Genomic DNA, 54065 nt, shown 5'->3' with positions numbered 1-54065 from the left:
AGGCGGTGGCCGCGCTGCTCGCCGCGGCACAGCCGGCGCAGGCGAGGACGGCGATCGAGCGGCTGCCCGCGGACGTGCGGGCACGCGGCGCGTTCCGGCTCGCGGAGGCGGAACTGCTGCTGGCGGAGGGGTGGCGGCAGGCGGCGAGGGAGGTCTTCGACGCGGGGTTCGAGGTGGCCGACCTCAGGGAGGGCGCCGAGGCGCTCGGCGAGCTGTGGCGGCGGGTGGCCGGCGAGCCGCTGCCGGCCGCGTACGACTTCCGCATGCGCCCGGCCACGAACTGAGACGGGGGCGCCCGGGTATTGACTTTCTATTCATGAAACGGAACTCTGCATGACTATATGCAGAAGGCGAGCGGAAGAATGGAGAGACCCGTGGCGGACTCCCTGGTCGAGCGGCGATCCATCGACGTCGTGCCGGACGAGGAACGCCACGGCACGGCGTTCTCGCAATTCACGCTCTGGCTCGGGGCCAACCTCCAGATCACCACCGTGGTCACCGGCGGCCTCGCCGTGATCTTCGGCGGCGACGTGGTCTGGTCGATCGCCGGGCTCCTCGCCGGCAACCTGCTCGGCGGCGCCGTGATGGCGCTGCACTCCGCGCAGGGGCCCCGCCTCGGACTGCCGCAGATGATCTCCTCCCGCGCCCAGTTCGGCGTCAAGGGCGCGGTGGTGCCGCTGGTGCTCGTCGTCGTCATGTACATCGGCTTCTTCGCCAGCGGCACGGTGCTGGCCGGGCAGGCCGTGGGCAAGCTCACCCACCTCGGCCCGGTGGCCGGCATCGTGATCTTCGCGGTCGTCACGGCGGTGATGGCGATCGTCGGCTACCGGATCATCCACACGCTCGGCCGGGTCGCGAGCATCGTGTGCGCGCTGGCCTTCGTCTACCTCGGCATCCGCCTGCTCCACCGGATCGACGTCACGACCGTCCTGCACGACGACCACTTCAAGCTGCCGATGTTCCTGCTGGCCATGGCGCTCGCCGCGTCCTGGCAGCTCGCGTTCGGGCCGTACGTTGCGGACTACTCGCGCTACCTGCCCCGCACCACCAGCGGGAAGGCCACCTTCTGGTGGACGCTCGGCGGCACCGCGCTCGGCTCCCAGTGGTCGATGACCTTCGGCGTGCTGGTGGCCGCGACCGCGGGCAACGCCTTCGTGGACGACCAGGTCGGCTACGTGGTGGGGCTCGGCGGTACCGGCGCGATCGCCGCGTTCCTCTACTTCGCGATCGCCCTCGGCAAGCTGACCATCAACGTGCTCAACACGTACGGCGGCTTCATGTCGATCGTCACCAGCGTGAGCGGCTTTCGCGGGCAGCGGGTGCTCTCGCAGCGCGGCCGCGGCGCGTACATCGCCTGCATCATGGTCGCGGGCACGGCCGTCGCGCTCCTCGGGCGCAACTCGTTCCTCGACTCGTTCGCCGACTTCCTGCTCTTCCTGCTGACGTTCTTCACGCCGTGGTCCGCGATCAACCTCGTCGACTACTACCTGATCTCGCGCGAGCGCTACGACATCCCCGCGCTCACCGACCCCGACGGCCGGTACGGCGGCTGGCGCGCCGTCGCGCTGATCACGTACGCCGTCGGCCTCGCCGCGCAGTTCCCGTTCCTGTCGACGAGCTTCTACACCGGCCCGCTGGTGGGACCGCTGGGCGGCGCGGACATCTCCTGGATCGCCGGCCTGATCGTCCCCGCCGTGCTCTACGGGCTTCTGGCGCGGCGCCGCGGCCCCGGCGCTACGGCTGAGGCTGCCGGTCCACGTACTCGAACACCGCGCCGTCAGGGTGCAGGGCGATGATGTTCCGCCCCGCCGGGCTGTTCACCGGGCCCACCAGGACCTGACCGCCGCCCTGCTGCACGGTGGCCGCCGTGTCCGCCACGTCCTTGACCGCGATCGTCGCGCTCACCCTGCGCAGCACGTCGATCTCCGCCGGCGGCCCGCTCATCAGCAGGAAGCAGCCGACCGCGGCGACGGACACACCCCCGCGCTCCGAGCGCATCGCCCGCGCGCCGGTGAGGCGTTCGTAGAACACCACGGCCCGGTCCAGGTCGTCGACGTAGATGCGCAGCGTGGTCCCGAGGATCTCCATGCGGGCCAGGTTAGTTGGAGATCGCCCCCCTCACACCAGGCAGCGCAGCTCCACGTGCGCGCAGACGAAGCAGGCGTCCGGTGACTCGCCCCAGGCGCGCCACGCCCGAGCGATCCGCGCCAGCTGCTCGCGTGTGCCCTCGCCGGTGGCCTCCACCCGGTCCGCGTAGGCGGGCGCCAGGGTGCGGTCCGCCCACAGCCCGCTCCACCAGGCGCGCTCGCCGGCGCTCGCGTAGAACCACGTCGAGGCCGACGGTGCGATGTCCGCGAACCCGGCCTCGCGCGCCCAGGACAGCAGGCGGCGCCCGGCGTCGGGCTCGCCCCCGTTGGCCCTGGCCACCCTGCGGTACAGGTCGAGCCACTCGTCGAGGCCGGGCGGCTGCGGGTACCAGCTGAACCCGCCGTAGTCCGCGTCGCGCACGGCGACGACGCCGCCCGGCCTGCACACGCGGCGCATCTCGCGCAGCGCCTGCACGGGGTCGCCCACGTGCTGGAGCACCTGGTGCGCGTGCACGACGTCGAACGAGTCGTCCGGGAAGTCGAGGCCGTGGACGTCCGCGACCGCGAACCTGACGTTCTCCAGGCCCGCGTCCGCGACCGTGGCGCGTGCCGCCGCCAGCACGTCGGCCGACGCGTCGACGGCCGTCACCGTGCCGGGCGCGACGAGCGCCGCCAGGTCGGCGGTGATGGTGCCGGGGCCGCACCCGACGTCCAGCAGCTCCTGCCCGGCCCCGAGTTCGGGCAGGAGGTACGCGGCCGAGTTCTCCGCCGTGCGCCAGCGGTGCGAGCGCAGCACGGACTCGTGGTGCCCATGGGTGTACACGGCGGTCTCTCTGGCCATCGGACAGCTCCCCTTGTCGCGCGGTCGCGTGATGCTGCCACCGTAGGGCCGTTCTGGATGGCGAGACAGAACGTTTCAAAATGCGGACACCAAAGTGCGGACGCCCTAGAAGGCGGACGCCGCCAGGACCTGCGGACGGTAGACCGTCAGCGCCTCCACCGCCTTGTCGAGCACCAGCTCCTCCGGCGCCGCGGCCACCTCGCCGTCGTACGCCAGGGACGTGCCGGGCGCGAGCCCGCCGATCCGCACCCGCCGCATCCGCTCCGCCGCGTGCACGGGCGACTTGCTCAGCGGCCCGGACAGCGCCGCCGCGAGCAGCCTGAGGCCCGGCAGCCGCCCGCCGTGCACGATCCGCACGTCGAGCAGCCCGTCGGCCAGGTCGTGCCTGCGCCCGGGCGTCGGCCCCATCCGCTGGTAGATGTTGTTCCCCGCGAACAGCAGCCACAGCGACCGGTGCTCGCCCTCGAACTCGGCCCGCAGCTGGTGCGCGCCCCGCAGCGTCTCCAGCGCTGCGAGCACGCCGGCGGGCCAGCCGCCGATGCGCGGCGCCCAGCGCTCGCGCACCCGCACCAGCTCCGGGTAGACGCCCAGGCTGAACGTGTTGAGGAAGTAGCCGTGCGCCGCGCCGCCGGGACCCGGCGTGAAGCGTCCGAGGTCCACCCGTACCGCGTCACCCTCCGCCAGCGCACGGCACGTGTCGTGCGGCGACTCTATGCCCAGGTCGTACGCGAAGTGGTTGAGCGTGCCGCCGGGGAACACCGCGAGCGGCACCCGGTGCCGCACGGCGACCGCTGCCGCTCGGTTGACGGTGCCGTCGCCGCCGAGCACGCCGAGCGCACGGCAGCGGCCCGCCGCCTTCTCCAGCTCCCCGTCCACCTCCTCGGGCGCGCACTCGACGAGCTCCGCACGCGGCAGCGCGTCCGCCACCAGCGACGCCAGCTCCGACGACCCCGACGACCGGTTCACCACGACCACCACGCCCTCGCCGCCCGGCAGCCGCGGCGCCTGTGCGAACGGCCTGCCGGGCGAGGGCATCTGGGAGCGCGTCGGCACGAGGCCGCGCACGGCGAGCGCGGCGCCCACGCCGAGCGCGGCGCCCGCCACCACGTCGCTCGGGTAGTGCACGCCCGTGTAGATCCGGGAGAACGCGACGGACGCGGCCACCGGCGCCACCACCGCGCCCCACCCCTTGGACTCCAGTGCCACGCCTGCCGCGAAGGCCGCGGCCGACGCCGCGTGCCCCGAGGGGAACGACGTCGTCACGGGCTGCCGGCTCAGCCTGCGTATCACCGGCACCTGGTCGAGTCCCGGCCGCTCGCGCCGCGCCGCGTGCTTGATCACCGTGTTGACCGTCGCCGAGGCGAGCGTGAGTGACGCGAGCCCGCGCGCGGCCGCCCTGCGCGAGCGCGCCCCGCTGCCCAGTGCCGCGATGCCGGCCGCCGCGCCGAGCCACAGCAGCCCGTGGTTGGCCGCCGTGCTCAGCCGCGGCAGGACCGGCTCGGCGCCGGGCCAGTGCCGCGTGGCGGCGAACCGGAAGACTCGCCTGTCCGCATCCGCGAGCAGGCTCGCGAGCCGTGAAGTGTCTGCCATGGGCGTCCGTCTACCCCGAGCACGGCCGGGTAGCCCGGCGTGCACCGGGGGCGCCACGTGGGTAGCAGGGAAGCGGGGCGCAACCCGGTGGGACTTTCCGAGGAGCAGGTCATACCGAATCTCTATATAAAGGTCATATGGCCTCAATGGCGGGGCGATGGCGGGCGGTCGCGGGCCACGGCCCGGGTCAACCCCGCGCGGGCGTCCGGAGTCCGACACCACGGGGACCGGCCGAAACCGCCGCATGCGGCCCCGCCGCTGAGCACACCGGCCGCCGCCCCGCCGCCCGCCGTGGCGCGACGGCCAGAACGACCGCACGGAACGGAGTCCTCGTGAAGGAGACGACCCACCGGCACGAACAGCGCCCCCGCCACGCGGTCGGGGACGCCGCGGTACGCACGGGAGAGCGGCCGCCGGCCCCGCGCCCGATCGGCGAGCACCGCCGCCACTGGCCCAGATCCTTCGCCGACCGGCTCACCGCCCCGCTCCCCGGCGTCGTGCAGTACGCCCGTTTCGTCAGGGACGGGGCAGTGCGCCCGGGCCGCGACGGCCTGCGCGACATCCCGCGCCTGCCGTTCGCCCCTGCCCCGCTGCCCCCCACGGGCGCCGGCGACCTCTCCGTCACGTGGGCCGGCCACGCCAGCTGGATCGTGCGCATAGCCGGGCTCACGATCCTCACCGACCCCGTCTGGTCGCGGCGCATCCTCGCCACGCCCGCCCGCGTCACGCCCGTCGGCGTCCGCTGGGAGGACCTGCCGCCCATCGACGCCGTCGTCATCAGCCACAACCACTACGACCACCTCGACACGCCCACCCTGCGGCGCCTGCCGCGCCACACCCCGCTGTTCGTGCCCGCGGGGCTCGGCCGCTGGTGCAGGCGGCGCCGGTTCGCCCGCGTCACCGAGCTCGACTGGTGGGAGGGCGCCGAGCTGCGCGGCGCCGGCGGCAGGACCGTGCGGTTCGACTTCGTCCCCGCGCACCACTGGTCCAAGCGTTCCCTGACCGACACCTGCCGCAGCCTGTGGGGCGGCTGGGTGATCAGCGACTCCGACGGGGCCCGCGTCCACTTCGCGGGCGACTCCGGGTACGGCGACTGGTTCGCCCAGATCGGCCGCCGCCACCCCGGCATCGACGTGGCACTGCTGCCCATCGGCGCCTACGAGCCGCGCTGGTGGCTGCGCGCCGAGCACATGGACCCGGAAGAGGCGGTCCAGGCCTGCCAGGACCTCGGCGCGGCGCGCATGGCCCCCATGCACTGGGCCACCTTCGTCCTCTCCTCCGAGCCCGTGCTCGAACCCCTGACGCGCGTGCGCGCGGCCTGGGAGCGCACCGGCCGCCCGCGCGACGAGCTCTGGGACCTGCCGATCGGCGCGTCTCGCGTCCTCACCGTCAGGCCCACCGCCCGGGCGGCCTGAGCCGCCGCACGCACGTCAGGGGCCTCAGGCGCGCCGGCCCCTGCCCTCCTCCCGGGTGTCCGCCGCCCCGCCCGTGCCTGCGGAAGGCGCCGTGGACGGCCGCACCCTGCGCCAGAGCGCCGGTGCGGCGGCGAACACCACGGTGAGGCCCACCGCGGTGGCCACGCCCTGCCAGGGGCGCGGGAACAGCGAGCCGCCCAGGATGCCGATGAGCTGGTACGTCGCCGCCCAGGTCAGGCACGCCCAGACGTCGCCGCGCGCGAACGAGCGCATCGGCCACTTCGCCAGCAGGCACGCCAGCATCACCGGGATCCGCCCGGCGGGCACCAGGCGCGACAGGACCAGCACCGCCACGCCGTGGTCGGCGAGCTTCTCCTGCGCCTGGGCGAGCTTGTCGGGCGGCGCGTGGTCGCGCAGCTTCGCCAGCCATTTGGAGCCGTTCTTCGAGCCGACCCCGCGCCGGCCCAGCCAGTACAGCGCCATGTCGCCGAGGAACGCGGCGGCCGACGCCACCAGGAACGTATAGAGCATGCCGAGCGGATCCGACTGATGGAACGCCACCACCGCCGCCGAGCTGACCACCGCGCCCGTCGGCACCACCGGCACCAGGGCTCCCAGCGCCACCAGGAGGAACACGGAGGGGTAGCCGACCGCTTGCTGCGTCGACTCGCCGGGTATCCGCGGCGCGACCGTGAGGGCGTGCGCCAGCAGCTGGCCGGTGCTCATGGCGCCACCCGCGTCCGCGCGCTCTCGCCGTGGTGCAGCAGGTGCACCGTGACGCCGGGTGCGGCGAGCTCCGCCTCGCGCACGAACTCGGTGCCCGGCGTGTGGAACTCGTGCGGGCGCACGCCGTCGAAGCCGATCGGCCAGTACGTGCCGTAGTGCACGGGCACCGCGTCGGCGGGGGCCAGCCGGGCCAGCGCCTGCGCGGCGCGCACCGGGTCGAGGTGGTCGGAGCCGAGTCCTGGCCCCCAGCCGCCGACCGGAAGCAGCGCCACGTCCACGAGGCCGACCGCCTCGGCCATGCCGTCGAACAGCCCCGTGTCGCCCGCGAAGTACGTGCGCGACTGCCCGCTGATCACGTAGCCGAGGGCGGGGGAGAGGTGCGGGCCCACCGGCAGCCGCCTGCCGTCGTGGTGCGCGGGTACCACCCGCACCCGCACGGGACCGACCGCCACCTCGTCGCCCGGCGCCACCTCCCTGATGCGCAGACCGCGCGGGTTCCTGCGGGCGTCCAGCCGCCGCAGCGCGGGCACGGAGCGCACGGCGCCACGCGGCACCACCAGCAGCGTGCCGGGGCTGAGCCGGGCGAGGGAGCGCACGTGCAGGTGGTCGGAGTGCAGGTGAGAGATGAGCACCGCGTCGGCCACCGCCGCGTCCGCCGTCGGCAGCGCGCCCTGCCTGCGCCGCAGGTGGGCGAAGCGGCGCACGAACAGCGGGTCGGTCAGCAGCCGCACCCCCGAGTCCTCGACCGTGCAGGTGGCATGACCCCACCAGGTGATGACGGCTCCCACGGGCGACCTCGGCTTCTTCTGTGCGGGCACGGCGGACGTGGCCCTCAGCGTACGAGGCCGCTGTGTCACCCTGGGGCCGAGCCCGTCGGAGCAGCCGTGGGCCGGACGGAGGTGCACGGGCCGTGGCGCAGCGAGGCCGATGGCGTACGGCGGGCAGGGCGCTGCTGCGCGTCGTCACGGTATGGGCCGTGTCCACGCTCACGATGCTCGCGCTCGCCGGGATCCTGCCCGACTTCAGGCTCCAGTCGTCCGACGGCGACAGCGCCACCAGGACCGCGATGACCGCCGCCTGGGGCGCGGGCGCGTTCGGGCTGCTCAGCGCCCTGGTGTGGCCGCTGCTCGTGCGGGCGCTGCTGCTGGTGCCCGCTCTCCTGCTGGGCCTGCTCGTCTTCTTCCTCAACGGCTCGCTGCTGCTGGTCGCGCTGGGGCTGATCCCTGACGGGCGCGGCGATGCGGGCCCCGAGACGGCCGTGGTCGTCGCGGCGGTGATGTCGGCGGTCGCCTCGGCCACCTCCACCGCGCTCGCCGCGGGCGACGAGGGCGCGTACCCCCGCAGGCTCTCCCGCGCCGCCGGCCGGCGCAGACGCAGGAGCGGCGAGCTCTGCGGCGAGGGCGGCCCGCCCGGCACCGTCTTCGTCCAGCTCGACGGCGTCGGCCACCAGGTGCTGGTGGAGGCGCTGGCCGCGGGGCTGCTGCCGCACATCGCCGCGTGGCTCGGCCCGGGAGGCACGCACCGGCTCACCGCCTGGCGCACCGACTGGTCGAGCCAGACCGGCGCCAGCCAGCTCGCCATCCTGCACGGCACCAACCACGACGTGCCCGCCTTCCGCTGGTACGAGAAGGACACCGGCAGGACGATGGTCAGCAACCGCCCGGCCAGCGCCGTCGAGCTGCAGCGCCGCGCCGTGCGGCGCACCGGCGACGGCGGGCTGCTCACCGTCGACGGCGCGAGCCGCGGCAACCTGTTCAGCGGCGGCGCCGACCAGCTCGCCCTCGTACTGTCCATGGCCGCGCGGCGCGGCCGCTCCAACCGCTCGCGCGCCGGGTACTTCGCGTACTTCCGCGACCCCGCGTTCGCCGTGCGCACGGCCGTGTCGTTCGCCGTCGAGGTCGGGCGGGAGATCTGCCAGTCCACGCGTGCCCGGCTGCGCCACGTACGTCCCAGGGTCGGCCGCGGCGGGCTCTACCCGATGATCCGGGCCTTCGCGACCGTCGTGGAGCGCGACGTCGTCGTCGCGGCCGTGATGGACGACATCCTCGCGGGCCGGGCCGCCGTCTACGCGGACTTCGTCGCCTACGACGAGGTCGCCCACCACTCGGGCCCGCGCAGCAGGGACGCGCTGCGCGTGCTCGCCCGGCTCGACCGGTGCGTCGCCACGATCGCGCGTACCGCCGGCTACGCGCCGCGCGACTACCACCTCGTCCTGCTCTCCGACCACGGCCAGAGCGCGGGCGAGACCTTCGAGTCGGTGTACGGCCTGACGCTCAGGGACCTGGTGCGAGCCGGCTGCGGCCTGCCCGTGCCGCGCAGGGCCGAGCGCACCAGGAGCGGCGCCGAGGCGCGCTATGCCGCACGCCACGCCGTGCGCACCGCCCTGCACAGGCCCGTGGGCGAGGGCACGACGGAGGAGGGCGCGGCCGCCGACACGGACCCGGTCGTGCTGGCATCGGGCAACCTCGGCCTCGTCTCGTTCCCCGACGTGCCGGGGCGGATGAGCCGCGAGCAGATCGACGGGCGCCACCCCGCGCTGCTGCGCACGCTCGCCGACCACCCGGGGATCGGCTTCCTGCTGGTGCGCAGCGAGGAGCACGGCGCGCTGGTGCTCGGCCGGGGCGGCGCCGAGGTGCCGCTCGCCGGGCTCGCCGACGGCCGGGGACCACTGGCGGGGTTCGGCCCCGGCGCCGCGGACGCGATCCGGCGCACCGACACCTTCCCGCACGCGGCGGACATCATGGTCAACTCGGTGTACGACCCGGACACCGGGCGCGTGCACGCCTTCGAGGAGCAGATCGGCTCCCACGGCGGACTCGGCGGCGAGCAGTCCCACGCCTTCCTCATCTCGCCCCGCGCGCTGTCCCCGGCGGTCCCCGCGGGGGACACCACGGGACTCGTCGGCGCCGAGCAGGTGCACCGGGTGCTGCGGCGCTGGCTGGGCGAGTGCACCGGGCCCCAGGTGCCGCTGCCGGTGGCGCGCACGGGCGCGGATCAGCCGGCGGCCGACGGCCGGACGGCCCCCGCCGGGCCCGCAGTACCCGCCGTACCCGCCGTACCCGCCGTACCCGCCGACCGAGGAGAGAACGGACGCCCCGTGGGGAAGCAATGAGAGCGGAGGGGGCGTGGGCACGGCGGCCCGCGGCCCCTCCCCTCGCAGGCGCGCCGACGGGGTTTATTCGGTGCGGCGGTCGGCCACTCGGGGGCAATGCCTGGTTCGGCCTTGCTCGGCCACACGGGGAGCAATGCCGGGTTTGGCATGTTTCCGGATGATATACCGGCATCGCTGCCGACTCATTGAGGTGACCATGCGCCTGCTTCTCATCCATCCGAGCGCCCTGATGTACTCGGAGATCTTCCTGCGGCTCGAACCCCTCGGCCTCGAGCGCGTCGCGGGCGCCGCCCGCGAGGCCGGGCACGAGGTCCGCGTCGTCGACCTCCAGGTCCTCACCGTCCGGGCGCTCGCCCAGGAGGTGCGCTCCTTCCAGCCCGAGGCCGTCGGCATCGGCCTGAACTACCTCGCCAACATCCCCGAGGCCCTGGACATCTCGCACGCCGTCAAGCGCGAGGTGCCCGGCTGCTTCGTCTTCCTCGGCGGCCACAGCGTCTCGTTCGTCGCGGACGACGTCCTGGAGCAGTCGCGCGGCGCCGTCGACGCCGTGCTGCGCGGCGAGGGCGAGCCCGCGGTCGTCTCACTGCTGGAGGCCCTGCGCGACGGAGGCGGGGTGGAGGGCGTTCCCGGCGCCGTCACCACCGACGGCCGGGGGCCCGCGCCCGTCATGCTGCACTCCATCGACAGCCCGATGCCGGCCCGCGACCTGATGCGCCACCGCCGCAAGTACTTCATCGGCGAGCTGGACCCGTGCGCCTCCATCGAGTTCACCCGCGGCTGCCCCTGGGACTGCTCCTTCTGCTCCGCCTGGACGTTCTACGGCCGCAGCTACCGCAAGGCGTCGCCCGAGGCGGCCGGCCACGAGATGGCGAGCATCAAGGAACCCAACGTCTTCATCGTGGACGACGTGGCCTTCATCCGCCCCGAGCACGGCCACGCCATCGCCGACGAGCTGGAGCGGCGCAAGATCCGCAAGCGCTACTACCTGGAGACGCGCGCCGACGTGCTCCTGCGCAACGAGGAGGTCTTCCAGCGCTGGGCGAAGCTCGGCCTGAGCTACATGTTCCTCGGCATGGAGGCCATCGACGCCGAGGGGCTCGACCTCTACCGCAAGCGCGTCAGCCCGGACGACAACTTCCGAGCCCTCGAACGTGCCAGAGCGCTGGGCATCGACGTCGCCATCAACCTGATCGTGGACCCCGCCTGGGACGAGGAGCGCTTCCGCGTCGTGCGCGAGTTCGCCCTCGCCGTGCCGGAGATCGTGCACCTCACCGTGATGACGCCGTACCCGGGCACGGAGATCTGGCACACCGAGGCGCGCCGGCTGACCACCCGCGACTACCGCCTCTTCGACATCCAGCACGCCGTCGTCCCGACGACGCTGCCCCTGGACGTCTTCTATCGCGAACTGGTGCGCACCCAGGCCGTCATCAACCGCAAGCACCTCGGCCTGCGCACCGCGTTCGGCGCGCTGCGCGTGCTCGGCGGCAATCTCGCGCGCGGGCAGACGAACTTCGCCTCCATGCTGTGGAAGTTCAACCGCGTCTACAACCCCGACCGGCAGATGGCCGACCACCGCCGCGCCGTGCGCTACGAGCTGCCGCTGCCGCCGGTGCGGGAGGCCGCGGCCACGGACATCGGCGACCGGCGCAGGCTCTACGTCCACACCCGGCCCGCGCCCGGGAAGGCATCGGAACGCGCGGCGGGCAAGGCCGCCGCCCCGGAAACCGCCTCCCCGAAATCCGCCGCTCCGGAACCCGCGGAGGCGGCACCCGAAGCCGGAACGGTCTGAGCGCGGGGCAGGTCAGCGGCCCGGCGGCCGGTCAGCCCGGCCGCCGGCCGGAGCCGGCGGGCCGCCGGGCACCGTCCAGGACCCGCCGCGGGTCGTCGAACTCCGCCTGCCGGGCGACCATGCGCAGGAACGCGCGCTCGTTGCCCGAAAGGCCGGCCGCGCCGAGCGCCGCGTCCGCCTCCGCGAGGGGGACGGCGAGCAGGCCACCGGCTTCCGGTGGCTCAGGCTCGTCCCCCAGCACCGCACGTACCGCCGCGAGCAGGCGCAGGTAGGCGCGCGCCGCCGCTCGCTCACCCTGCTCACCGGCCGCGGATGCGGCCACCGCCGTGGAACGCGCGGTCGTCTCTGTCATGTCGGCCCCCTGGTGTCGTGACGTCGAGGATCTGTCGGTCACTCAAGTCTTCACCCTGGGTCTGACAATGGCGTGGCGCCGCGTTCACCCGTCCACGAGTATCCCGTCCCGCAGGCGCGTGAGGATGCGGCTGAGCAGGCGCGACACGTGCATCTGGGAGACGCCGAGCTCCGCGCCGATCTGGGACTGCGTCATCTCGCCGCCGAAGCGCATCCGCACGATCCGGCGCTCGCGCTCGTCGAGCTGTTCGAGCAGCGGGGCGAGCGCGTGCAGGTTCTCGACCTTCTCCATGGCGGGGTCGTCCTCGCCGACCACGTCGGCGAAGGTCCTTGTCGAGCCGCGCGCGTGCGACTCGTCGCCCGCGGGCATGTCGAGCGACCCGGCCGTGTAGCCGTTGGTCGCGACCAGGCCCTCGACGACGTCGTCCTCCGGCAGGTCGAGCAGCTCGGCCAGCTCCTTGACCGTCGGGTCCCGGTCGAGGCGTGTGGCCAGCAGCTCCTTCGCCTTGGCCAGCTCGACGCGCAGCTCCTGGAGCCGGCGCGGCACGTGCACGGCCCAGCTGGTGTCGCGGAAGAAGCGCTTGATCTCGCCCACGATGTAGGGGACCGCGAAGGAGGCGAACTCGACCTCGCGCGTCAGGTCGAACCGGTCGATCGCCTTGATCAGCCCGATGGTGCCCACCTGGAGGACGTCCTCCATCTCGCCACTGCCGCGGCTGCGGAAGCGGCCGGCCGCGAACCGCACGAGGGACTGGTTCATCTCGATGAGCGTGTTGCGGGCGTACTGGTACTCGGGCGTGCCCTCTTCGAGCACCCGCAGCCGGTCGAAGAACGACTTCGACAGCTCGCGCGCGTCGCGCGGGGCGACCTTGCCGGGATCGGCGATCTCCGGCAGTCCGGTCGCGGTCGTCGCCTCCCCGCAGGAAACCGGGGGAGTGCTGGTGGCCATACAACTCACCTCTCAGCAGCGGATCGTCCCCCGCCCTTCTGCCCTGCACGCGCCACGTCATGTCCGCCGGGCCGCAATCGTTCGGGACGAGCGTCCGGCGAGCGGACGCGCCGTTGTCCCGCCCCCGCCGGTGATGATGTATTGGCCTCGCACCGGAGCAGCGCAGGACGAGGCAGTGGCCGAGGGCGGGGGCGGCAGGCCCGCGCCCTATCCGACGAGCATGGGCGGACACGCACACATGAACCGCGACCCCGCACAGGACCGCGCGCACTGGGAGCGCACGGCGGACGAACTGCTCCTCGCCGTACGGCCGTACGCGAGCGACCGGCACGCGCTCGTCCGCCTGCCGGGCGTGGCCAGCGCCAACGGCGCGTGGAGCGACGGGCTCGAAGGGTTCGCCCGCACGTTCCTGCTCGCCGGCTTCCGGCTCAGGGGCGCGGACGGCGAGGACCCGCACGGCTTCGCCGAGTGGTACGCGCGCGGCCTCGCCGCGGGCACCGACCCGGACAGCGCGGAACGCTGGCCCACCTTCGCCGAGTCGAACCAGGCGAAGGTCGAGGCCGCGTCCGTCGCGCTGGCCCTGCACGAGACCAGGCCATGGATCTGGGACCGGCTCACCGACGGGGTCAGGCAGCGCGTGCTCGACTGGCTCGGCCTGATGGTCGGCACGGACATGCCGGACAACAACTGGATCTGGTTCCAGGGCGTCACCGAGGTGTTCGCCCGCACCGCTGGCGGCAGCTGGCGCCAGGAGGACCTGGACCGCACGATCGCGCTCACCGACGCCTGGTACGCGGGCGACGGCTGGTACTCCGACGGGCTCAGCGGCGGCGAGCACCGCAACTTCGACCACTACAACGGCTGGGCGATGCACCTCTACCCGCTGTGGTTCTGCCGCATACTCGGCGACGCCGCACCCGCCGGGCTCCTCGACCGCTACCGTGCCAGGCTGCGCGGGTTCCTCGCCGACCAGCGGCTGCTGGTCGGCGCCAACGGCTCGCCGCTGATCCAGGGCCGGTCGCTGACGTACCGCTTCGCGGCGCTCGCGCCGGTCTGGGCGGGCGCGGTCTTCGACGCGACCCCGCTCGCGCCGGGCGAGACCCGCGCGCTCGCGAGCCGCATGCTCGACCACTTCACCGGGCACGGCGCCGTCGACCGCGACGGGCTGCTGACACTCGGCTGGCACCGCCCCTTCCGCGGACTGCTCCAGACGTACTCGGGCCCCGCGTCCCCCTACTGGGCGAGCAAGGGACTCATCGGGCTCGTCCTGCCGCCCACCCATCCGGTGTGGACGGCCGAGGCCACACCGCTCGCGGTGGAGCGCGGCGACGAGGCCAGGGCGCTGGCGGCCCCCGGCTGGCTGGTGTCGGCCACCGCGTCGGACGGCGTCGTGCGCGTCGTCGACCACGGCGGGGACCACACCGACCCGGCGCGGCCGCACTCCGACGACCCCTGCTACGCGCGCCTCGCCTACTCCACCCACGCGGCGCCCGAGATGCCCCTCGACCCCACGTCCGGCGCGACCGGGCCCGCGACGGACCCGCTCGACAGCGCGGCCGTCCTGATCGACACGCAGGGCCGGGCATCGCACCGCCGCCCGGCCACCCGGATATCGCTCGAGGGCGCGACGGCGGTGTCCCGCAGCCGCGCCCACTGGCCGGAGGGCGGCGCGTGGAACCCCTTCGACGGTCCCGACACGCGGTACGCGCTCGGCCCGTGGATCACGGTCGGCTCGGCGCTGCGGGGCTCCGTGGAGATCCGCGCGGTGCGCGTCGACCCGGTGGCGGGCGAGGACGCCACCGCGCCGGGCGATCCCGGCGATGACGCCCTCACGCCGGGCGATCCTGCGCCCCTTCCGTGGTTGCGGGTCGGCGGGTGGGCGCTCGCCGTCGACGACCCGGAGGACGCGGGGGCCTGCGCCGCAGGCGGGGACCGCGCCGAGGTCCGCGGCACCGGCGGCCTGCACTCCGTGCTGGTCGCGCTGCACGGCCTCGGCGACGCGCAGCTCGTGCGGGGACGTGACGCCAACCCGCTCGGCGCCGCCTCCGCCACGCCCGTCCTGCGGACACCCGGGCCGGTCGCGTACGCCACGCCCTACGTCGCGGCCGTCCACCTCGGCGGCGCCGGCCTGCCCGTGGACGGCCTGCCCCGGGTCACCACGCGCGTGGACGGTACGGCCCTGGTCGTCGAGGTGGCCTGGTCCGGCGGCATCCGCGACGCCATCCGCCTGCCGTCACCTGCCGGGATCGCCGACCCCTGGAAGCGGCTCGGCCGCCCGTGACGGGTGTCAGTTCGCGCCGTGGCCGGGCGCCGCCGCCTCGACCCTCCGGGCCAGCTCGATGTCCTTCTCGGTGACCGCGCCGCCCGCGTCGTGGGTGGAGACGGTGAGCGACACGGTGTTGTAGCCCAGCGTGAGCTCGGAGTGGTGGTTCAGCTCCTCCTGGAGCTGGGCGATGTGCACGACCATCGCGGTCGCGGCGAAGTGCGAGCCGAGCCGGTAGGCGCGGCTGATGCCGTCCTCGCCGAGCGACCAGCCGGGCAGCTCCCGCAGCCGCTCGCGCACCGCGTCCTCGGCAAGCGCCTGCGTCGCCATGGTGGTCTCCCTCGTCCGCGTCCAGGGCCCTTCCCCACCCTACGCGCGGGCGGCGGGACGGGCCCGTCAGGGACACCCGCCCCGCCCCCGGGTCAGTTGACCTCGGCCGGGTTGCCGCCCAGCCGCCGGCCCTCGTCGAGCGCGGCGAAGGCCGCCAGGTCGTCGTCGTCGAGGTCGAACCCGAAGACGTCGATGTTCTCCCGGATGCGCGAGGGCGTCACCGACTTGGGGATGACCACGTTGCCGAGCTGGAGGTGCCAGCGCAGCACGACCTGCGCGGGCGTCCTGCCGTGCTTGTGCGCCACCGCCGCGACCGTCGGCACTTCGAGCAGGCCCTTGCCCTGGCCGAGCGGCGACCACGCCTCGGTGACGATGGAGCGGGAGGCGTGCTCCGCGCGCGCCTGGCCCTGCTGGAACTGCGGGTGCAGCTCGATCTGGTTGACGGCCGGCACCACGGACGTCTCGCGGGCCAGCGCGTCCAGGTGCTCGGGCAGGAAGTTGGAGACGCCGATGGAGCGGGCGCGGCCATCCGCGAGGATCTTCTCGAACGCCTTGTACGTCTCGACGTACAGGCCCCTGGCGGGCGTCGGCCAGTGGATCAGGTAGAGGTCGACGTAGTCGAGGCCGAGCCGCTCGAGCGAGGCGTCGAAGGCCCGCAGCGTCGACTCGTGTCCCTGGTCCGGGTTCTGCAGCTTGGTGGTGACGAAGAAGTCCTCGCGCGCGATGCCCGAGGCGGCGATGGCCTTGCCCGTGCCCGCCTCGTTGCCGTAGGCCGCGGCGGTGTCGATGGAGCGGTAGCCGGCCTCGATCGCGGTGCTGACGACGGCCGTGGCCTCGCTGTCCGGCACCTGCCAGACGCCGAAGCCGAGCTGCGGCATCTCGATGCCGTTGTTGAGTGTGAGGGACGGGACCTTGCTGCTCACGCGGTGTCGATCCTTACGTTTCAGGCGATTTGTCTGTCGAGGGTGTGACGGACACACCCCGTCACCGCAACGACCGCGGCCGGCGCCGCATTCCCCGCGCGCGCGGTGTGGCCGGCGCCTCACCCGTAGAGTGCCTCGACCTCCGTCGTGTAAGCCGTCTCGATGGCCTTGCGCTTCAGCTTCAGCGAGGGCGTGAGCAGGCCGTGCTCCTCGCTGAACGGGTGCGCGAGTATCCGGAACGTGCGGATCGACTCGGCCTGCGACACCGCCGTGTTGGCGGCGACCACCGCGCGTCTGATCTCCGTCTCCAGATCCGAGTCGCGCACCAGCTCGGCCGCCTTCAGCGGCCGCTTGCCCTGCACGGACAGCCAGTGCTCCACGGCCTCCTGGTCCAGGGTCACCAGGGCGGCGACGTACGGGCGGTCGTTGCCGACCACGATGCACTGGCCGACCAGCGGATGGGCGCGCACCCGCTCCTCGAGTGCGGTGGGGGAGACGCTCTTGCCGCCCGAGGTGACCAGGATCTCCTTCTTGCGGCCCGTGATGGTGAGGTAGCCGTCCTCGTCGAGCGAGCCCAGGTCGCCGGTGGCGAGCCAGCCGTCGTAGAGGGTCGCGTCGGTCGCCTTCTTGTCGCCGAGGTAGCCGGCGAAGACGTTGTCGCCCTGGAGCCACACCTCGCCGTCCTGCGCGATGTGCACGGTCGAACCGGGCACCGGCACGCCGACGGTGCCGTAGCGCGTGCGCTCGGGCGGGTTGGCGGTGGCGGCGGCACACGACTCCGTCAGTCCGTACCCCTCGTAGATGGTGACGCCGGCGCCCGCGAAGAAGAGGCCGAGCCTGCGGTCCATGCCGGAACCGCCCGACATGGCGTGCCGCACCCTGCCGCCCATCGCCGCGCGCACCTTGCCGTACACGGCCTTGTCGAAGAACTGGTGCTGCAGGCGCAGCGCCGCCGAGGGCCCGGGTCCCGTGCCGAACGCCTTGTCCTCCATGGCCTCGGCGTACCGCACGGCCACGTCCACGGCCTTGTCGAACGGTGCCGCCTTGCCCTCGCGCTCGGCCTTGCGCCGTGCCGCGCCGTAGACCTTCTCGAAGATGTACGGCACCGCGAGGATGAACGAGGGGCGGAACGCGGCCAGGTCGGGCAGCAGCGCGCTCGCCCGCAGTTCGGGCTGGTGCCCGAGTTTGACGCCGCCGCGCACGGCGGCGACCTCCACCATCCGCCCGAACACATGGCTCAGCGGGAGGAACAGCAGCGTGGACGCCTGGTCGTTCGGGCGTGAGTGGAAGACCCGCTCGTACCGCTCGACCACGGTGTCCGTCTCGAACATGAAGTTGGCGTGGGTGAGCACGCATCCCTTGGGGCGGCCCGTGGTGCCCGACGTGTAGATGACCGACGCACAGGACTCGGGCGTCACCGCCGCGCGGTGCCGCTCCACGACGTCGTCGCCTATATGGCTGCCCGCGGTGAGCAGGTGCTCCATCGCGCCCTTGTCCAGCTGCCACAGCCGCTTCAGCTTGGGCAGCCGGTCGATGACGGAGCCGATGGTCATGGCGTGGTCCTCGTGCTCGACCAGGCAGGCGGTGGCCTCGGAGTCGTACAGCATCCACAGCACCTGCTCAGCCGACGACGTCGGGTAGAGCGGCACGGACTGGGCGCCGATGGTCCACAGGGCGAAGTCGACGATCGTCCACTCGTACCGCGTCCTGCACATGATCCCCACCCGGTCGCCGAACCGGATGCCCTCCGAGAGCAGCCCCTTGGCGACCGCGACCACCTCGTCGCGGAACTGCGCGGCGCTGATATCGAGCCACTCGCCCCGCGCGTTCTTGCGGCCGAGCGCCACACGGTCCGGATGGTCACGGGCATGATCGAACACGGGGTCGGCGAGGCCACCGGACGAGGCGGCTGCCACGAGAGGGGGGACGGTGAACTCGCGCACTGACTTGCTCCTTGTCGTGCTCCGCACAGCGTCGCGACGCTACCCCACGGAAAACGGAGGGAAGCGGGCGTCTTGACGGTCTGAACGGGCGTGAACACCACACACGCGCGGCCGAAAAACGCCCATTCCGGCCGCGCGCGGACAGATTTCTGCCTGAAGGGTGGGTACCGGGCGAGGGAATCTCCACCGAATCCGTACCGGGCGCTTACCGCCCCCGGTCCGCCCCAGGTTCGCCCCAGGTCCGCCCGCGGAGCCACCGCGCGCCTCGCGCCGCCCCGCCCCCGTACGATCACCTGGGCCGCGGTTTCCCGCGCCCCCGGCCGCACAGGCGCCGGAAACCGACACGGACGGGCACGACGGTGACGGAACGCGACGCGATCGACGAGCTGGACTTCCGGCTGGTGCACGCCCTGGAGATCGACGGGCGCGCCCCGTTCAGCAGGATCGCCTCCGTACTCGGCGTCTCCGACCAGACGATCGCCCGCCGCTTCCGGCGGCTGCGCACCGCGGTGGGCCTGCGCGTCGTCGGTGTGCGAGACGCTGAGATGCGCGACCGCGACAACTGGATGCTCAAGCTGCGGGTCAAGCCGGACGCGGCCGAGGCCGTCGCCCGCGCGCTGGCCCAGCGCCCCGACACCAGCTGGATCGGGCTCACCTCGGCGGGTACGGAGATCGTGTGCAGCACGGCGTTCTCCAGTGCGGGCGACCACGACGAGCTGATCCTGGGCAAGCTCCCGCGCACGCCGAGCGTCACCGACATCAGGGCCCATCAGCTGCTGCACCGGTTCTTCGGCGGCCCCGCCAGCTGGTTCGGCAAGGACTTCGGCAGGGACAAGGCCCTCGACGCCACCCAGATCGCGGCCCTCACCCCGTCCTGGACGCACCAGGAGCACGACGAGGACGAACCCGACGGCGGCGGCCTGCCGGTGCCCGGGGACGAGCCGCTCCTGCGCGCCCTGGAAAGGGACGGCAGGACGAGCATCGCCGACCTCGCGGCGGCGACGGGCGGCACCGAGTCGGCCACGCGCCGCAGGCTGGACCGGCTGCTGCGCTCCCGCGCCCTCTTCCTCGACGTGGAGTTCTCCACCGAGGCCCTCGGCTACGCGGCCCGCGCCATCCTGTGGATCACCGCGGAGCCCCGCGCGCTGGAGACGCTGGGACGGGCGCTCGCGCGCCAGCCCGAGGTGGCCGCCGCCATGGCCACGACCGGGGAGAGCAACCTGGTCGCCGTGATCGTCTGCCGGGACAGCGCCGCCGTCTACCGCTACCTGAACGAGTCACTCGGGCGGCTCGACGGCGTCCAGCGGGTCGAGGTCTCGCCGGTGCTGCGCAACGTCAAGCAGCACACGTAACAGCCCCGCACCCGCAGCGCCGGACGGGCGCTCAGAGCCCGCCCGCCGGGCGGTGCAGCCGGTCGCCGCCGGTCAGGATCGCCTTGGCGAGCGCGTCCGCCGCGGCGCTCGCGGCGGACGGACGCGCGGATTCCGGCCTGAGCAGGACGAAGTCCACCCCGCCCAGATCGGGCAGGTCGGCCCGCGCCGGGACGGGCACGAGCCCGGGCGGCACAAGACCTCTGGTGTGCGCCATCACGCCGAGCCCCGCGCGGGCGGCGGCGATCAACCCGCTCAGGCTCGAACTCGTGCAGGCGATGCGCCACGGGCGGCCGGCGCGCTCCAGGGCGTCGAGGGCACGCGCCCTGGTGATGGCGGGCGGCGGGAAGAGGATCAGCGGAAGCGGGCGCTCCGCGTCGACCCGCAGCCGGGGCGTCGCGATCCAGCACAGGGACGAGCGCCACACCAGGTCCCCGTGCGTCTCGCCCGTCCGCCGCTTCGCCAGCACCAGATCCAGGCGGCCCGAGGCCAGCTGCTCGTAGAGGATGCCGGACAGCTCCACGGTGAGCTCCAGGTCGACCTCCGGATGCTCACCGCGGAACGTCTCCAGGATCTCCGGCATGCGGGTGAGCACGAAGTCCTCCGACACGCCCACCCTGAGCCTGCCACGCAGCCGCGTCCCGGCGAAGAACTCGGCCGCGCGCTCGTGCGCCGCGAGGATCGTCGACGCGAAGCCGAGCATCGCCTCGCCGTCCTCGGTCAGCTCCACGCTGTGCGTGTCCCGGGTGAACAGCAGCCGCCCCGTCGCCGCCTCGAGACGCCGCACATGCTGGCTCACGGTCGACTGCCGAAGCCCGAGACGCCGCGCGGCCTGGGTGAAGCTCAGCGTCTGCGCGACGGCCAGGAAGGTGCGCAGCTGTGCGGGGTCGTACACGGGACCAGGCTATTCGGCCACCATCCCCCACGCGGCCCCGGGCCATCGCGGTTCGTGATGTCAGTCAGAGCGGTACACCGGATTCCCGATCATGCGCCCGGCGCGGATCATGGAGAGGCACGATCCGTACCGGAAGTGGAGCGCATGAACCGCCGCACCCCGCACCTGCCGTCCTGGCTGCCGATCGACCCCTTCATCCTCGCGCTCGTCTCAGTGGTGGCCCTCGCGGCGCTGCTGCCCGCCTCGGGCAGGGCGGCCGATGTCGCGAGCGGCTGCTCGACCGGGGCGGTGGCCCTGCTCTTCTTCCTCTACGGCGCGCGCCTGTCCACCCGCGAGGCGCTGGACGGCCTGCGGCACTGGCGGCTCCACCTGACCGTCCTCGCGTGCACGTTCGTCGTCTTCCCGCTGCTCGGGCTGGTCGCGGGCCGGCTCGTGCCCTTCCTGCTGACGCCGCAGCTCTACCACGGCCTGCTGTTCCTGTGTCTCGTGCCGTCGACCATCCAGTCCTCGATCGCCTTCACCTCCATCGCGCGCGGCAACGTGCCGGCGGCGATCGTGGCGGGCTCGTTCTCCAGCCTCGCCGGCATCGTCGTCACACCGCTGCTCGCCGCCGCGCTGATCGGCGGTGGCTCCGTCGGCTTCTCCGCCGACTCGGTCCTCAAGATCGTGCTGCAACTGCTCGTGCCGTTCCTCGCGGGCCAGCTGCTGCGCCGCTGGATCGGCGGATTCGTGCGGCGGCGCAAGAAGCCCCTGAAGATCGTCGACCGCGGCTCGATCCTGCTGGTCGTCTACACGGCGTTCAGCGAGGGCGTGGTCGCGGGCATCTGGCACCAGGTGACGGCGGTGCGCCTGCTGGAGCTGCTCGCCGTCGAGGCGGTGCTGCTCGCCGTCATGCTCGTGCTGACGTGGCAGGGCGCGCGGCGGCTCGGCTTCACGAGGGACGACAGGATCGCGATCCAGTTCGCCGGGTCGAAGAAGAGCCTCGCGGCCGGGCTGCCCATGGCCAGCGTGCTGTTCGGGGCACAGGCCGGCCTCGCGGTGCTGCCGCTGATGCTCTTCCACCAGATGCAGCTGATGGTGTGCGCGGTGATCGCGAAGCGCCGCTCCCGCGACCCCGAGGCACGCGACCCCGAGCAGCACACGCTCCTGGTCGGCGGCTCGGTGCGCCCGGCCAGGCACGAGGAGGCGACGGAAACGACCCGCGCGGGCCGCTGAGCCCCATGACCGCCGCGCCGATCGGGCGGCTCGTCCGGACTGTCGGCCCGTCCCGGCGGCTGGACCGCCGGCCCGGATCGCCGACGTGCCCAGTGGCTGGGCCACTTGCCCGGTTGCCGGCCGAGTCGTCGGCCGGACCCCCGCGACCGCCGCCCGGTGGTATCGGGCGGCAGCGCGGCCCCCGCACGGAAAGGCCCGGCCGGCGCAGGGGGCGCTCCCCGCCGGCCGGGCCTCCTCCCGTGACGCGAGGCGCGTCACACCCCGGTGTGGAGGGCGATCCGTTCGTCGCCCGCGTACACGTTCATGGAAGGGCCGCGCAGGAAGCCCACCAGCGTGAGCCCCGACTCGGCCGCCAGGTCCACCGCGAGCGACGACGGCGCCGACACCGCGGCGAGCACCGGGATGCCCGCCATCACGGCCTTCTGCGCCAGCTCGAAGGAGGCGCGCCCCGACACGAGCAGGATCGCCCGCGACAGCGGCAGCCCGCCCTCGCGCAGCGCGCGCCCGACGAGTTTGTCGACGGCGTTGTGCCGGCCGACGTCCTCCCGGATGTCCAGCATCTCGCCCGACTCGGAGAACAGCGCCGCCGCGTGCAGGCCGCCGGTCCGCTCGAAGACCTGCTGCGCCGCCCGCAGCCGGTCAGGAAGGGACGCCAGGAGCTCGGGCTCGACCCTCACGCGCGGCGTGTCGGCGATCGGGAAACGCGCCGTCGTGCGGACCGCGTCCAGGCTCGCCTTGCCGCACAGCCCGCAGGAGGACGTCGTGTAGACGTTGCGCTCCAGCGTGATGTCGGGGACGGGCACGCCGGGCGCGAGCTGCACGTCGACGACGTTGTACGTGTTCTGCCCGTCCTCCTTGGCGCCCGCGCAGTACACGATCGACCGCACGTCGGAGGCCGAGGCGAGCACCCCCTCGCTGACGAGGAACCCGGCGGCGAGCGCGAAGTCGTCACCGGGCGTGCGCATGGTGATGGCGAGCGGCCTGCCGTTCAGCCGGATCTCCAGGGGCTCCTCCGACACCAGGGTGTCGGGGCGGGTGCTGACGTCCCCGTTCCTGATCCGTATCGTGCGTCGGCGTTCGGTGACCCGTCCCATGTGATCAGTCCTACTCGTGTTCGCGCCATGCCGCCTTGAGCCGCGTCAGCGCTGCTGTACGTGCTGGTAGCCGAAGCGGCCCTTGATGCACAGGTTGCCATGTGTGACCGGATTGTCGTGCGGGGACGTGACCTTCACGATCTCGTTGTCCTGCACGTGGAGCGTGACGTTGCAGCCCACCCCGCAGTACGCGCAGACGGTCGTCGTCCGTGTCTGCGCGGACTCCTGCCAGGTACCCGCCTCCCGCATGTCGAACTCCGACTTGAAGCTCAGCGCGCCCGTCGGGCACACCTCGATGCAGTTGCCGCAGTAGACGCACGCCGAGTCCGTGAGCGGCGCGTCGTGCTCCGTGGAGACCCGGGCGTCGAAGCCGCGACCGGCGATGGAGATGGCGAACGAGTTCTGCCACTGGTCGCCGCACGCGTCCACGCACTTGTAGCACTGGATGCACTTGTCGTAGTCGCGGACGTAGAGGTCGTTGTCGACCTTCGGCTCCTCGCCCAGCCTGGCCGCCTCAGGGCCGTAGCGCATGGGGTCGGCGCCGTACTCCTCCAGCCACTCGGCGGCGCGGGGCGTAGTCGACAGGTCCGTGGCGGACGCCAGCAGTTCGAGCACCACCTTGCGGCTGTGCCGGGCGCGCTCCGTGCCGGTGTGCACCTCCATGCCGGGCTCGGCGCGGCGCGAGCAGGCCGGTGCGAGCGTCCGCCCGCCCTCGACCTCCACCACGCACACCCGGCACGCGTTCTTCGGCGTGAGCGTGTCGCCCTCGCACAGCGTCGGCACGTCCTTGCCCGCGGCCCGGCAGGCGTCCAGGATCGTGGCTCCCTCCGGCACCCTGGCCGGCTCGCCGTCGAGGGTGAACTCCACGAGCCTGCGCGGCGGTCCGAGCGGTACGGCGGTCATGAGTAGGCCCCCAGACGGTCGATGGCGGATTCCACGGCGTTCCACGCGGTCTGCCCGAGACCGCAGATCGAGGCGTCCCGCATGGCCCGCCCCACCTCGCGCAGCAGCGCGACGTCGTCCGCAGCGGCCGCGCCCGTACGGCCCTCGATCCGGCGCAGCGCCTCCTCCTGGCGGACCGTGCCGATCCGGCAGGGGACGCACTGGCCGCACGACTCGTCGCGGAAGAACTCCGCGATGCGCAGCAGCACCCTCGGCAGGGCGACCGTGTCGTCGAGGACGAGCACCACCCCGGAGCCGAGCGTCGTCCCCGCCTCGCGGGTGCCCTCGAAGGTGAGCGGGATGTTCCGCTCGTCCGGGCGTACGAAGCCCCCGGCCGCGCCGCCGAGCAGGACGGCCCTGGCGCGCGGCGACGCCTGCGCCAGGTCGAGCAGCTCGCCGAGCGTGGCGCCGAACGGCAGCTCGTAGACGCCGGGCCTGCCGACGCTGCCCGACACGCAGAACAGCTTGGGCCCGGTGGAGAGGCCGCCGCCGATCGACGCGAAGTGTTCGGCCCCTTCCTGAAGGATCGGCAGGACGTTGACCAGCGTCTCGACGTTGTTCTCCGCGGTCGGCTTGCCGAACAGCCCCTCCTCCACCGGGAACGGCGGCTTGGAGCGCGGCTCGCCGCGCCTGCCCTCGATGGAGTTGAACAGCGCGGTCTCCTCACCGCAGATGTACGCGCCGGCGCCGCGCCGTACCTCGATGTCGAACGCGTACCCCTGGCCGAGCACGTCGTCGCCGAGCAGGCCGCGCGCCCGCGCCTGGCCGATCGCGTGCGTCAGCAGCGTGAGCGAGCGCGGATACTCGCCGCGCAGGTACAGGTAGCCCTTGTGGGCGCCGACGGCGTAGCCCGCGATGGTCATCGCCTCGACCAGGGAGTACGGGTCGCCCTCCATCAGGACCCGGTCCTTGAACGTGCCGGGCTCCGACTCGTCGGCGTTGCACACCAGGTAGTGCGGATGGTCCGGCTGGGCGGCCGTGGCCCCCCACTTGCGTCCTGTGGGGAAGGCGGCGCCGCCGCGCCCGACGAGGCCCGCGTCCGTGACCTCCCTGATGACCCGCGCAGGTCCCATCGCGAACGCGCGGCGCAGCGCCGCGTACCCGCCGTGGCGCCGGTAGTCGTCGAGGCTGCGCGGATCGACGACCCCGACCCTGCGCAGCAGAGTCAGTCCTGGCTGCCCGGCCTGCGGAACCGCGAACCCGGCCGAGGGCTCGGCGGGCGCGTCGTCCGGCGCCTGTGCGCCGCTCACCACGCTCTCCGCGGTGGCCGGCGCGACGACGGCGGTCGTGTACGGCGGCGCGCCGGCGCCGTCCGCGGTCGCGGTCGCTTGGTCCGCGTCCGCCGAGCGGGTGTCCTCCGGGCCACCCGGGCCCGCACGCACCACCAGGGCGGCGGGCGCACGCTCGCACAGGCCGAGGCAGGGAGCCTCCTGCCACGTCACGCCGTCCGAGTCGCCGCCCGGCGAGCCGAGACGCTCCTCGACGCCCGCGCGCAGCGCCGCCGCGCCGCGGGCCATGCACGCGAGGTCGGTGCACACGTGCACGACCTTCCGCGGCCGCGGCTTCATCGCGAACATCGCGTAGAACGTGGCCACGCCGTACGCCTCGGCGGGCGGCACCGTCAGCCGCCTGCACAGGTAGGCGAGGGCGCCCTCGCTGATCCAGCCAACCCGGTCGTTCACGGCGTGCAGCCCAGGCAGCAGCAGGTCCCGGCGGTCGCGTGCCTCCCGGCCGCCGCGTGCCCAGCGCAGGTCGCCGTCCGTGCGCTCGTGGGCGCCCTCCCAGGAGGAGGCGGGCGGCCCGAGGAGCGCGTCGACGGCGGCGCGCTCCTCGTCCGTAGGCTCGGACTCCCCGAATCGCAGATCCATGCGGTCAGCTCCCCACGGCCGGTCGGGTGAGGCGCTCGATCCTGATCGCCGACGCCTTGAACTCGGCGGTCCCGGCGATCGGGTCGTTGGCCTCGATGGTCAGCTTGTTGGTGTCCACCTCGTCGGGGAAGTGCATCGCCATGAACGCGAGCCCGGGCCGCAGCGCCGGGTCGATCCATACCGGCGCCTCGACCTCGCCGCGGCGCGAGGCGACCCGCACGCGCTCGCCCGCCCGCACGCCGTAGCGCTCCGCGTCCTCGGGGCACAGCTCCACGTACTCGCCCCGGCGCAGGGGCGAGGCATAACTCCCGCTCTGCACACCGGTGTTGTACGAGTCGAGGCGGCGGCCCGTGGTCAGCCTCAGCGGGAACCTGTCATCCGTCTCGTCCACCGGAGGGTCGTGCCGGACGATCCCGAACGGTGCGCGCCTGCCCCGCTCGTCCGGGTCGTCCGCCCACAGCCGGCCGTGCAGGAAGCCGGGGCCGATCCGGTCGAGGTCGGGACACGGCCACTGGATGCCCTGGTTGTCGCGCAGCCGCTCGTAGGTCATGCCGTGGTGCTGCGGGGAGAGGGAGCGCAGTTCGTCCCAGACGGACTCGGCGTCGGCGTACTTCCACGGATGCCCGAGGCGCGTCGCCAGGTCGCAGATGATGTCGATGTCGTCGCGTGCCCCGTCCGGCGGGTCGACGGCCTTGCGGACGAGTTGCACGCGGCGCTCGCTGTTGGTGGTGGTGCCCGAGCTCTCGCACCAGGCGGCCGTCGCCGGCAGCACCACGTCGGCCAGTTCGGCGGTCTTCGTCATGAAGATGTCCTGGACCACCAGGCAGTCGAGCCGCCTCAGCCGCTCGACGGCCTGCTCGCTGTCGGCCTCGGACTGTGCGGGGTTCTCGCCGACGCAGTACACCGCACGCAGCTCGCCCGACTCCATGGCCTCGAACATCTTCGTCAGGTTCAGGCCCTGGCGCGGCTGGATGACGGTGTCCCAGGCGGTCTCGAACTTCCGCCGCACACCGTCCTCCAGGATGTCCTGGAACCCGGGCAGGCGGTCGGGGATGGCGCCCATGTCGCCGCCGCCCTGCACGTTGTTCTGGCCGCGCAGGGGCTGGACGCCCGAGCCGTACCTGCCGACGTGGCCCGTCAGCAGCGCCAGGTTGATCAGGGCGCGGACGTTGTCGGTGCCGTTGTGGTGCTCGGTGATGCCCAGCGTCCAGCACAGCTGGGCGCGTTCGGCGCGCGCGTAGGCGTGGGCCACCTCGCGGACGGCCGCGGCCGGCACGCCGGTGACCCGCTCGGCCGCCTCCAGCGTCCAGGGTTCGACCTCGGCCGCGTACTCGGCGAATCCGGTGGTCGCCCGCTCCACGAACGCCTCGTTGTGCAGGCCGGCGTGGATGATCTCGCGGGCGATGGCGTGCGCCATCGGGATGTCCGTCCCGACGTTGAGACCGAGCCAGCTCTCCGCCCACTCGGCGGTGGACGTGCGCCGGGGGTCGACCGCGTACATCCGCGCGCCGTTCCTGATGCCCTTGAGCACGTGCTGGAAGAAGATCGGGTGCGCGAAGCGCGCGTTGGAGCCCCACATCAGGACGACGTCGGTGTGCTCGACCTCCTCGTAGGAGGACGTGCCGCCGCCGGAGCCGAAGGCCGCGGCGAGCCCGGCGACGCTCGGCGCGTGGCAGGTCCTGTTGCACGAGTCCACGTTGTTGGTGCCCATCACCACGCGGGTGAACTTCTGTGCCACGTAGTTCATCTCGTTCGTCGCGCGCGAGCAGGAGAACATCCCGAACGCGCCACGGGCGGCGGCGAGGCCGCGTGCCGCGCGGTCGAGTGCCTCGTCCCAGCCGGCCGCGCGCAGCGGGCCGCCCTTCTCGTCCCGCACCATCGGCTGGGTGATGCGGCTGTACGTCGTCGGTGTGCGCTCTCGTTTCGGCACGGTGCGCTCCTCGGGTGATGGCCGGCGGTCCGCCCCATTGCATACAGTATTCGTTGCCCAGGGGCTCAACGGAAGCCCGCGTACCGGGGTTTGTGGCGGACGCACGGTGGCGGCCGCCGGCCATCCGGATCGGTGTGTGTTCTCGGTGGGTGAGGTGGTGCGGTGGTGCGGTGTGGTGCGGTGTGTCGTGCGGTGCGGTTCAGGCCGCGGCGGCCGGTGCCGCCGTGCCGCGGGCGAGCAGATCGGAGATTGCCGCCACGGTCCGCAGGGTCGGCACCGGTACGCCGGTCACGCCGGCGAGTTCGACCACGGCGGCCAGCAGCACGTCGAGTTCGAGCGGCTTGCCCTTCTCCAGGTCCTGGAGTGTGGACGTGCGGTGGTCGCCGACGCGTTCGGCCCCCGCGAGCCTGCGCTCGATGGAGATGCCGGGACGGCAGCCGAGTGACCGGGCGACGGCGAGCGTCTCGGCCATCATCGTCTCGATGACCTCGCGCGTGGAGCGGTGCAGGCACATCTCGCGCATGGTCGCGCGGGTCAGTGCGCTGATCGGGTTGAAGGAGATGTTGCCGAGCAGTTTGATCCAGATGTCCTCGCGCAACTCGGCCTCCACCGGGCACTTGAGCCCGCCGGCGCGCATCGCGTCGCTGAAGTCGAGGCATCGCCTGGACACCGAGCGGTCGGGCTCGCCGATGGAGAACCTCGTCCCCTCCAGGTGCCTGACGACGCCGGGCGCCGCGAGTTCCGTCGCCGCGTAGACGACGCACCCCACGGCGCGCCCCGGCGGCAGCACGGCGCTGACCGAGCCGCCCGGGTCGACGCTCTCGACCGTGCGGCCGTCGTGCGGCCCGCCGTGGCCGTGGAAGTACCACCAGGGGATGCCGTTCTGCGCGGCGACCAGCGCCGTGGACTCCTTGACCAGGGGCTCCACCAGCGGCCCGCACGCCGCATAGGAGTTCGCCTTCAGGCCGAGGAAGACGTAGTCGACGGGGCCCACGTCCGACGGCCGGTCCGTCGCGTGGACGTGCGCGGTGAAGTCCCCGCGCGGACTGAGTACCTGTACTCCGTGCTGCCTCATGGCCGCGAGGTGCGGTCCACGGGCGATCAGATGGACGTCGGCGCCCGCTCTGTCGAGCGCCGCTCCTACGTAGGCGCCGATGGCTCCGGCGCCCACCACTGCGACTTTCACGTGGGGCTCTCCGTTCGGTATGAGGGGAGACCGAGAGAAGCGTCACACTCCGGATCCTGCCGACTTTCGAGCCGACGGTATACTGTCTACAGTATGGGTTTGACGCCGACAAGACATCCGTCGGCTCCTTGCTCATTTCTTTGCGCGACGCGGTTAAGGTGTCCACGCACTCGAACGCACAGGCAAACAGCTGTTCAAGCGTTGATCCCGATCGCGGCCGTGATGAGACGGTCTCTCCAAGCGGCGCGGCGGAATCCTGTCGGTTCACCTGTCTTCGTACCGGCGAGTCGCTGACGAGACTGGAGGATCCAGCCTCGACAGCTAAGGGGGGTCCCGCGTGACAGGCACGCGCATCGCCGCGCTCGGGCACTACCAGCCCACCAAGGTGCTCACCAACGAAGACTTGGCGGGCATGGTCGACACCAGCGACGAGTGGATCACCAGTCGTGTCGGCATCAAGACCCGGTATGTGGCGGGCCCTGACGAACCCGTGGACGAACTGGCCGCGCACGCCGGCGCCAAGGCGCTGGCCGCGGCCGGCCTCGTGCCCGCGGACATCGACCTCGTCCTGGTCGCGACGTCGACCGCCGTCGACAGGTCACCCAACATGGCCGCGCGCGTGGCGGCCAGACTCTCCATGGCGTCTCCCGCCGTCCTCGACCTCAATGTCGTCTGCGCGGGCTTCACCCACGCGCTCGCGATGGCGGACCACACCCTGCGCGCGGGCGCGGCCAGTCGTGCGCTCGTCATCGGAGCCGACGAGATGACGGCCATCGCCGACTGGACCGACCGCTCCACCTGCGTCCTGATGGGCGACGGCGCGGGCGCGGCCGTCGTGGAGAGCGTGGGCCCCGGGGAGCAGGCGGGTGTCGGGCCCGTGCTCTGGGGCTCCGTACCGGAGATGAGCACCGCGGTGCGTATCGAGGGCACGCCGTCGCGGTTCGCGCAGGACGGGCAGTCCGTCTACCGATGGGCCGTCACCGAGCTGCCGCCCATCGCCCGCCGGGTCTGCGAGCGCGCCGGGGTGGCGCCCGAGGAGCTCGGCGCGGTGGTGCTGCACCAGGCGAACCTGCGCATCGTCGAGCCCGTCGCCCGCAAGATCGGGGCCGTGAACGCCGTCGTCGCCCGTGACGTCGTCGATTCGGGCAACACCTCGGCCGCGTCGATCCCGATGGCCCTGTCCAAGCTCGTCGCCAGGGGCGAGGTCGCCTCGGGTGCCCCGGCCCTGCTCTTCGGCTTCGGCGGCAACCTCTCCTACGCAGGCCAGGTCATCCGCTGCCCGTGAGATCATCAGCGCCGGTAGACTGTAGACGATAACCAATGCGTCGCGGTCGGCCGGAGTAGGGAGGGCCCATGTTGTCCGCAGGACTGCCGCACGGGACGGTGCCGAAGCTGGAGCGGCCCGGGCCGCTGCGCGAGCGTGTGTACGAGGCGCTGCTCGAACTGATCATCACCCGTGCCCTGCGGCCCGGGCAGCACCTCGTGGAGAGCGAGCTCGCCGGCCACCTCGGTGTGTCGCGGCAGCCGGTGCGCGAGGCGCTCCAGCGGCTCAACACCGAGGGATGGGTCGACCTGCGCCCCGCGCAGGGCGCGTTCGTCCACGAGCCCACCAAGGAAGAGGCCGACCAGCTGCTCTCCGTCCGCACGCTGCTCGAGGCGGAGGCCGCGCGGCTCGCCGCGGCGGGGGCCGACGAGGCGGGGATCGCCGAGCTCGACGCGCTGTGCGCGCGCGGCGAGCAGGCCGTGGAGAACGACGACGTCGACCTAGCCGTCTCCGTCAACGCCGCCTTCCACGCCCGGGTGATGGCGATGGCGAGCAACGTCGTGCTCGCCGAACTGGCAGGCCAGGTCGACCGCCGGGTCCGCTGGTACTACACCCCGGTGGCGCGGCAGCGCGGCAAGCAGTCCTGGATCGAGCACCGCGAGCTGATCGCCGCGATCGCCGCCCACGACGAGAGCGGCGCGGTGGCCGTGATGCGGGCCCACACCGAACACACCAGGTCGACGTACCACCACCGCGACCACAACTGACCTGCGGCCGTACCGGCACGCGGGTACGGCCGGAGGCGGCCCTCCGCCCGGCTCACCACGAGCCGGACGCAGGACCGCCTCCGCGCGATCGCGGACCGAAGGGTCAGACGGCCTCCCTGCTGACCGGATGGGGATTGGCGACGAGCTTGCTCGCCCGCGGCCGGCCCGGCTGCCTCAGCAGCAGCGCCAATGCCGCGGCCACCATCGAGATGCCCCCGGCGAGTGCGTACGCGCCGTAGTACCCCCACGCGTCGACCACCATGGCTCCGAGGCCGCCGCCGAACAGGCCGCTGACCAGCTTCCCGCTGTAGACCAGCCCGTAGTTGGTGGCGTTGTAGTTCTCCCCGAAGTAGTCCGGGGTCAGCGCCGCGAACATCGGGTAGAAGGCGCCGCCGCCGAACCCGGAGAGGAAGGCGAACACCAGGAACAGCCACTCGCTGTGCATGGAGCCGGCCCAGATCACACCGAACTGGGCGAGGCCCAGGACGACGATGACGAAGAACAGGGTCAGCTTGCGACCCCACAGGTCGGACAGCCAGCCGACGACCGCGCGCCCGACGCCGTTGACGACGGCCATGACACCCATCGACGTCGCGGCGACGAGAGGCCCGAAACCGATCTCCTTGGCGAAGTCCACCTGGAAGGAGATCCCGAAGATCGACACACCGGCGGTCATGACCACCGTGATCCACATCAGTGGCAGCATGCCGGTCCTCACGGCCTCCTTGGGCGTGAACTGCCGCACGGCAGGCGGGTTCTTGGCCAGGCTGCGCGCGCTCTTCGTGTTGCCGCTGAAGTTCAGCGGGTCGACCTCCTCGGGCCACCAGTTCTTCGGCGGGTCCTTGAAGAACCAGGCGCAGATCCCCACCGCGATGAGCACGTAGACCCCGATCAGGTCCAGCACGGTGTGGTAGTTCCCGGTGTCGAACGCGTAGTTGAAGATGAAGATGAACGGCAGCGATCCGTAGGCGAACCCGCCGTTGACGAAGCCGGTCTTGGCGCCGCGCCGCTCCGGGAACCACTTGCCGACCATGTTGATGCAGGTGGCGTAGACGAAGCCGGAACCAAGACCGCCGACGACGCCGAACCCGAGTATCGCCACAAGGACGTTACTGGCGTGCGAGATGGCGATGAAGCTGATCAGGCAGAGCACGGACCCGATGTACACGGCCCGCCTCGCGGGCAGCTTCCCCCTCTCACGCAGCCAGCCGGCCGGGAACGCGATCCCCGCCTGGAAGAAGACCCAGACGCTCAGGATCCAGAACGTGTTGCTCTGGGTCCAGCCGTGCGCGTGGGACAGGACGTCCTCCGCCGACCCGAACGCGTACTCCGACACGCTGATCGACATCATGGCGACCCACGGCAGGTACACCATCAGCTTGCGCGAGTGCCCCAGGATGTCGCGGTCCGACTCGCCCACCCGGTACACGCGGCCCTTGGCGTCCGTCACTTCCCGGTACGCCACCGTACCGCCCGCGGAACTTCCGCTATCGGTGCTCATAACTCCCCTTGGTCTCGAAAGAACTGGCCAGCGCCCCCTGTCCAAACCTTTCGTTCCGAGCGGGTCAGGTGAGCAGCCCCGCGGCCCCGGCCCACCGGTACTTGGCGCCCAGGACCTCCACCGGCCGCTCCGTGGTGTACGGGTAGGCCACCACGCCGTGCTGGAAGAGGTACGCGCACGCCTCCTCCACCTCCGTGTCGCCGGCGAGCGACGCCACGACAGGCTTCTCGATGCCCCGCTCGCGCAGCTCCGCCACGACACGGGCCGTCAGCTCGGCGAAGACCATCGGAGGGGTGACGATCGTGTGCCAGTAGCCCAGCACCAGCGCGTGGATGCGCGGGTCCTCGAGGCCGAGGCGGATCGTCTTCTCGTACGTCGACGGCGGCTCGCCGCCCGTGATGTCGACGGGGTTGCCCGCCGCGCCGAACGGCGGAATGAACCTGCGGAAGGCCGCGTCCAGGTCGTCCGGGATGGCCATCAACCGCATCCCGTTGTCGACGATCGCGTCGGACAGCAGCACACCGGAACCGCCGGCCCCCGTGATGACGACGACGTTGTCCCCCTTGGGGGCCGGCAGCACGGGCAGCGCCCGCGCGTACTCCAGCATGTCGTTCAGCCCGGGCGCCCTGATCACACCGGCCTGGCGCAGGATGTCGTCGTAGACCGCGTCGTCGCCCGCCAGCGCGCCGGTGTGCGATCCCGCCGCCCTCGCGCCCGCGGCCGTACGGCCCGCCTTGAGCACCACCACCGGCTTCCTGGGGACGGTCTGCCTCGCCGCCTCGACGAACGCACGGCCGTCCTTGAGGTCCTCCAGGTGCATCGCGATGCACTCGGTGTGCGGATCCTCGCCGAACCACGTCAGCAGGTCGTCCTCGTCCAGGTCGGACTTGTTGCCGAGCCCCACGATCGCGGACACACCGGTCTTCGTGGTGCGCGCGAAGCCGAGGATCGCCATCCCGATCCCGCCGGACTGCGAGGTGAGGGCCACACCGCCCTTCACGTCGTACGGCGTGCAGAACGTGGCGCACAGGTCCTGCCACGTCGCGTAGTAGCCGTAGATGTTCGGCCCCAGCATCCGCACGCCGTGCTCCTCGGCGATCGCCACGATCTCGTCCTGGAGCGCCTGCTCCCCGGTCTCCGCGAAGCCCGAGGGGATCAGCACCGCGTTGGGTATGCCCTTGCGGCCGACCTCTTCGAGCGCGGCCGGCACGAACTTCGCCGGGATCGCGAACACCGCCACGTCCGGCTCGCCCGGCACGTCCGTGACACTCCGGTACGCCTTGCGGCCGAGTATGTCGTCCGCCTTCGGGTTCACCGGGTGTATCTCCCCGGAGAAGCCGCCGTCGATCAGGTTGCGCATGACCGAATTACCGATCTTGCCCTGCTCGTTGGAGGCGCCGATCACCGCGATCGAGGACGGCTCCATCAGCCGCCGCATCGACGCGAGTATCTGCTCCCTGGTGAACTTCCGGCGTACGGGCGGCGCTTGTGCGGTGAGCAGGATCCGCACGTCCGCCGCCATCACGCCCGACGCGGACGCGAACACCGGGTTGAGGTCGACCTCGGCGATCTCCGGGAAGTCCGACGCCAGCCGCGACACCCGCACGACCAGGTCGGCCAGCGCCGCCCGGTCCACCGCCGCGCCGCCGCGCACACCGCGCAGCACCTCAGCGGCCCTGATGCCGTCGAGCATCGACAGGGCGTCGTCCTCGGTCGCCGGCGCGAGCCGGAACGTGACGTCCTTGATCACTTCGACCAGCACACCGCCGAGGCCGAACGCCACGATCTTGCCGAACGTCGGGTCGGTGACCGTGCCGACGAGCACCTCGGTGCCGGCCGGCACCATCTGCTGCACCTGTACGCCGTCGATGCGCGCGCCTGGCGCGTACGCCTTGGCGTTGGAAACGATCGATGTGAAGGCGCCGCGCACCTCGGCGGCCGAGTTCAGCCCGATGCGCACACCGCCCGCGTCGGTCTTGTGCAGGATGTCGGGCGAGACGATCTTCATCGCGACGGGGAACCCGATGCGGTCCGCGATACGCACCGCGTCGTCGCAGGCCTCGGCGAGCGCCTCGGCGGGCGTCGGAATGCCGTACGCGTCGGCGATCGCCTTGCCCTCCGGCGCGGTCAGCGCGGTGCGGCCCTCGGCGAGCGCCGCGTCCAGCACGGCGCGCACGGCCTGGGCGCTCCCCGTGTGCGGCTGCGTCTGGGGCACTAGATGACTCCGTTCGTCTTGAGGCTGCTCAGTTCCTCACCACTCACACCGAGTTCGCCGTACACCTCGGCGTTGTGCTCACCGAGGAGGGGCGACGCGGTCACGGTGACGGGGGAGTCGGACAGCTTCAGCGGGCTGCCGACCGTGGTGAAGGAGCCCCTGGTGGGATGCGGGACCTCGACGACCATGTCGTTGGCGGCGAGCGAGGCGTCCTCGATGATCTCCTTCGTGGACAGGATCGGCCCGCACGGGATGTTGTGTGCGTTGAGCTTGCCCAGCACCTCCCACTTGGGGAGCGTGGCGGACCACTCCTCGATCAGCTGGAACATCTTGCCCAGCTTCGGCAGCCGCGCCTCTGGCGTCGCCCAGTCCGGGTCGCCCGCCAGCTCGGGCCTGCCGATGAGCTCCGTGATCGGGGCCCACCCCACCGGCTGCACGATCACGTACACGTAGTCGTTGGGGCCGCCCGGCGCGCAGCGCACCGCCCAGCCGGGCTGGCCGCCGCCGCTCGCGTTGCCGCTGCGCGGCACCTCCTCGCCGAAGTCCTCGTTGGGGTACTCGCGCAGCGGGCCGTGTGCGAGGCGCTGCTGGTCACGCAGCTTCACCCGGCACAGGTTCAGCACCGCGTGCTGCATCGCCACGTTGACGCGCTGGCCGCGGCCCGTCGAGTGCCGCTGGTAGAGCGCCGCCAGGATGGCGGCCACCAGGTGCACGCCGGTGCCGGAGTCGCCGATCTGCGCGCCGGTCGCCGTGGGCGGCCCTTCCTCGAAGCCGGTGGTGGCCATGGAGCCGCCCATGGCCTGCGCGACCACCTCGTACGCCTTGAAGTTGGTGTACGGGCCCTCGCCGAACCCCTTGATCGAGGCATAGACGATCCGCGGGTTGATCTCCTGGATGCGCTCCCAGGTGAACCCCATGCGATCGACGGCGCCTGGGCCGAAGTTCTCGACCAGCACGTCCGAGCGGCGGATCAGCTCGGTGAGGAGCTCCTTGCCGCGCTCCGTCTTGGTGTTCAGTGTGATCGAGCGCTTGTTGCAGTTGAGCATCGTGAAGTACAGCGAGTCGACGTCGGGAAGGTCGCGCAGCTGCCCCCGGGTGACGTCACCCTTCGGCGCCTCCAGCTTCACCACGTCCGCGCCGAGCCACGCGAGCAGCTGGGTCGCGGAGGGACCCGACTGCACATGGGTCATGTCGAGGACGCGAACGCCCGCCAGAGCCCGGTCGGCGTGCGGGGCTTCCACTGCCTGGGTCATGGTTTTCGACTCCTCACTTGTACATGGTCTGGTTCATCGTTCCGGGCGCGTAGGCGTCCGGATCGACCCACACGTTGATGAGCGACGGCAGCCCGGACTCCCTGGCGCGCCGCAGGGCGGGCGCGATGTCCGCCGGGTCCCTGACCTCCTCGCCGTAACCGCCCAGCATCTGGGCGAACTTGTCGTAGCGGACGTCGCCGAGCGTGTTGCCGACGCGCTCGCGTTCCTTGCCGTACTTGGCGGCCTGGCCGTAACGGATCTGGTTCATCGACGAGTTGTTGCCGACGATCCCGACGAACGGCAGCTTGTAGCGGACCAGCGTCTCGAAGTCCCATCCGGTCAGCGAGAACGCGCCGTCGCCGAAGAGCGCCACGACCTCCTGATCGGGCCGCGCCTGCTTGGCCGCGAGCACGAACGGGATGCCGACGCCGAGCGTGCCGAGCGGCCCCGGGTCCATCCAGTGGCCGGGCGACTTGGGCTGGACGACCTGGCCGGAGAACGTGACGATGTCGCCGCCGTCGCCGATGTAGATCGAGTCCTCGGTCAGGAAGTCGTTGATCTCGCTGACCAGCCGGTACGGGTGGATGGGCGAGGCGTCGGAACGCAGGTTCGGCAGCCTCTTCTCCAGTGCCGCCTGCTCGACGGCCCGCAGCTCGTCGAGCCACCCCTTGCGCCTGGCCGCCCCGCCGTTGATGCGGCCGCTCGCCGCCTGTGCCACCGACTTGAGGACGAGGCCCGCGTCGCCGACGATGCCGAGGTCGACGTCGCGGTTCTTGCCGACCGTGCGGTAGTCCAGGTCGATCTGGACGACCGTCGCGCCGGGGGAGAGGCGCTTGCCGTACCCCATGCGGAAGTCGAAGGGCGTGCCGACGATGACGATGACGTCCGCGTTGGCGAACGCGTAGCGGCGCGAGAGCTGGAAGTGGTGCGGATCGCCCGGCGGGAGGGAGCCGCGCGCCGCGCCGTTCGCGTATGCCGGCACGTTGAGCGTGCGGACGAGATCGATGGCGTCGTCGGTGCCCCGGGTCGTCCACACCTGGCTGCCCAGCAGGATCGCCGGCTTCTCCGCCGCGACGAGCAGGTCGGCCAGCTTCTCGATCGCCTCGGGGTCGCCCGCGGTGCGCGTGGACGCGCGGTACTGCCCCGAACGCGGCACGCGGGCCCTGTCCTCGGGCACCTTGGCGTCGAGCACGTCGCGCGGGATCTCCAGGAACGACGGCCCCGGGGCGCCGTGGTAGCACTCGCGGAAGGCCATCGAGACCATGTCGGCGGCGCGCGCGGTGTCGGGCACGGTGGCGGCGAACTTGGTGATGGGCGTCATCATGTCGACGTGCGGGAGGTCCTGCAGGGACCCCATCTTGTGCTGGGTGTGGGCGCCTTGGCCGCCGATGAGGAGCATGGGCGACTCGGCCCTGAAGGCGTTGGCGACGCCCGTGACGGCGTCGGTGGTGCCGGGGCCCGCGGTGACGACCGCGCAGCCCGGCTTGCCGGTGACGCGCGCGTAGCCGTCCGCCGCGTGGGCGGCGACCTGCTCGTGGCGTACGTCGACGATGTCGATGCCCTCGTCGACGCAGCCGTCGTAGATGTCGATGATGTGGCCGCCGCAGAGGGTGTAGACGCGCTCCACCCCCTCCGCCTTGAGGGCCTTGGCGACGAGGTGACCACCGGAGATGTGTGCCTGGCTGTCGTCGGGCATGGGGTGTTGTGTCCCTTCGTGAGCGAACGCGGCTGTGCGCTCCCGGTACATTGCATACAGTCTACGAATACTGTATGAACCTTGTTATCCCGCAACCGCGGGGTGGTGTCCAGGGGGCGTGCGGCACTTGATTCAAAAAGGAGCGGCATGGATCTGTACGAACACCAGGCAAGGGACCTCTTCGCCGGACACGGCGTACCCGTCTCCGCCGCGGAAGTGGCACACACACCGGGCGAGGCCCGCGAGGCGGCCGACCGCCTCGGCGGCCGCGTCGTCGTCAAGGCACAGGTGAAGACCGGCGGCAGGGGCAAGGCCGGCGGTGTGAAACTCGCGGCGGACGCGGCCGAGGCCGAACTGACCGCGCGCCGGATACTCGGCATGGACATCAAGGGGCACGCCGTCGCCAAGGTCATGGTCGCCGAAACGGTGGACATAGACCGCGAGTTCTACGTCTCCTACGTGCTCGACCGCGCGGCCGGCACCTTCCTCGCCATCGCCTCGGCCGAGGGCGGGATGGAGATCGAGGAGGTCGCCGCACACCGCCCCGAGGCGGTGGCACGCATCCCCGTCGACCCCGAGGAGGGCGTCACCGAGGCCAAGGCCATGGAGATCGCCGTCGCCGCCGGACTGCCGGCCGCCGCCGCACCCGTACTGCGCGCCCTGTGGCAGGTGTTCGTGCGGGAGGACGCCCTGCTCGTCGAGGTCAACCCGCTGGTGCAGGCCGCCGACGGGCACCTCGTCGCCCTCGACGGGAAGGTCACCCTCGACGACAACGCCCGCTTCCGCCAGGAGCGTTGGGGCGAGTCCGGCGTGGACCCGGCGGCCGAGCCGCTGGAGGCGGCGGCCGCCGAGCGCGGCCTCAACTACGTCAAGCTGGACGGCGAGGTCGGCGTCATTGGCAACGGCGCGGGCCTCGTGATGTCCACACTCGACGTCGTCGCCGGATGCGGTGCGCGGCCGGCCGACTTCCTCGACATCGGCGGTGGGGCCTCGGCGCAGGTCATGGCCGACGGCCTGTCGGTCGTCCTCTCCGACCCGTCCGTCAAGTCCGTCTTCGTCAACGTCTTCGGCGGCATCACCGCCTGCGACGCCGTCGCCGAGGGCATCGTGCGCGCCCTGGAGTCGGTCGCGCTGACCAAGCCGCTCGTCGTACGGCTCGACGGCAACAACGCGGCGCGCGGCCGGGAGATCCTCGACGCCCGTGCCCACCCGCTGGTCCAGCAGGCCACGACCATGGACGGCGCCGCCCGCCGGGCCGCCGAACTCGCCCACGCCGACTGAGGAGCACACACCGTGGCGATCTTCCTGACCAAGCAGAGCAAGGTCCTCGTCCAGGGCATGACCGGCGGCCAGGGCATGAAGCACACCCGGCGCATGCTGGCCGCGGGCACCGACGTGGTCGGCGGCGTCAATCCGCGCAAGGCGGGCAGGACCGTGGACTTCGACGGGACGGGCGTGCCCGTCTTCGGCTCGGTGGCCGAGGGCATGGCGGCGACCGGCGCCGACGTCAGCGTCGTCTTCGTACCACCGCCGTTCACCAGGGCAGCCGTCACCGAGGCCGCCGACGCGTCCATCCCGCTCGTCGTCGTGATCACCGAGGGCGTCCCCGTCCACGACACCGTCCGCTTCCGCCGCTACGCCGGGCAGCGCGGCACGCGGATCATCGGCCCCAACTGCCCGGGCCTGATCAGCCCCGGACAGTCCAACGCCGGCATCATCCCCGAGGACATCGCCCCCGACGCCGGACGCATCGGGCTCGTGTCGAAGTCCGGCACCCTCACCTACCAGCTGATGTACGAACTGCGGGAGATCGGCTTCTCCACCGCGGTCGGCATCGGTGGCGACCCCGTCGTGGGCACCACGCACATCGACTGCCTGGCCGCGTTCGAGGACGACCCGGACACCGAACTCATCGTGCTCATAGGCGAGATCGGCGGCGACGCGGAGGAGCGCGCCGCCGCGTACATCGCCGAGCACGTCACCAAGCCCGTGGTCGGCTACATCGCCGGCTTCACCGCGCCGGAGGGCAAGACGATGGGCCACGCGGGGGCCATCGTCTCCGGCTCGTCGGGCACCGCGCACGCAAAGCAGAAGGCGCTGGAGCAGGCCGGCGTGCGGGTCGGCTCCACACCGTCGCAGACGGCACGCCTGGTGCGCGACCGCCTCTGAACGCGGGGCGCGCGCCTTGGCGGTCGCCCGCCCTGGTCGCGCGCTTCGGCGGTCGCCCGCCCTGGCCGCGCGCCTTGGTCGTGCCCCGGCTGCGCACGCCCCCTCACCACCAGGCCATGCACCCCCGCCCCACCACGAGCGGAGACCCTCGATGGCACCCACCACCACACCCACTGTGACCTCCCCACCCACCACGACCGCCCCGCCCCCGACGCTCTCCACGAAGCCGGGCACCGGCTGGGACGACGCCTGGCGGCGCTGCCTCGCCGCGGCACCCGAGGCGTTCCAGGACGACCGCGTACGCAACCTCTGGGCCGGCCGCTGGCACGCCGACGGCCGGCCGCGGCCCTCCGTCAGCCCCGTGGACGGCTCAGCGATCGCAGGCCCGCCCCTGCTGGACGGCGCGACGGCCGCACACGCCGTGCACGCGGCCCTGGACCGGCACAGGACCTGGCGCGACACCCCGCTGCCCGAGCGCAAGGCCCGCGTACGCGCCACCTGCGACGCGCTCGCAGAACACCGCGAACTCCTCGCGCTGCTGCTGGTGTGGGAGATCGGCAAACCCTGGCGGCTCGCCCAGGCCGACGTCGACCGTGCGATCGACGGCGTGCGCTGGTACGAGGCCGAGATCGACCGCATGCTGGCAGCCCGGACCCCGCTTCCCGGCCCGGTCTCGAACATCGCCAGCTGGAACTACCCGATGTCCGTCCTCGTCCACGCCATGCTCGTCCAGGCGCTCGCGGGCAACGCCGTCATCGCCAAGACACCGACCGACGGGGGAGTGGCCTGCCTGACCCTGGCCTGCGCGCTCGCCGAGCGCGAGGGGCTGCCGGTCACCCTCGTCAGCGGCAGCGGCCGCGAACTGTCCGCCGCGCTGGTCGCGTCCCCCGAGATCGGCTGCGTGTCGTTCGTCGGCGGCCGCGACACGGGCGCGGGCATCGCGACGGCCGTCGCCGACCTCGGCAAGCGGCACGTCCTGGAACAGGAGGGACTCAACACCTGGGGAATCTGGAACTTCTCCGACTGGCCCTCGCTCGCCGCGGTGATCCCCAAGCTGTTCGACTACGGCAAGCAGCGCTGCACGGCGTACCCGAGGTTCGTGGTGCAGCGCTCGCTGTTCGCCGACTTCCTCGACGCCTACCTGCCCGCCGTCAGGTCGGTGCGCGTCGGCCACCCGCTCGCGGTCCAGCACCCATCGGACCCGCTGCCGGACCTGGACTTCGGCCCGCTGATCAACGCGGCGAAGGCCGGGGAACTGCGCGACCAGGTCGCGGAGGCGGTGGACCGCGGGGCAGTCCCCCTGCACGAGGGCGCCCTGCCGGACGCCGCGTTCCCATCCGGGGTCTCCCGCGACGCCTACCTGGCGCCGGTCACCCTCCTGAACCCGCCACCGTCCTCGCCCCTGCACCACGCGGAGCCCTTCGGGCCCGTGGACACGATCGTGCTCGTGGACACGGAGGCGGAGCTGCTCGCGGCGATGAACGCGTCGAACGGCGCACTCGTCGCGACCCTGTCCACCGACGACCCCGCCACCTACGCCCGCCTCGCCCCGCAGGTGAGGGCGTTCAAGGTCGGCCACGGCAGGCCACGCTCGCGCGGCGACAGGGACGAGCTGTTCGGCGGCTTCGGCCACGCGTGGCGCGGCGCCTTCGTCGGCGGCGACCTGCTCGTCCGCGCGGTCACCGACGGCCCACGGGGGGAGCGCGCGCCGGGCAACTTCCCCGACTACCACCTGATGCCCTGACCCCGGGCTGGGCCCCCGCCGGACGCCCCCGCCGCCCGGCGGAAGGCCCGGCGGGGGCCACCCGCTGACCACGTCAAACGCAGGTGAATGCGACCCCGAACCCCTGGTATCGTTGACCACGTCACCGCGGCGGACACGCCACGGAAGACCACTCGTCCGGGTGGCGGAATGGCAGACGCGCTAGCTTGAGGTGCTAGTGCCCTTTATCGGGCGTGGGGGTTCAAGTCCCCCCTCGGACACTCACAACAACGTGGCACGGAATCGAGGACCCCGACCAGCAGGTCGGGGTCCTCGTTGTGTATTCGTGGCGGATGCCGATACCTGAGGGCGTCGCACAGCGGTGCGTTCACTGTGAGCTCTGCCGCCTGAGTGCGTAATGCTTTGGTTCAGTAACGCTCAGTGTTGGTCGTCATTGTGGCTCCTCGGCCCGGAATGCGTCGCCGAGCAATGCCTTGTCCGTGGCCCGTCCGATGACGCCAGTCGCGGTTGCGTCCACGGCTCCTCCGACAATGCCTCCCAGGACCGGTATGCCCTTGGCGAGTGTGATCGCGGCTCGCTCGGTTCCGTACTTCGCTATGAGGAACGACCCAGCCTTCCTGTTGATGGCCCGGATCATCGCCATCGGGATCTTCTTGATCATCTGCTCGCCGACCTTCTGACCAACCTTCACTCCGAACGCTGCCAGAACGCTCTGCGTACTCATTCCGATCGCGAGCATCATCGCGACTGTCCGCGCGTACGGATCACCGATGTCCCACCCCCGAAGGTGTGCGATGGCGCCTGCCATCCGCATGTTGACGGTGAAGGACGCGGCCACGTTCGCGGGGATCGTCACGCCCGCGGTGATCAGCCCTCCGAGCCCCGTGACGAACCCCTGGGTCCCGGCCGCGGCCACGGACTCCTTGATGAGCCGGGCTATCACCGCGTCGATGTCGTCCTTCATGTCCTCAGGAGAACGGCGCTCCTCGTCGTCAGGCCCCCTGTAGGCGGCACCCTGACGGCGCGCAAGACGAGCCTCGGCCCAGGCCACCGACCCCGTGACCGGCCCCACTCCGTTCACCATGACCTTCTCCGCGAGACCTGCGACCCACTGCCCGGCCTTCTCGACCGCGCCCTCGTCATCACCAGAAGTTTTCTTGCCGACCATCACACGCCCCTTCCGCGCGAGCGCCCACTGAGAGGCTCGCGATGCTGTGGGCAGGAGAAGGGGCTGGGTCGCCGGTAAGTTTCCGGCAAGACTGCGAGCGGCTGAAGCCGCACCCCCTCGCTACCGCCCGTCCCACCCCTCTACGCCACGACGTCCTGCGCCGTACCGCCCTTACGAGCCGAAGCGGTTACACCCTCTCATGCGAGTGAAAGCGTCGTCAAACTCCCTCAGTTGGCCACCTTCGGACTCGCCTCAAGGGCGCGACGAGCAGAGTGCGCCGGCTCCCCTCCTCCGCAGCCGGCCTCAACCAGGAACGGGCTCGGGCTTCCGGTCCACGAGACGTACAGGCCGTCCCGGGCCCGGGTGCAGGCGACGAAGAGCAGGCAGCGTTCCGCGGCCAGGTCTGCCTCGTGCTGGAGCCGGTCGACTCCCTCCGGCGTGATGGCCGATGGGTTCGGCAGCGCACGGTCGTTGACGCCGATGACGGCGGTGTAGCGATACTCAAGTCCCTTGAAGGTGTGCATGGTGCCCACGTTGACCGCGTCGTTGGTTCGCGCGGCCCCCGCGCGAACCCGGCTGGCGGGAATGCCGGCCGCGACAAGCCTGTCCTTGGCCTTCTCGCAGGCCTTGTTGAACCGTGCGCAGATCCCGATCTCCCCGTGAGCAGCACCGCCGTCCAGCCACTCGTGCACCTGCTCGATCAAGGCGTCGAGTTCAGCCTCCTCCGTTCCCGCCTCATGCACACGCGGCCCGGAGCCGTGCAGAGCGGAGCTGTATCCGATCAGGGTGTCGTGCCGTCCGCTGTCGGCCAGTTCGGCGTAGGGGCGGCCGAGCAGGAGACCCGTCGCCCACCTGAGGATCTCCTGCGTGGAGCGGTAGTTCTTGCGCAGCTTGGCCGAACGGCCGGCGACGTTGATACCGAGGGACTTCAGGGACACGCGGTTGTCGTAGATCCGCTGATGCGGATCGCCCGCGATGAACAGGTCGTCGGGGCGACGCGGTGCGGCCGCGCGGAGCATCCGCCACTGGGCCGGGTGGAGGTCCTGGGCCTCGTCGACGACGACGTGCCGGTAGCGCGGCCCCTGTTCGGTCAGCAGGTCGGCGGCCTCGGCGCAGGTGCCGAGGTAGGTGCGCAGCCCGTCCCCGTCCAGCCGCCGGGTGAACTCCTCCATGGTCCGCCACACCGGCGGCCGTGCGGACGCCGGCAGCGCGCTGCCGCGGCCCCGGCGCTCGCAGCGCTCGTACCCCTCCTGGCCGCGGATGTCCTGGGCGAGGACGACGTGCTTGTACTCCTGTGCCAGGAACTGCGGGGGTGCCGGCGAAGCCGGTGGCTTCCGCGGCCTGCTCCCACCGGGCGGTCTCCTCGTATCCGGTGAGCGGTCGGCGCGCGGTGCTCACCACGCGACCCGCGAAGGCGTCCACGGTCATGACGTCGACCCGGTCGCGCAGGTCCGGATTGTCGACGAGCAGGCAGAGTCCTTCGGTGAGGGAGTCCACGAGGGCATTGGTGAACGTGGTGAGGAGGATGCGGTCGCCGTCACGCAGGTGCCGCAGCAGGTGCTGCACCCGATGGAGAGCGACGACCGACTTTCCGGTCCCGGGTCCCCCGGTCACCTGAGCCGGGCCGGAGTACGACGGACGGTAGGCGACCTTGTGCTGGGCGGGGTGCAGGAAGATCCGCCAGGCGGCGAACGGCTTGTCGAGGATGTCCCGCAGTTCGTCGGCATCGGCGACGACGGCGATCCGGGTGCCGGAGCGGGCGATGGCAGTCGCGTAGTCGGTGGTGTCGACAGGCTCCTGCGACGACGCGTCGGCGAGCGCGGGCACGACGACCTCCTGCCACGCCTGCTCGACGCTCGCGCCGAGAGCCAGGTGCTCCAGCACCTTGTACTGGTCAGGCGGGAAGAACCGGCCGAAGATGTCGAGTTGCTCCAGGCTGGTCAGCGCGCGCGCCTGCGCCAGGGTGGTGTCGTCGATGCCGAGCGCGGCCATGTCCCCGTCGGAGATCTTCGCGAAGAGCCGCTGCTCCTCGGCGGGCGCGATGCGCTGGTAGGTGGGGGTCAGCTCCTCCAGGGTGGCGATCTCGCGGAGCTCCACCGTGCCGGTGACGGCGTTGATGGTCGCCTTCTGCTTCACCGCCCATTCGGTGGCCTCGTCGTGCGGGCCGACCCGGAGTAGTACGAAGGTGTCTCCCGTCTCGGGCGCGAGGACGACACCGCGGATTCCCTGGGTGATCCGGATCGTCCGGATCTGCCGGTCCTTCGCGCCCCTGAGGGACTCCATCTTCAAGCCCGGGTCCTTGAAGAGCCGGTCGAGGGTGAGCCGCTCGAACTTCTCCCAGGCGTCGAACACACCGCTCCTGACGTGTTTCTCGAGCTTCTCCAACTGCTGGCAGAAGGCGATATCGAAGGCGAGATGCGGCATGACGGGATTTTAGGCGGCCACGGCGTGACCCGGGGCAGTTCGAGCGCGCGTGGCAGCGGATTCCGGCCGCGTCCCGCCGGTCGCTCACCACGGAGCCGCCGCCTGAGATCTGCCCTGCCTTTGTGCCTCGTAAGCCATGCCGTGGCGCGGCCAGGCTCCGCACGTTCTGCAGCAGCGCGTGCCCCACACTCAGCCCGCCGCCGCTCGGTGCGTGCCACCTCCGCGTATGTCGCCACAGGCTTCCCTTTCATGTAACCGATGTGCTTCCGGATCAGCTCGCGACAGCGGGCACCACGGGTGGATCATTGCCTCGGCTCGGGCAGGCACGGGCTACACGTCCGGGCAGCCGCCGCGCCGATCCTCAGGGTTTCTCAGGGCCGCCCTGTGTTGCACCACTCCACTTCGCGTCATTTCCCGGGGGTGCTTTCCTTCTTGACGCCTTGTCATTCACCCCAGCATCGCAACGTGATCGTTACATGACAACGAGCAACCGTGACGCGCCTCACGACCGAGTTGGCCGGTAGGGCCGTCATGCCCCCTTCTGGTCCGATTGTTTGACGATCAAGCCACGCGTAGGAATGCCCTGTCCCATCAACAACCCAAGGAAAGGTCAAGTTTGACCACCGGAAGACGATACAAACGAAGACTCCGCAACTCAGTGCTGTCAGTAGCGCTGCTCACCGTGGCGCCACTGGTGGCCGCAAACCCGTCTGCCGCGGCGTCCGCCACAGACGGGGCGGGCAGCACCAAGGCGTTGTCCACACGTCCGGCAGAGCTGTCGAAGAACGAGATCGAGAAGGCGGGACGGGAGTGGGCCACGGAGCACTCCAAGGCCGGCATCCCCTGGGCATTGGCCCGGGCGAAGAAGACCGGGAAAAAGATCCTGGTCCCGAATGAGACCACACCCACCAACCTCACCTACGCCAACCCCAACGGCTCGCTGACCTCCGAGATAACCGCCGGCCCCGAGCGCATCGAGAAGGACGGCAAGTGGATCGCGGTCGACGCCACGTTGCACACGGCGGCGGACGGCACCATCAAGGCCAAGGCGCACCCCAATGACCTGACACTGGCCAAGGGCGGCGGCATCCGGGCCGCCTCTGTCAGGGCCGCTGAGGACGCCGCACCCCGTGACCTCGCCACCCTCCACGGCCCGGAGGGCGAGCAGGTCACCCTCCGCTGGAAGGGCGGCTTGCCCTCCCCCGAACTGAACGGCACGACCGCCACGTACAAGGATGCCGTGCCGGGTGCGGATGTGATAGTCGAGGCCACCCGCACCGGCTTCGAGCAGTACACCCGGCTCAACAAGCGTCCCGCCGACGGCTACAGCTACACCCTGCCGCTCCAGGCCGATGGCCTGAGGGCCAAGGCGAACGCGGACGGCTCGGTGACGCTCACCGATGCGAAGACCGGCGCGAAGAAGGCCACCATGCCGGCGCCGGTGATGTGGGACGCGCACGTCGACAAGGTCTCCGGCAAGCACGACAACCGGCACCGGGTCGGGATGAAGGTCGTCGATCACGAGGCGGGGAACATCGACCTCGTCGTCACCCCGGATGCCAGATGGCTGGACTCCCCCACCACGCACTACCCGGTGACCATCGACCCGTCGACCTCCGTGCTGGGCAACACCTTCGACACCTACGTACAGCGTGGCGAGACCACCGACCTGGGCTCACAGACCGAGCTGGACTGGGGCAACCCCGGCACCACCAACGCCGACGGCACCACCCGTGTCGCCAGGTCGCTGATGACGTGGAACACCGAGCCTTTCTCCGACGCGCTCATTTCGTCGGCGAAGGTGGAGTTCTACAACACCCACTCCGGCAACACCGACTGCACGGCGCATGCCTGGGACGTGTGGGACACCACGGCCGGCTCCTCCGCCTCTCGGTGGACGAAGCAGCCCGACTGGCTGCAGAAGTTCGCCACATCCACCGAGACCAAGGGCAACGCGCGCGGCTGCTCCGACACCTCCGCCGGCTGGATCAAGGCGGATGTGAAGAACCTCGTCCAGACGTGGGCGAGCGCGAAGCAGACACGCGGCTACATGGGAATCAGGGCCGCGGAGGACCAGCCCAAGGCATGGAAGATCGTCAACTCCCGGAACGCAGCCGCCAACCAGCCGAAGCTGACAGTCAATTACAACTACCGCCCCGGGGACGGTACCGCCCAGCAGGCAGGCCCGCCGTTCACGTCGTACAACGGTGTATGGGGTGTCAACACACTCACCCCGACGCTGCGCGACAAGTTCGCCGACGCCGACGGCGACAAGGTCAACGGCACCTTCCAGGTGTACGACGCCGAAACCAACAAGCCCATCACCACGCCTGCGGGTGAAGGAGTCCTGGTCTCCGACTTCGTCGAGCCCGGCACCTGGGCAACGGTGAAGGTGCCCGCCGGCCAGCTGGTGGACGGCAAGACCTACAAGTTCCGTACCAACGCCTTTGACGGCACCCACTACAACCTCAACTGGTCCCCATGGCGTGAATTCGTCGTCGAGACCGCCGCTGCCGGCCAGCCCACGTCGCTCAAGCCCGGCGACTCCTACACGATCACCGACCGCGCGCTGATCTCTGACCCGGACAAGGTTGAAGAGGTCTTCAAGCGCGACGGAAACCTGGAAGCACTGGGGATCAAGCCGAACGGCCAGGCGGCGACCGCCAAGAGTGTGCAGCCGAAGGCCGCCTGGGAACGCACGTACACCACACCGAGTACGAAGTTCATCCGAGGCCGTAACCCGGCGGATCCGTACCAGTACATCAGCAGCGTCGCCGAATGCCACAACTCCAGCGACTCGGACAACGACTCCGGCTGGATCAAGAACCGCTTCTCGTACTGCCAGGAGACCCTGACATTCCTGCCGGCAATCAAGTGCGGTCTGTGGCCGCCCGGCTGTTACGTCCAGGGCCTCTTCATGTCGCGCAACACCCTGATCGGACGGGGCAAGATAGGCGGCCTCGACGGCAGCGAGCTCACCCGCTACGCCGACTTCGACATGAACGTCAACGTCTGGACGGCCGAAGGAGACTTCAACAAGCCCGGTGCGTCCATGAAGGCCACCCTGGAGTGCGAAGGGTCCTGGCAGGGCGGGGGCGGCAACGACGAAGAAGCCTGCGACAACGGAATCCATGACGGTCGCACCGATACCGCCGCCGGATGGGACGCCGACGGGGACACCCAGTTCGACCTGTGGTCGAGTACGCCGAAGCTGCCGGACATCGCCGACGATGAGCAGATTGCCACGGGCCTGTTCAAGCCGGTCCTCAAGTTCACGATCCCCGGCTACGGCCAGGTCCTGCCGACCGAGGGCGAGCAGGGCGAAATCCGCTTCGACAGCGCCGTGTACAACCGGCGGGCCCCTCTCGGTTCGGTCTTCCCCGACGCCACACCCGCGTTCCGATACGACAAGAGCGACACCAGCAACGCGGGCAACGGCACACAGGAGCCGTACCTGGGCGTGGCCGCAGTCGCCAACCACATCGACGAGGCCCGCAAGGACCCGGACAGCACGTACCCGAAGAAGGACGGGAAGAAGCTGCCCGGTGGGTCAGCGCTCGACCCTCTGCACCGTATCGCCGGGGTCCCCGGATCCATCGCCCGGGCGCGCAAGGACGCCAACCGTGCTGTGGTCAGCTCTCTGTGCAAGAGCGACGCCGTACCTGGTGGCCCTGCGGACGGGCTCGACTGCGACGAATACCCCTTCGCCTCCACCACCGAAGGCGCCGCGCGGTACAAGTACGAAGGCGATCAGTACAAGGGCGATGTCTCGCTACGCTTCATCGACTCGGTGGAGAACCAGGAGGCAGGCGGCCGACTCGGCGCCTGGTACGAGAACGACCGCATCCTGAATTGGGACCCATTCATCGTCACCATCGGTGACTGACTGAGATCCGCGAAGGCGGTCTAGACGGGCTGCGGGCCGCCCTCAGGGGCGGCCCGCAGTGTGTCACGTCTGACTGATGCGCCAGATCTGCACAAGGCAGTACTGGTCCTCACCGTCGAGTTCTTCTTCACGTCCGAGTGGTGTCTCCACCGGGCCTGGGGACGGGATGAGCGGTGAGGTGAACGGGCCGTTCTCACGGTTGAACACCCAGTGCCAGCGCATTTTGTACGTCCCGGGTGACGGCAGGATCAGGGGGATCGGGTCCATCCCGCTGGTGATGACCTCAATCCCGAGCTCGGCCGTGGGAAGTTCAACCTCCACCTCGGCCTGGCCCGACCAGGGACCCGGCCCTGGCGCCGGCTCGGTGGACCAGCTCTCCAACCGCACAGGGGCCCGGATGACCTCGGACGGGACCTGCAGATAGACCATGCCGGGAGCCGAGAGCAACCACTCCGAAAAGTCCACATTCGGGGTATACGTGTCCACGCTGGTGTCGACCAGCCCAAACCGGCGATAATTCGGGTGGACCGTGGTCTCGAACACGTCCAAGAGCCTGCCCAACTGCCTACCCCTTCATTGCTGATACAGATGAGGGCAACGTAACACCCCCAGGACCCACCACCGTTATCCACCTTCCTCGTTCCCGGCCTGAGCGGAAAACTGCCACCACCTGCGCCCGGACTACGCCCGGGAGGTCTCACAGCGCCATGGAGCTCGCTCCCACATGCGTCAAATGCTCAGGATCTCGACGCCTCCAGGCACGTAGTGGCCGGGCGCGGCACGGTCGGAGGTGGTGAGCCCGTCGAACTCGACCTCCACGCGGATCCGCTTGGTCTCCGATGCCGAATGAGCGTCCTCCTCACCGAGGTTGCCCCCCCTTCTCGCCGTTGAAGAACCGGTCCAGGGCGCGGAGGACGGTGGACTTGCCGACGCCCGTCGGGCCGATGAGCGAGGTGAAGGAGTCGAGGAGACGTCGAGACCGCGCAGGCAGCAGAAGTTCTCGATGTCGACGCGCTTGATCTTCACGGCTTTTCCTGACGTAGGACAGTGCGGAGTGTCCCGAGCGGTCGGGAACGGGTCTTGGGCCGGAGATCGTGCTGTCCGGCACGGCGTCGACAGGTCGACGCGTTGGCACTGGGTTTCGCCGTGCATGCGGTGAACGAGCGCTTCAGGCGCCCCAGGCATCTTCGGAATCATCAAACCCCGACTTCGTGAGTGAAAGCGTTGTCAACTAATACCCTCGGCGAGGGTGGCGATTAGACAGTGGCTTGCATGGGGGCATGCGTGGGCGTGCGGTGTCACCCAAGGTGGATGAAGAGAGCGAGCCGAGGTGAGCTGTCTGCCGGCGTGCCTGACGGGGCATCGAGAAGCCCGGGCGCCGCCCTACGCCCGTGGGGTAGTGGGCTGGAAGAACAGCGGAGTCAGGGCGAGACGTCGGAGCCGCCGCCGTCCAGATCGAGACGGATCACGGCCAGGGTCTCGGCCACCTCGGTGGAGAGTTCGTCGTCCGGGCCGAACACCAGGCACAGGTCCGCGTGCAGCGGCTCCAGCACGTCATACGCCTCTGCCGTCCGGCCCTGCGCGAGCAGCAGCATGCCGATGTCCCGGCGCAGCTCCACCGCGTTCTCGCTCACGTCGCCGTCGGCGGCGCGTACGGTCTCCAGCACGGCGTTCAGCCCGGCCAGCGCCTCCGTCACCTGGCCGAGTTCACCATGGCAACGCGCCGCCTGGGCGCGGCTTTCCAGTGCCTGCTCGCTGCCCCGCCCGCTCACGCGCGCGTAGGCGTCGGCCAGCGCCTCGAACTCTGGCAGTGCGGCACGATGGTCACCGGCGAGCTGGCGGCTGACCGCCCGGCGCATGCGCAGCCCGAGGACCGCCTTGCTGTCCGAGCCGAGGGCGTGCGCCGCCGGCTCGATCATCTCGCCCGCCACCTCGGCAGCCTGCGTGTAGCGCTCCTCCTCCATGAGGGCGCGGTAGTGCGCGTGCACCTCGCGGATCTGCTCCCGCAGCGCCTCACGTTCGGCCGAGTGGAGGGCAGGCAGCGCGTCAGGCACTGCGCCCGGCTCCGCAGGGCGCGCGCTCGCGGTGCTGGCACGGGAGCGGGGCGCGTAGGGGCGGCGGAAGATCGCGGTGGGATCGGGGAAACCGGCGGGTTCCGACCCCTCCGGCACGGCCTCCTCGCCGGGCGGCGGCAGAAACGGCCGCAGCCGCTCGTACACCTCCTGCACATCCACCGGCCGCGCCTCAGGGGCCTTGCGCAGCAGGTGCAGGACGAGTTCCTCCATGGCCTCCGGCACGTCGGCACGCAGCTCGCGCAGAGGAGTCGGGGCGGCATTGACCTGCTGCATCATCAGCTGCCACTCGCTGTCCCCTTGGAACAGGGGCCGCCCGCAGAGCAGTTCGTGCAGCATGCAGCCGAGCGCGTACAGGTCGGTGCGCGGTGTCACCCGACCGCCACGCACCTGTTCCGGCGCCATATATTGGTGCGTCCCGACCGGGTTGCCGGTCGCGGTGAGCTTGGTGACGTCCGTCCGCAGGATCGCCGCGATCCCGAAGTCGAGGACCTTCACCGTGCCGTCGCGTGCGACGAGGATGTTGGACGGCTTCAGGTCGCGGTGCACCACAGGCACGTCGTGCGCGTACGACAGGACGGTCGCGACCTGCGCCGCCACGGCCACCGCCCAGGCGGTGGGGAGGAGACGGTCCGGGTGCACGTACGCGCTCAGCGGTACGCCGTCGACCAGCTCCATCACGAGGAACAGCTGCTCGTAAGACTCGTCGAGCACCGCGTCGTACACCTGCGGCACACCGGGGTGCTGGATGCGCGCGGTGATCCGTGCCTCGCGCCGGAAGCGCCGCTCCAGCTCCTCGGCCAACTGGGGCGTGGCGGCGACGGTCTGAGGCCGGATCCGCTTCACGGCGACGGGCCGGTCAAGCACCGCGTCGTAGCCTCGCCACACATCGCCCATGCCACCGTTGCCGAGCTGCTCCAGCAGTTCGTAGCGGCCCGCGATCGGTCTGTCCGGCACCTGTCCCCGCCCCGCGTCCTGGCACTGGCGCTCGCTCGTCCCTCGAGCCCCGTTGGTAGCGGCCAGTTTCCCCGGAAACGGATCACCGCGTCCAGCCGTGTCCTACGACGGCGCGGCGTACGGACGGGATCGAGCCACCGTGCCCGCATCCGTCGTGCCCGCGTGCACCGTGTACTCGACCCAGACCGTCTTTCCCGGCCCATCCGGGCGCGGGTCGCAGCCCCAGCGGTCGGCGAGGGCCGCGACGAGGAGCAGGCCGCGTCCGCCGGTACGGGCGGGGCAGACGGCGGCAGCGTCGGCGGCGGGCGCGGGAAGCTTGTCGCCTCGCGTGTCGGTGACCTCCACGCGGATGGTGAGAGGCGAGGCATTGGGCGCGGAGAGCGCGAGGAGCCGGACGCGGAAGTCGCGTCCGGCGACGCGGCCGTGGGTGATGGCGTTGGCGCCGAGTTCGGCGACGAGCAGGCTCAGCGTGTCGTGCGCCTCGCTGCCGTACGGCACGCCCCAGGAGTCGAGCCGCTCCCCACAGAGCCGACGGGCGAGGCGCGCGCCTCGGGGCGTCGAGCTGAAACAGAGGGTGAAGCAGGAGCGGGCGGGGGCCGCCGGGGTCGCGGGTGTCGCCGGTGCGGGTTGTTCTGTGAGATCCATGCACACAGCGTGGTGAGTTGTGTCATACCGTGACCAGTGGTGACGCGCTGACGCGATGGGGAGTACGCGGGGGCGCACGCCATGTACGGGACGGTACGGCCGGGTGGGCGGGAAGCGAGGTGTGCGGTGCTGGACGAGAGTGAGAGTGAGAGCGGAGTCGACGCCGAGGTGCCGGGGCAACGGCGCAGCGAGGAGGAGTCGGCCAGGGGGCTGATCGGCGCGTTTGGACGGCAGTTAAAGCTGCTGCGGACGCGGGCGGGCATGGAGCGGGCAGAACTCGGCAGACGGGTCGGGTACTCGGCGGACACCATCGCCTCGTACGAGCAGGGACGGCGCGTCCCGCAGCCACGGTTCATCCAGCAGGCGGACGAGGTGCTGGATGCGGGTGGTCTACTGACGGCGATGAAGGAGGAGGTCGCTCGGGCGCGGTTTCCCCTGTTCTTCCGCGACGCCGTTCGGCTGGAGGCGGAGGCTTCGGTTCTGAACGTGTACGCCGTGTACGCCGTCCCTGGACTCTTGCAGACTGAGTCGTACGCCCGGGCTGTCTTCCACATGGAACGGCCGCTGCTGAGCGACGAGGTGATCGAGCAGGGACTCCAGGCGCGCCTGCAGCGACAGGAGCTCTTCAACCGTCAGCCGGCTCCGCTGATGAGCTTTGTAATTGAAGAGGCCGTGCTCAGACGGCCGTTGGGGGGAGTCCAAGTCCTTCGCGAGACACTGGAGCAGATCCTGCTCCTCGGCCAGTCACGGAGTGTGGAGATCCAGGTCATGCCGACCGCGCGTCGTGATCACGGTGCGCTCGGAGGTCCCTTCACCTTGATCGATACAAGTGACGGGCAACGGATTGCCTACGCCGAAGTGCAGGATCATAGCCGTCTCCACACAGACCCGACGCACGTACGCACGCTTGAAGCGCGTTATGGCATCCTCCGGTCACAAGCGCTGACCCCGAGCGAGTCGGCAGCGTGCATAGTGCAACTGATGGGAGAGGCATGAGCGCTCAGCGGACCGAACCGCCGACAGGCGATGCCGCATGGTTCAAGAGCAGCTACAGCACGGGCAACGGTGGTGAGTGCGTTGAGGTCGCCGCTGTTGCCAACGCTGTGCTGGTCCGGGACTCCAAGCAGTCCGGCGGACCCGTCCTGGGGCTTGGGCGGCAGGCCTGGGCCGCCTTCGTGGAGCAGGCGGCGCGCGGCTGAAGCCGCGGACACACTCGGGGTTCGGCATTGAGTGATGCCGAGCCCCGAGCATGACCAGTCCCCGGGCGGTCATTCGTCAGGCTGCGCGTGACTTGCTGCCGCGCGGCACCCAGAGAGCTGAGCGTGCCGCGCTGGGATGACGGACCACGCGTGCCAAGGCAGGTGTGTAGAAAGAAGTGTCAAGCCCCGGGTTTTGTGGAGAGTGGGTTAGCTGGTTTTCTGGAGTGACGCAGGGGGTTCGGCCGCATAGTGGGCGGCCTCGTGCTCGGCGGGGGTCGCGTGTCCGAGCTCGCCGTGCAGGCGC

At 71.4% G+C, this 54065-nt stretch carries 40 protein-coding genes, 1 tRNA gene and 2 pseudogenes; 17 read left to right on the top strand and 26 right to left on the bottom strand.

Going from position 1 to position 54065, the window contains the following annotated elements; all coding sequences use genetic code 11:
* Together JFN87_RS10935 and JFN87_RS10930 are read left to right on the top strand one after the other, a co-directional pair.
* Positions 1 to 284 (top strand): annotated as a pseudogene (locus JFN87_RS10935) (DUF5107 domain-containing protein); the annotation flags it as partial.
* Positions 285 to 362: 78 nt separating this feature from the next.
* Entirely contained in the window at positions 363 to 1796 is a 1434-nt protein-coding gene (locus tag JFN87_RS10930; RefSeq protein WP_209339789.1) for a purine-cytosine permease family protein, read from the top strand.
* Here JFN87_RS10930 and JFN87_RS10925 read toward each other — a convergent pair.
* The 3 genes from JFN87_RS10925 to JFN87_RS10915 all read right to left on the bottom strand — a co-directional run bounded on the left by JFN87_RS10925 (position 1735) and on the right by JFN87_RS10915 (position 4518).
* Positions 1735 to 2088 (bottom strand): VOC family protein, encoded by a 354-nt coding sequence (locus tag JFN87_RS10925; RefSeq protein ID WP_209339788.1) that lies wholly within the window; start codon positions 2086 to 2088, stop codon positions 1735 to 1737. The genes JFN87_RS10930 and JFN87_RS10925 overlap by 62 nt on opposite strands.
* A gap of 30 nt (positions 2089 to 2118) precedes the next feature.
* Positions 2119 to 2928, bottom strand: coding sequence for a methyltransferase domain-containing protein (locus JFN87_RS10920; protein WP_209339787.1), 810 nt, complete (start codon positions 2926 to 2928; stop codon positions 2119 to 2121).
* Between the two features lie 105 nt (positions 2929 to 3033).
* Positions 3034 to 4518 (bottom strand): bifunctional phosphatase PAP2/diacylglycerol kinase family protein, encoded by a 1485-nt coding sequence (locus tag JFN87_RS10915; protein ID WP_209339786.1) that lies wholly within the window; start codon positions 4516 to 4518, stop codon positions 3034 to 3036.
* 332 nt (positions 4519 to 4850) lie between these two features.
* Here JFN87_RS10915 and JFN87_RS10910 point away from each other — a divergent pair, with 332 nt between their 5' ends.
* Complete coding sequence (locus JFN87_RS10910) at positions 4851 to 5933, top strand: MBL fold metallo-hydrolase (protein ID WP_307865398.1); 1083 nt, start codon at positions 4851 to 4853, stop codon at positions 5931 to 5933.
* Positions 5934 to 5957: 24 nt separating this feature from the next.
* On the opposite strand, the gene JFN87_RS10905 is transcribed toward JFN87_RS10910, so the two are convergent.
* Complete coding sequence (locus JFN87_RS10905; protein WP_209339785.1) at positions 5958 to 6659, bottom strand: DedA family protein; 702 nt, start codon at positions 6657 to 6659, stop codon at positions 5958 to 5960.
* Positions 6656 to 7447 (bottom strand): MBL fold metallo-hydrolase, encoded by a 792-nt coding sequence (locus JFN87_RS10900; protein ID WP_209339793.1) that lies wholly within the window; start codon positions 7445 to 7447, stop codon positions 6656 to 6658. The genes JFN87_RS10905 and JFN87_RS10900 overlap by 4 nt, the downstream gene beginning before the upstream one ends.
* A gap of 203 nt (positions 7448 to 7650) precedes the next feature.
* On the opposite strand from JFN87_RS10900, the gene JFN87_RS10895 reads away from it, so the two are divergent.
* Positions 7651 to 9771 (top strand): alkaline phosphatase family protein, encoded by a 2121-nt coding sequence (locus JFN87_RS10895; protein ID WP_245179194.1) that lies wholly within the window; start codon positions 7651 to 7653, stop codon positions 9769 to 9771.
* Positions 9772 to 9967: 196 nt separating this feature from the next.
* Complete coding sequence (gene hpnR, locus JFN87_RS10890; protein WP_209339784.1) at positions 9968 to 11563, top strand: hopanoid C-3 methylase HpnR; 1596 nt, start codon at positions 9968 to 9970, stop codon at positions 11561 to 11563.
* A gap of 31 nt (positions 11564 to 11594) precedes the next feature.
* On the opposite strand, the gene JFN87_RS10885 is transcribed toward hpnR, so the two are convergent.
* Positions 11595 to 11915 carry a hypothetical protein gene (locus JFN87_RS10885; RefSeq protein ID WP_245179177.1) on the bottom strand — a complete coding sequence of 107 codons (321 nt, stop codon included), beginning with the start codon at positions 11913 to 11915 and terminating at the stop codon, positions 11595 to 11597.
* Positions 11916 to 11999: 84 nt separating this feature from the next.
* Positions 12000 to 12863 carry an RNA polymerase sigma factor SigF gene (locus tag JFN87_RS10880; RefSeq protein WP_209339783.1) on the bottom strand — a complete coding sequence of 288 codons (864 nt, stop codon included), beginning with the start codon at positions 12861 to 12863 and terminating at the stop codon, positions 12000 to 12002.
* A 220-nt stretch (positions 12864 to 13083) separates the two neighbouring features.
* Between JFN87_RS10880 and JFN87_RS10875 the strand changes: the two genes are divergently transcribed.
* Entirely contained in the window at positions 13084 to 15144 is a 2061-nt protein-coding gene (locus tag JFN87_RS10875) for a DUF2264 domain-containing protein (protein ID WP_245179176.1), read from the top strand.
* A 6-nt stretch (positions 15145 to 15150) separates the two neighbouring features.
* Here the strand turns inward: JFN87_RS10875 and JFN87_RS10870 are convergent, their stop codons facing one another.
* From JFN87_RS10870 to JFN87_RS10860, 3 genes are all read right to left on the bottom strand, one after another.
* Positions 15151 to 15456, bottom strand: coding sequence for a 4a-hydroxytetrahydrobiopterin dehydratase (locus tag JFN87_RS10870; protein WP_209339782.1), 306 nt, complete (start codon positions 15454 to 15456; stop codon positions 15151 to 15153).
* Between the two features lie 92 nt (positions 15457 to 15548).
* Positions 15549 to 16334 carry an aldo/keto reductase gene (locus JFN87_RS10865; RefSeq protein WP_209339790.1) on the bottom strand — a complete coding sequence of 262 codons (786 nt, stop codon included), beginning with the start codon at positions 16332 to 16334 and terminating at the stop codon, positions 15549 to 15551.
* Positions 16335 to 16498: 164 nt separating this feature from the next.
* Positions 16499 to 18322, bottom strand: coding sequence for an AMP-dependent synthetase/ligase (locus JFN87_RS10860; RefSeq protein ID WP_209339781.1), 1824 nt, complete (start codon positions 18320 to 18322; stop codon positions 16499 to 16501).
* A 359-nt stretch (positions 18323 to 18681) separates the two neighbouring features.
* Between JFN87_RS10860 and JFN87_RS10855 the strand changes: the two genes are divergently transcribed.
* Positions 18682 to 19674 carry an Lrp/AsnC family transcriptional regulator gene (locus JFN87_RS10855; RefSeq protein WP_209339780.1) on the top strand — a complete coding sequence of 331 codons (993 nt, stop codon included), beginning with the start codon at positions 18682 to 18684 and terminating at the stop codon, positions 19672 to 19674.
* 31 nt (positions 19675 to 19705) lie between these two features.
* On the opposite strand, the gene JFN87_RS10850 is transcribed toward JFN87_RS10855, so the two are convergent.
* On the bottom strand, positions 19706 to 20587 hold the full coding sequence (locus JFN87_RS10850; protein WP_209339779.1) for a LysR family transcriptional regulator: 882 nt from the start codon (positions 20585 to 20587) through the stop codon (positions 19706 to 19708).
* Positions 20588 to 20731: 144 nt separating this feature from the next.
* On the opposite strand from JFN87_RS10850, the gene JFN87_RS10845 reads away from it, so the two are divergent.
* Positions 20732 to 21802, top strand: coding sequence for a bile acid:sodium symporter family protein (locus JFN87_RS10845; RefSeq protein ID WP_209339778.1), 1071 nt, complete (start codon positions 20732 to 20734; stop codon positions 21800 to 21802).
* Positions 21803 to 22056: 254 nt separating this feature from the next.
* On the opposite strand, the gene fdhD is transcribed toward JFN87_RS10845, so the two are convergent.
* The 5 genes from fdhD to JFN87_RS10820 all read right to left on the bottom strand — a co-directional run bounded on the left by fdhD (position 22057) and on the right by JFN87_RS10820 (position 28822).
* Entirely contained in the window at positions 22057 to 22896 is an 840-nt protein-coding gene (gene fdhD, locus JFN87_RS10840; RefSeq protein ID WP_209339777.1) for a formate dehydrogenase accessory sulfurtransferase FdhD, read from the bottom strand.
* A 45-nt stretch (positions 22897 to 22941) separates the two neighbouring features.
* Entirely contained in the window at positions 22942 to 23799 is an 858-nt protein-coding gene (locus tag JFN87_RS10835) for a 2Fe-2S iron-sulfur cluster-binding protein (protein WP_209339776.1), read from the bottom strand.
* Entirely contained in the window at positions 23796 to 25706 is a 1911-nt protein-coding gene (locus JFN87_RS10830; protein ID WP_209339775.1) for an NAD(P)H-dependent oxidoreductase subunit E, read from the bottom strand. Before JFN87_RS10830 ends, JFN87_RS10835 begins: the two co-directional genes overlap by 4 nt.
* 4 nt (positions 25707 to 25710) lie before the next feature.
* On the bottom strand, positions 25711 to 27636 hold the full coding sequence (locus JFN87_RS10825) for a molybdopterin oxidoreductase family protein (protein ID WP_209339774.1): 1926 nt from the start codon (positions 27634 to 27636) through the stop codon (positions 25711 to 25713).
* Positions 27637 to 27835: 199 nt separating this feature from the next.
* A complete protein-coding gene (locus tag JFN87_RS10820; protein WP_209339773.1) occupies positions 27836 to 28822 on the bottom strand; it encodes a 2-dehydropantoate 2-reductase in 987 nt (328 codons plus the stop codon).
* Between the two features lie 337 nt (positions 28823 to 29159).
* Here JFN87_RS10820 and JFN87_RS10815 point away from each other — a divergent pair, with 337 nt between their 5' ends.
* Positions 29160 to 30107, top strand: coding sequence for a beta-ketoacyl-ACP synthase III (locus JFN87_RS10815; RefSeq protein WP_209339772.1), 948 nt, complete (start codon positions 29160 to 29162; stop codon positions 30105 to 30107).
* A 68-nt stretch (positions 30108 to 30175) separates the two neighbouring features.
* Entirely contained in the window at positions 30176 to 30853 is a 678-nt protein-coding gene (locus JFN87_RS10810) for a GntR family transcriptional regulator (RefSeq protein WP_209339771.1), read from the top strand.
* Between the two features lie 103 nt (positions 30854 to 30956).
* On the opposite strand, the gene JFN87_RS10805 is transcribed toward JFN87_RS10810, so the two are convergent.
* The 4 genes from JFN87_RS10805 to JFN87_RS10790 form a co-directional block, all read right to left on the bottom strand.
* On the bottom strand, positions 30957 to 32354 hold the full coding sequence (locus tag JFN87_RS10805; RefSeq protein WP_209339770.1) for an OFA family MFS transporter: 1398 nt from the start codon (positions 32352 to 32354) through the stop codon (positions 30957 to 30959).
* 64 nt (positions 32355 to 32418) lie between these two features.
* Positions 32419 to 34569, bottom strand: coding sequence for an acetate--CoA ligase family protein (locus tag JFN87_RS10800; protein ID WP_209339769.1), 2151 nt, complete (start codon positions 34567 to 34569; stop codon positions 32419 to 32421).
* On the bottom strand, positions 34569 to 35822 hold the full coding sequence (frc, locus tag JFN87_RS10795; RefSeq protein WP_209339768.1) for a formyl-CoA transferase: 1254 nt from the start codon (positions 35820 to 35822) through the stop codon (positions 34569 to 34571). The genes JFN87_RS10800 and frc overlap by 1 nt, the downstream gene beginning before the upstream one ends.
* Before the next feature lie 13 nt (positions 35823 to 35835).
* Positions 35836 to 37518, bottom strand: coding sequence for a thiamine pyrophosphate-binding protein (locus tag JFN87_RS10790; protein WP_209339767.1), 1683 nt, complete (start codon positions 37516 to 37518; stop codon positions 35836 to 35838).
* A gap of 147 nt (positions 37519 to 37665) precedes the next feature.
* Here JFN87_RS10790 and sucC point away from each other — a divergent pair, with 147 nt between their 5' ends.
* The 4 genes from sucC (at position 37666) to JFN87_RS10770 (ending at position 41670) form a co-directional block, all read left to right on the top strand.
* Positions 37666 to 38799 (top strand): ADP-forming succinate--CoA ligase subunit beta, encoded by a 1134-nt coding sequence (gene sucC / locus JFN87_RS10785; RefSeq protein WP_209339766.1) that lies wholly within the window; start codon positions 37666 to 37668, stop codon positions 38797 to 38799.
* A gap of 12 nt (positions 38800 to 38811) precedes the next feature.
* Complete coding sequence (gene sucD, locus JFN87_RS10780; protein WP_209339765.1) at positions 38812 to 39687, top strand: succinate--CoA ligase subunit alpha; 876 nt, start codon at positions 38812 to 38814, stop codon at positions 39685 to 39687.
* A gap of 151 nt (positions 39688 to 39838) precedes the next feature.
* Complete coding sequence (locus tag JFN87_RS10775) at positions 39839 to 41431, top strand: aldehyde dehydrogenase family protein (RefSeq protein ID WP_209339764.1); 1593 nt, start codon at positions 39839 to 39841, stop codon at positions 41429 to 41431.
* Positions 41432 to 41585: 154 nt separating this feature from the next.
* Positions 41586 to 41670, top strand: a tRNA-Leu gene (locus JFN87_RS10770).
* Positions 41671 to 41840: 170 nt separating this feature from the next.
* Here the strand turns inward: JFN87_RS10770 and JFN87_RS10765 are convergent.
* Together JFN87_RS10765 and JFN87_RS10760 are read right to left on the bottom strand one after the other, a co-directional pair.
* Complete coding sequence (locus tag JFN87_RS10765) at positions 41841 to 42578, bottom strand: EcsC family protein (protein WP_209339763.1); 738 nt, start codon at positions 42576 to 42578, stop codon at positions 41841 to 41843.
* 227 nt (positions 42579 to 42805) lie between these two features.
* Positions 42806 to 45002, bottom strand: a pseudogene (locus JFN87_RS10760) (UvrD-helicase domain-containing protein).
* A gap of 754 nt (positions 45003 to 45756) precedes the next feature.
* Here JFN87_RS10760 and JFN87_RS10755 point away from each other — a divergent pair.
* On the top strand, positions 45757 to 48888 hold the full coding sequence (locus JFN87_RS10755) for a DNRLRE domain-containing protein (protein WP_209339762.1): 3132 nt from the start codon (positions 45757 to 45759) through the stop codon (positions 48886 to 48888).
* 63 nt (positions 48889 to 48951) lie between these two features.
* Here JFN87_RS10755 and JFN87_RS10750 read toward each other — a convergent pair whose 3' ends face one another.
* The 4 genes from JFN87_RS10750 to JFN87_RS10735 all read right to left on the bottom strand — a co-directional run bounded on the left by JFN87_RS10750 (position 48952) and on the right by JFN87_RS10735 (position 52562).
* Complete coding sequence (locus tag JFN87_RS10750) at positions 48952 to 49431, bottom strand: hypothetical protein (RefSeq protein WP_307865396.1); 480 nt, start codon at positions 49429 to 49431, stop codon at positions 48952 to 48954.
* Positions 49432 to 49617: 186 nt separating this feature from the next.
* Positions 49618 to 49914 (bottom strand): hypothetical protein, encoded by a 297-nt coding sequence (locus JFN87_RS10745; RefSeq protein ID WP_209339760.1) that lies wholly within the window; start codon positions 49912 to 49914, stop codon positions 49618 to 49620.
* 395 nt (positions 49915 to 50309) lie between these two features.
* Positions 50310 to 51917 carry a serine/threonine-protein kinase gene (locus tag JFN87_RS10740; protein WP_209339759.1) on the bottom strand — a complete coding sequence of 536 codons (1608 nt, stop codon included), beginning with the start codon at positions 51915 to 51917 and terminating at the stop codon, positions 50310 to 50312.
* A gap of 102 nt (positions 51918 to 52019) precedes the next feature.
* On the bottom strand, positions 52020 to 52562 hold the full coding sequence (locus JFN87_RS10735; protein WP_209339758.1) for an ATP-binding protein: 543 nt from the start codon (positions 52560 to 52562) through the stop codon (positions 52020 to 52022).
* 129 nt (positions 52563 to 52691) lie between these two features.
* On the opposite strand from JFN87_RS10735, the gene JFN87_RS10730 reads away from it, so the two are divergent.
* On the top strand, positions 52692 to 53558 hold the full coding sequence (locus JFN87_RS10730) for a helix-turn-helix domain-containing protein (protein WP_245179178.1): 867 nt from the start codon (positions 52692 to 52694) through the stop codon (positions 53556 to 53558).
* A complete protein-coding gene (locus tag JFN87_RS10725; protein ID WP_209339756.1) occupies positions 53555 to 53761 on the top strand; it encodes a DUF397 domain-containing protein in 207 nt (68 codons plus the stop codon). Before JFN87_RS10730 ends, JFN87_RS10725 begins: the two co-directional genes overlap by 4 nt.
* The last annotated feature ends 304 nt before the right edge of the window (positions 53762 to 54065 follow it).

This window comes from Streptomyces montanisoli, assembly GCF_017813245.1.
Taxonomy (GTDB): Bacteria; Actinomycetota; Actinomycetes; order Streptomycetales; family Streptomycetaceae; genus Streptomyces; species Streptomyces montanisoli.
Note: the sequence above shows the minus strand (reverse complement) of the source record. Positions and strands in the feature narration are given on the sequence as shown.

What these genes read in the sequence shown, in the direction of transcription:
- JFN87_RS10830 (WP_209339775.1), bottom strand. Translation starts at nt 25,706, where the DNA reads ATGGATCTGCGATTCGGGGAGTCCGAGCCTACGGACGAGGAGCGCGCC.
- JFN87_RS10775 (WP_209339764.1), top strand. Translation starts at nt 39,839, where the DNA reads ATGGCACCCACCACCACACCCACTGTGACCTCCCCACCCACCACGACC.
- JFN87_RS10920 (WP_209339787.1), bottom strand. Translation starts at nt 2,928, where the DNA reads ATGGCCAGAGAGACCGCCGTGTACACCCATGGGCACCACGAGTCCGTG.
- JFN87_RS10725 (WP_209339756.1), top strand. Translation starts at nt 53,555, where the DNA reads ATGAGCGCTCAGCGGACCGAACCGCCGACAGGCGATGCCGCATGGTTC.
- frc (WP_209339768.1), bottom strand. Translation starts at nt 35,822, where the DNA reads ATGACCCAGGCAGTGGAAGCCCCGCACGCCGACCGGGCTCTGGCGGGC.
- JFN87_RS10735 (WP_209339758.1), bottom strand. Translation starts at nt 52,562, where the DNA reads ATGGATCTCACAGAACAACCCGCACCGGCGACACCCGCGACCCCGGCG.
- hpnR (WP_209339784.1), top strand. Translation starts at nt 9,968, where the DNA reads ATGCGCCTGCTTCTCATCCATCCGAGCGCCCTGATGTACTCGGAGATC.
- JFN87_RS10875 (WP_245179176.1), top strand. Translation starts at nt 13,084, where the DNA reads ATGGGCGGACACGCACACATGAACCGCGACCCCGCACAGGACCGCGCG.
- fdhD (WP_209339777.1), bottom strand. Translation starts at nt 22,896, where the DNA reads ATGGGACGGGTCACCGAACGCCGACGCACGATACGGATCAGGAACGGG.
- JFN87_RS10870 (WP_209339782.1), bottom strand. Translation starts at nt 15,456, where the DNA reads ATGGCGACGCAGGCGCTTGCCGAGGACGCGGTGCGCGAGCGGCTGCGG.
- JFN87_RS10845 (WP_209339778.1), top strand. Translation starts at nt 20,732, where the DNA reads ATGAACCGCCGCACCCCGCACCTGCCGTCCTGGCTGCCGATCGACCCC.
- JFN87_RS10765 (WP_209339763.1), bottom strand. Translation starts at nt 42,578, where the DNA reads ATGGTCGGCAAGAAAACTTCTGGTGATGACGAGGGCGCGGTCGAGAAG.
- sucC (WP_209339766.1), top strand. Translation starts at nt 37,666, where the DNA reads ATGGATCTGTACGAACACCAGGCAAGGGACCTCTTCGCCGGACACGGC.
- JFN87_RS10805 (WP_209339770.1), bottom strand. Translation starts at nt 32,354, where the DNA reads ATGAGCACCGATAGCGGAAGTTCCGCGGGCGGTACGGTGGCGTACCGG.
- JFN87_RS10880 (WP_209339783.1), bottom strand. Translation starts at nt 12,863, where the DNA reads ATGGCCACCAGCACTCCCCCGGTTTCCTGCGGGGAGGCGACGACCGCG.
- JFN87_RS10810 (WP_209339771.1), top strand. Translation starts at nt 30,176, where the DNA reads ATGTTGTCCGCAGGACTGCCGCACGGGACGGTGCCGAAGCTGGAGCGG.
- JFN87_RS10905 (WP_209339785.1), bottom strand. Translation starts at nt 6,659, where the DNA reads ATGAGCACCGGCCAGCTGCTGGCGCACGCCCTCACGGTCGCGCCGCGG.
- JFN87_RS10865 (WP_209339790.1), bottom strand. Translation starts at nt 16,334, where the DNA reads ATGCCGCAGCTCGGCTTCGGCGTCTGGCAGGTGCCGGACAGCGAGGCC.
- JFN87_RS10835 (WP_209339776.1), bottom strand. Translation starts at nt 23,799, where the DNA reads ATGACCGCCGTACCGCTCGGACCGCCGCGCAGGCTCGTGGAGTTCACC.
- JFN87_RS10790 (WP_209339767.1), bottom strand. Translation starts at nt 37,518, where the DNA reads ATGCCCGACGACAGCCAGGCACACATCTCCGGTGGTCACCTCGTCGCC.
- JFN87_RS10885 (WP_245179177.1), bottom strand. Translation starts at nt 11,915, where the DNA reads ATGACAGAGACGACCGCGCGTTCCACGGCGGTGGCCGCATCCGCGGCC.
- JFN87_RS10925 (WP_209339788.1), bottom strand. Translation starts at nt 2,088, where the DNA reads ATGGAGATCCTCGGGACCACGCTGCGCATCTACGTCGACGACCTGGAC.
- JFN87_RS10915 (WP_209339786.1), bottom strand. Translation starts at nt 4,518, where the DNA reads ATGGCAGACACTTCACGGCTCGCGAGCCTGCTCGCGGATGCGGACAGG.
- JFN87_RS10930 (WP_209339789.1), top strand. Translation starts at nt 363, where the DNA reads ATGGAGAGACCCGTGGCGGACTCCCTGGTCGAGCGGCGATCCATCGAC.
- JFN87_RS10895 (WP_245179194.1), top strand. Translation starts at nt 7,651, where the DNA reads ATGCTCGCGCTCGCCGGGATCCTGCCCGACTTCAGGCTCCAGTCGTCC.